Annotated in this window: 48 protein-coding genes, 2 tRNA genes, 5 rRNA genes and 1 other RNA gene (2 of these 56 only partly in view); 35 read left to right on the plus strand and 21 right to left on the minus strand. The window is 34.9% G+C overall.

Annotated features, from left to right (window positions below):
* Positions 1-562, plus strand: a 23S ribosomal RNA gene (locus tag CELAL_RS12930); it begins 2,272 nt to the left of the window's first position.
* A gap of 170 nt (positions 563-732) precedes the next feature.
* Positions 733-844 (plus strand): 5S ribosomal RNA (gene rrf / locus CELAL_RS12935).
* A 299-nt stretch (positions 845-1,143) separates the two neighbouring features.
* On the opposite strand, the gene CELAL_RS12940 is transcribed toward rrf (CELAL_RS12935), so the two are convergent.
* Positions 1,144-2,079: an ISAon1 family transposase gene (locus CELAL_RS12940; RefSeq protein WP_041557501.1), complete on the minus strand. Its 936-nt coding sequence runs from the start codon at positions 2,077-2,079 to the stop codon at positions 1,144-1,146.
* A 43-nt stretch (positions 2,080-2,122) separates the two neighbouring features.
* Positions 2,123-2,464, minus strand: a complete 342-nt coding sequence (locus CELAL_RS12945; RefSeq protein WP_013548878.1) for an ISAon1 family transposase N-terminal region protein — start codon at positions 2,462-2,464, stop codon at positions 2,123-2,125.
* Between the two features lie 1,331 nt (positions 2,465-3,795).
* On the opposite strand from CELAL_RS12945, the gene CELAL_RS12950 reads away from it, so the two are divergent.
* The 6 genes from CELAL_RS12950 to trhA all read left to right on the plus strand — a co-directional run bounded on the left by CELAL_RS12950 (position 3,796) and on the right by trhA (position 9,847).
* Positions 3,796-5,314: ribosomal RNA gene (locus tag CELAL_RS12950) — 16S ribosomal RNA — on the plus strand.
* 138 nt (positions 5,315-5,452) lie between these two features.
* Positions 5,453-5,526, plus strand: a tRNA-Ile gene (locus tag CELAL_RS12955).
* Positions 5,527-5,678: 152 nt separating this feature from the next.
* Positions 5,679-5,752 (plus strand) — tRNA-Ala (locus CELAL_RS12960).
* A 235-nt stretch (positions 5,753-5,987) separates the two neighbouring features.
* Positions 5,988-8,821: ribosomal RNA gene (locus tag CELAL_RS12965) — 23S ribosomal RNA — on the plus strand.
* Positions 8,822-8,991: 170 nt separating this feature from the next.
* Positions 8,992-9,103: ribosomal RNA gene (gene rrf / locus CELAL_RS12970) — 5S ribosomal RNA — on the plus strand.
* The 16S, 23S and 5S rRNA genes sit together here with 2 tRNA genes alongside, the layout of an rRNA operon.
* 111 nt (positions 9,104-9,214) lie before the next feature.
* On the plus strand, positions 9,215-9,847 hold the full coding sequence (gene trhA / locus CELAL_RS12975) for a PAQR family membrane homeostasis protein TrhA (protein WP_013551353.1): 633 nt from the start codon (positions 9,215-9,217) through the stop codon (positions 9,845-9,847).
* A gap of 2 nt (positions 9,848-9,849) precedes the next feature.
* On the opposite strand, the gene CELAL_RS12980 is transcribed toward trhA, so the two are convergent.
* Positions 9,850-10,278 carry a DUF4268 domain-containing protein gene (locus CELAL_RS12980; RefSeq protein WP_013551354.1) on the minus strand — a complete coding sequence of 143 codons (429 nt, stop codon included), beginning with the start codon at positions 10,276-10,278 and terminating at the stop codon, positions 9,850-9,852.
* The gene (locus CELAL_RS12985; protein ID WP_013551355.1) at positions 10,279-10,950 is read right to left on the minus strand and encodes a ZIP family metal transporter; all 672 of its coding nucleotides are present in this window, start codon (positions 10,948-10,950) and stop codon (positions 10,279-10,281) included.
* 77 nt (positions 10,951-11,027) lie between these two features.
* Between CELAL_RS12985 and CELAL_RS12990 the strand changes: the two genes are divergently transcribed.
* Together CELAL_RS12990 and CELAL_RS12995 are read left to right on the plus strand one after the other, a co-directional pair.
* Positions 11,028-12,191, plus strand: coding sequence for a THUMP domain-containing class I SAM-dependent RNA methyltransferase (locus CELAL_RS12990; protein WP_013551356.1), 1,164 nt, complete (start codon positions 11,028-11,030; stop codon positions 12,189-12,191).
* Between the two features lie 2 nt (positions 12,192-12,193).
* Positions 12,194-12,424 carry a hypothetical protein gene (locus CELAL_RS12995; RefSeq protein ID WP_013551357.1) on the plus strand — a complete coding sequence of 77 codons (231 nt, stop codon included), beginning with the start codon at positions 12,194-12,196 and terminating at the stop codon, positions 12,422-12,424.
* Position 12,425: 1 nt separating this feature from the next.
* Here CELAL_RS12995 and CELAL_RS13000 read toward each other — a convergent pair whose 3' ends face one another.
* Genes CELAL_RS13000 through rlmD form a run of 3 tightly spaced genes read right to left on the minus strand, consistent with a single transcriptional unit; the run spans position 12,426 to position 15,145 of the window.
* Positions 12,426-13,226 carry a DUF6048 family protein gene (locus CELAL_RS13000; protein WP_013551358.1) on the minus strand — a complete coding sequence of 267 codons (801 nt, stop codon included), beginning with the start codon at positions 13,224-13,226 and terminating at the stop codon, positions 12,426-12,428.
* Positions 13,207-13,704 (minus strand): DUF6452 family protein, encoded by a 498-nt coding sequence (locus CELAL_RS13005; protein WP_013551359.1) that lies wholly within the window; start codon positions 13,702-13,704, stop codon positions 13,207-13,209. The genes CELAL_RS13000 and CELAL_RS13005 overlap by 20 nt, the downstream gene beginning before the upstream one ends.
* Positions 13,705-13,726: 22 nt before the next feature.
* Positions 13,727-15,145 (minus strand): 23S rRNA (uracil(1939)-C(5))-methyltransferase RlmD, encoded by a 1,419-nt coding sequence (gene rlmD / locus CELAL_RS13010; protein ID WP_013551360.1) that lies wholly within the window; start codon positions 15,143-15,145, stop codon positions 13,727-13,729.
* Positions 15,146-15,383: 238 nt separating this feature from the next.
* On the opposite strand from rlmD, the gene rocD reads away from it, so the two are divergent.
* Entirely contained in the window at positions 15,384-16,664 is a 1,281-nt protein-coding gene (gene rocD / locus CELAL_RS13015) for an ornithine--oxo-acid transaminase (protein WP_013551361.1), read from the plus strand.
* Positions 16,665-16,739: 75 nt separating this feature from the next.
* Here the strand turns inward: rocD and CELAL_RS13020 are convergent, their stop codons facing one another.
* The 4 genes from CELAL_RS13020 to CELAL_RS13035 are packed head-to-tail and all read right to left on the minus strand — an operon-like array spanning position 16,740 to position 18,068.
* Positions 16,740-17,051, minus strand: a complete 312-nt coding sequence (locus CELAL_RS13020) for a CCC motif membrane protein (protein WP_013551362.1) — start codon at positions 17,049-17,051, stop codon at positions 16,740-16,742.
* A gap of 1 nt (position 17,052) precedes the next feature.
* Positions 17,053-17,379 carry a CCC motif membrane protein gene (locus tag CELAL_RS13025; protein WP_013551363.1) on the minus strand — a complete coding sequence of 109 codons (327 nt, stop codon included), beginning with the start codon at positions 17,377-17,379 and terminating at the stop codon, positions 17,053-17,055.
* A gap of 38 nt (positions 17,380-17,417) precedes the next feature.
* Positions 17,418-17,753: a CCC motif membrane protein gene (locus CELAL_RS13030; protein ID WP_013551364.1), complete on the minus strand. Its 336-nt coding sequence runs from the start codon at positions 17,751-17,753 to the stop codon at positions 17,418-17,420.
* A 15-nt stretch (positions 17,754-17,768) separates the two neighbouring features.
* Complete coding sequence (locus CELAL_RS13035) at positions 17,769-18,068, minus strand: DUF2752 domain-containing protein (protein WP_013551365.1); 300 nt, start codon at positions 18,066-18,068, stop codon at positions 17,769-17,771.
* A 51-nt stretch (positions 18,069-18,119) separates the two neighbouring features.
* On the opposite strand from CELAL_RS13035, the gene CELAL_RS13040 reads away from it, so the two are divergent.
* Positions 18,120-18,302, plus strand: coding sequence for a hypothetical protein (locus CELAL_RS13040; RefSeq protein WP_013551366.1), 183 nt, complete (start codon positions 18,120-18,122; stop codon positions 18,300-18,302).
* Between the two features lies 1 nt (position 18,303).
* A complete protein-coding gene (locus CELAL_RS13045) occupies positions 18,304-18,849 on the plus strand; it encodes a Smr/MutS family protein (RefSeq protein WP_013551367.1) in 546 nt (181 codons plus the stop codon).
* On the opposite strand, the gene CELAL_RS13050 is transcribed toward CELAL_RS13045, so the two are convergent.
* The gene (locus tag CELAL_RS13050) at positions 18,846-19,352 is read right to left on the minus strand and encodes a hypothetical protein (protein ID WP_013551368.1); all 507 of its coding nucleotides are present in this window, start codon (positions 19,350-19,352) and stop codon (positions 18,846-18,848) included. The two genes, CELAL_RS13045 and CELAL_RS13050, sit on opposite strands and share 4 nt — an antisense overlap.
* Before the next feature lie 215 nt (positions 19,353-19,567).
* On the opposite strand from CELAL_RS13050, the gene CELAL_RS13055 reads away from it, so the two are divergent.
* Positions 19,568-20,716 carry a cysteine desulfurase family protein gene (locus CELAL_RS13055; RefSeq protein ID WP_013551369.1) on the plus strand — a complete coding sequence of 383 codons (1,149 nt, stop codon included), beginning with the start codon at positions 19,568-19,570 and terminating at the stop codon, positions 20,714-20,716.
* Here the strand turns inward: CELAL_RS13055 and CELAL_RS13060 are convergent.
* The 3 genes from CELAL_RS13060 to CELAL_RS13070 are packed head-to-tail and all read right to left on the minus strand — an operon-like array spanning position 20,713 to position 25,517.
* The gene (locus CELAL_RS13060; protein ID WP_013551370.1) at positions 20,713-21,366 is read right to left on the minus strand and encodes a DUF4136 domain-containing protein; all 654 of its coding nucleotides are present in this window, start codon (positions 21,364-21,366) and stop codon (positions 20,713-20,715) included. The two genes, CELAL_RS13055 and CELAL_RS13060, sit on opposite strands and share 4 nt — an antisense overlap.
* 11 nt (positions 21,367-21,377) lie before the next feature.
* Positions 21,378-23,822, minus strand: coding sequence for a TonB-dependent receptor (locus tag CELAL_RS13065; protein ID WP_013551371.1), 2,445 nt, complete (start codon positions 23,820-23,822; stop codon positions 21,378-21,380).
* Between the two features lie 3 nt (positions 23,823-23,825).
* Positions 23,826-25,517, minus strand: coding sequence for a M23 family metallopeptidase (locus CELAL_RS13070; RefSeq protein ID WP_013551372.1), 1,692 nt, complete (start codon positions 25,515-25,517; stop codon positions 23,826-23,828).
* A gap of 183 nt (positions 25,518-25,700) precedes the next feature.
* Here CELAL_RS13070 and CELAL_RS13075 point away from each other — a divergent pair, with 183 nt between their 5' ends.
* The 5 genes from CELAL_RS13075 to CELAL_RS13090 all read left to right on the plus strand — a co-directional run bounded on the left by CELAL_RS13075 (position 25,701) and on the right by CELAL_RS13090 (position 31,125).
* Entirely contained in the window at positions 25,701-25,991 is a 291-nt protein-coding gene (locus tag CELAL_RS13075) for a hypothetical protein (RefSeq protein ID WP_041557729.1), read from the plus strand.
* Positions 25,992-26,005: 14 nt separating this feature from the next.
* Positions 26,006-26,302: a cell division protein ZapA gene (locus CELAL_RS13080; RefSeq protein WP_013551374.1), complete on the plus strand. Its 297-nt coding sequence runs from the start codon at positions 26,006-26,008 to the stop codon at positions 26,300-26,302.
* A 63-nt stretch (positions 26,303-26,365) separates the two neighbouring features.
* A non-coding RNA gene (gene ssrS / locus CELAL_RS21905) (6S RNA) lies at positions 26,366-26,474 on the plus strand.
* Positions 26,475-26,525: 51 nt separating this feature from the next.
* A complete protein-coding gene (gene rny, locus CELAL_RS13085; protein WP_013551375.1) occupies positions 26,526-28,097 on the plus strand; it encodes a ribonuclease Y in 1,572 nt (523 codons plus the stop codon).
* Between the two features lie 157 nt (positions 28,098-28,254).
* Positions 28,255-31,125 (plus strand): M16 family metallopeptidase, encoded by a 2,871-nt coding sequence (locus CELAL_RS13090; RefSeq protein WP_013551376.1) that lies wholly within the window; start codon positions 28,255-28,257, stop codon positions 31,123-31,125.
* Between the two features lie 67 nt (positions 31,126-31,192).
* On the opposite strand, the gene CELAL_RS13095 is transcribed toward CELAL_RS13090, so the two are convergent.
* Positions 31,193-33,649, minus strand: a complete 2,457-nt coding sequence (locus CELAL_RS13095) for a M14 family metallopeptidase (protein WP_013551377.1) — start codon at positions 33,647-33,649, stop codon at positions 31,193-31,195.
* A 160-nt stretch (positions 33,650-33,809) separates the two neighbouring features.
* On the opposite strand from CELAL_RS13095, the gene bshC reads away from it, so the two are divergent.
* Entirely contained in the window at positions 33,810-35,411 is a 1,602-nt protein-coding gene (bshC, locus tag CELAL_RS13100; protein WP_013551378.1) for a bacillithiol biosynthesis cysteine-adding enzyme BshC, read from the plus strand.
* Here bshC and CELAL_RS13105 read toward each other — a convergent pair.
* On the minus strand, positions 35,400-36,863 hold the full coding sequence (locus CELAL_RS13105) for an ArnT family glycosyltransferase (protein ID WP_013551379.1): 1,464 nt from the start codon (positions 36,861-36,863) through the stop codon (positions 35,400-35,402). The genes bshC and CELAL_RS13105 overlap by 12 nt on opposite strands.
* Positions 36,864-38,468, minus strand: a complete 1,605-nt coding sequence (locus CELAL_RS13110; protein WP_013551380.1) for an ArnT family glycosyltransferase — start codon at positions 38,466-38,468, stop codon at positions 36,864-36,866.
* 452 nt (positions 38,469-38,920) lie between these two features.
* Between CELAL_RS13110 and CELAL_RS13115 the strand changes: the two genes are divergently transcribed.
* Complete coding sequence (locus tag CELAL_RS13115) at positions 38,921-40,291, plus strand: pyridoxal phosphate-dependent decarboxylase family protein (protein ID WP_013551381.1); 1,371 nt, start codon at positions 38,921-38,923, stop codon at positions 40,289-40,291.
* Here the strand turns inward: CELAL_RS13115 and CELAL_RS13120 are convergent.
* Complete coding sequence (locus CELAL_RS13120; RefSeq protein WP_013551382.1) at positions 40,288-40,833, minus strand: pyridoxamine 5'-phosphate oxidase family protein; 546 nt, start codon at positions 40,831-40,833, stop codon at positions 40,288-40,290. The genes CELAL_RS13115 and CELAL_RS13120 overlap by 4 nt on opposite strands.
* A gap of 141 nt (positions 40,834-40,974) precedes the next feature.
* On the opposite strand from CELAL_RS13120, the gene guaA reads away from it, so the two are divergent.
* From guaA to CELAL_RS13140, 4 genes are all read left to right on the plus strand, one after another.
* A complete protein-coding gene (gene guaA / locus CELAL_RS13125) occupies positions 40,975-42,507 on the plus strand; it encodes a glutamine-hydrolyzing GMP synthase (protein ID WP_013551383.1) in 1,533 nt (510 codons plus the stop codon).
* Positions 42,508-42,637: 130 nt separating this feature from the next.
* On the plus strand, positions 42,638-44,800 hold the full coding sequence (locus CELAL_RS13130) for a LysM peptidoglycan-binding domain-containing protein (RefSeq protein ID WP_013551384.1): 2,163 nt from the start codon (positions 42,638-42,640) through the stop codon (positions 44,798-44,800).
* Positions 44,801-44,802: 2 nt separating this feature from the next.
* Positions 44,803-45,207, plus strand: a complete 405-nt coding sequence (locus CELAL_RS13135) for an OsmC family protein (RefSeq protein WP_013551385.1) — start codon at positions 44,803-44,805, stop codon at positions 45,205-45,207.
* Positions 45,195-45,722, plus strand: a complete 528-nt coding sequence (locus CELAL_RS13140) for a DUF922 domain-containing protein (protein WP_013551386.1) — start codon at positions 45,195-45,197, stop codon at positions 45,720-45,722. The genes CELAL_RS13135 and CELAL_RS13140 overlap by 13 nt, the downstream gene beginning before the upstream one ends.
* A gap of 18 nt (positions 45,723-45,740) precedes the next feature.
* On the opposite strand, the gene CELAL_RS13145 is transcribed toward CELAL_RS13140, so the two are convergent.
* Entirely contained in the window at positions 45,741-46,610 is an 870-nt protein-coding gene (locus CELAL_RS13145) for a hydroxypyruvate isomerase family protein (RefSeq protein WP_013551387.1), read from the minus strand.
* Positions 46,611-46,832: 222 nt separating this feature from the next.
* Between CELAL_RS13145 and CELAL_RS13150 the strand changes: the two genes are divergently transcribed.
* The 3 genes from CELAL_RS13150 (at position 46,833) to yidC (ending at position 50,705) form a co-directional block, all read left to right on the plus strand.
* Complete coding sequence (locus tag CELAL_RS13150) at positions 46,833-47,069, plus strand: DUF3820 family protein (RefSeq protein WP_013551388.1); 237 nt, start codon at positions 46,833-46,835, stop codon at positions 47,067-47,069.
* 61 nt (positions 47,070-47,130) lie between these two features.
* Complete coding sequence (locus tag CELAL_RS13155) at positions 47,131-48,744, plus strand: CTP synthase (RefSeq protein WP_013551389.1); 1,614 nt, start codon at positions 47,131-47,133, stop codon at positions 48,742-48,744.
* Positions 48,745-48,848: 104 nt separating this feature from the next.
* A complete protein-coding gene (gene yidC / locus CELAL_RS13160; RefSeq protein ID WP_013551390.1) occupies positions 48,849-50,705 on the plus strand; it encodes a membrane protein insertase YidC in 1,857 nt (618 codons plus the stop codon).
* Between the two features lie 280 nt (positions 50,706-50,985).
* Here yidC and CELAL_RS13165 read toward each other — a convergent pair whose 3' ends face one another.
* Positions 50,986-51,978 carry a fasciclin domain-containing protein gene (locus CELAL_RS13165; protein ID WP_013551391.1) on the minus strand — a complete coding sequence of 331 codons (993 nt, stop codon included), beginning with the start codon at positions 51,976-51,978 and terminating at the stop codon, positions 50,986-50,988.
* Positions 51,979-52,227: 249 nt separating this feature from the next.
* Between CELAL_RS13165 and mnmA the strand changes: the two genes are divergently transcribed.
* The 7 genes from mnmA to CELAL_RS13200 all read left to right on the plus strand — a co-directional run.
* Entirely contained in the window at positions 52,228-53,418 is a 1,191-nt protein-coding gene (gene mnmA, locus CELAL_RS13170; RefSeq protein ID WP_013551392.1) for a tRNA 2-thiouridine(34) synthase MnmA, read from the plus strand.
* A gap of 3 nt (positions 53,419-53,421) precedes the next feature.
* Complete coding sequence (locus tag CELAL_RS13175; protein ID WP_013551393.1) at positions 53,422-54,363, plus strand: NAD(P)H-dependent flavin oxidoreductase; 942 nt, start codon at positions 53,422-53,424, stop codon at positions 54,361-54,363.
* A 13-nt stretch (positions 54,364-54,376) separates the two neighbouring features.
* Entirely contained in the window at positions 54,377-55,150 is a 774-nt protein-coding gene (gene mazG, locus CELAL_RS13180) for a nucleoside triphosphate pyrophosphohydrolase (protein ID WP_013551394.1), read from the plus strand.
* A 79-nt stretch (positions 55,151-55,229) separates the two neighbouring features.
* On the plus strand, positions 55,230-56,600 hold the full coding sequence (locus tag CELAL_RS13185) for an MATE family efflux transporter (protein WP_013551395.1): 1,371 nt from the start codon (positions 55,230-55,232) through the stop codon (positions 56,598-56,600).
* A gap of 74 nt (positions 56,601-56,674) precedes the next feature.
* Entirely contained in the window at positions 56,675-56,902 is a 228-nt protein-coding gene (locus CELAL_RS13190) for a hypothetical protein (protein ID WP_013551396.1), read from the plus strand.
* 5 nt (positions 56,903-56,907) lie between these two features.
* Positions 56,908-57,477, plus strand: a complete 570-nt coding sequence (locus CELAL_RS13195) for a phosphatase PAP2 family protein (RefSeq protein ID WP_013551397.1) — start codon at positions 56,908-56,910, stop codon at positions 57,475-57,477.
* Positions 57,474-57,671, plus strand: the 5' end (the start) of a protein-coding gene (locus CELAL_RS13200) for an ArnT family glycosyltransferase (protein WP_013551398.1). The gene runs 1,464 nt beyond the window's last position; 198 of the gene's 1,662 nt are visible here — the first part of the coding sequence; the start codon lies at positions 57,474-57,476; its stop codon lies off the right edge, out of view. The genes CELAL_RS13195 and CELAL_RS13200 overlap by 4 nt, the downstream gene beginning before the upstream one ends.

A 57,671-nucleotide genomic window follows, 5' to 3' on the forward strand; every position in this document is an offset into this window, starting at 1 on the left:
GCAATGGCACAAGGGTGCTTGACTGAGAGGCATACAGGCCGAACAGGTTGGAAACAAGAGCATAGTGATCCGGTGGTTCCGCATGGAAGGGCCATCGCTCAAAGGATAAAAGGTACGCCGGGGATAACAGGCTGATCTCCCCCAAGAGCTCATATCGACGGGGGGGTTTGGCACCTCGATGTCGGCTCGTCACATCCTGGGGCTGGAGAAGGTCCCAAGGGTTGGGCTGTTCGCCCATTAAAGTGGCACGCGAGCTGGGTTCAGAACGTCGTGAGACAGTTCGGTCTCTATCTACTGCGGGCGTTAGAAATTTGCGTGGATCTGACTCTAGTACGAGAGGACCGAGTTGGACTGACCTCTGGTGCACCAGTTGTTCCGCCAGGAGCATTGCTGGGTAGCTATGTCGGGATTGGATAAGCGCTGAAAGCATATAAGCGCGAAACCAGCCACAAGATGAGATTTCTTTAAAGGGCCGTGGGAGATGACCACGTTGATAGGCTATAGGTAGAAGGGCAGTAATGTCTGTAGCCAAGTAGTACTAATAGCCCATAGGCTTGCACAACTTGCCCCCTTTCATTAGGGGGCGGACTTCCTTTTTACATTAGATAAACCGTAAATCGTAGCTTACTTTAATTATATACATGTGTTTTATGTGAGTGGTTATACCGCCCATTTTGTCCCTTTAATATGTTAACAATATTAGGTACTAAACCTTAGTTTAGTACAAAGATTTAAGGTGACCATGGCGATAGGGTCCACCCCTTACCATTCCGAACAGGGAAGTTAAGCCTATCAGCGCCGATGGTACTGCTATACCAAGTGGGAGAGTAGGTCGTCGCCTTTTTTTAATCAAGTCCTCAATAGAAATATTGAGGACTTTTTTTGTTTATAATAATTCCGAAAAAGACTTTTAAAACCGTAGTAGTGCTTACTCTCACTCGCGTGCGAATCCCGAAAATAAATTCTTAGACTTCTAAGTGCTAAATAGTATTCATATACTTCTGGTATTTTAATAGCAACTACTTTTATCTTTGGTTTAGAATCGTTCTTTATTCAAATTATTAGTTTAGAAGATTTTTTTAGTTGTAACATTTGATTATGGGTTGTGTCGGATCAAGGAATATTCTTGGGGAGTGAGATAAATTAGGCATATAATTTTGTTAGTCTAAACAAGAAAAACTTAACATCTCTTACGCCTCTAAACATCGTCCTGAACTCTTTAATTTTAGCATTAAAGGATTCCGCGGAAGCATTGGTGCTCCTGTTATTAAAATAGTTCAAAATTGGTTTGTAATGCATTTGTATAGACCTTGCAATGGTGTTGAACGACTTAAAATTTGAGTTTTCTACTTCGTTATACCACTGTGCCAATTTTAGTCTTGCTACATCCTTATTCGTATTATTTTCATAGATATAGCTTAATGCTTGGGCCAACTTATAGGCTTTTTCAATAGTTGGGTAAAGTCGAAACAATATTTCCGCTCTTTCTATTTGTCCTGCAGTCCATTTGGTCTTTGGTTTAAATAATACATATCGACTTCTGGCCAGCAACTGTCTATGGGTATCTCCGTTAGCGAGAATTTCTGGTCTATGTGTTTTTTCTGTTTTTCGAGCTTCTTCAATGGCTTTGTTTTCTATTTCTATAACTTCCCATCTTAATCGGATACGTTCTTCTTGGACTGCTTCTGAGGCTAATTTTTGAACATGGAATCTATCGGTCACGATCTCTGTTCTGGGGAAACATTTTTTAGCGATCAAATTCATATTTCCAGCCATATCGACAGTAACTTCTTTGACTATATTTCGTCTTTCCACAGGGATTTTATTAAGCACACTGATGACGTCATCCGCTTTGGTTCCCTTGACAATGGCCACTATGCTACCTTTCTTTCCGTTAGCGCCTTTATTGGTTAGAATCGTGTAGAGTTCACCGTTGGACAAAGAGGTTTCATCTAAACTTAAATAGTAACCTAAATTTTTTCCAAAGAGCAACCACTTTTGTGAATGTTCCTTTTGGGGCCAATCCTTGAAGTCGCTAAGATGGTTTTTGTAGTGATACTGTAGGGCTTTGCCATTAATTTTATAATAGTCGCCAAACCGTTTAGCGCTTACGGCATGATTGTCAAGCGATACCTTTTAAAAAAGAGGCAAATTCGCTGGTTATCCGAGTGCCTTTTGCTATTAAACCCCAATCTCTTTTTATAATTTTTCCCGTATCCATAAGAGTCCAGCGCCTACGCTTTATATGGAGCAGTACCGATTTACCTCTTAGAGGGAAGTCCTCAACTGTTATCTCCGGTAAGAAGCCTTTGGAATGGGCTAATTCTGTTTGGTGCTCTTTGGGTAGCACGTTCTTTTCTTCTAAGTAAAAATGAACCTTACCTTCTGATGATTGATGGCTTACAATTTCAAAGTAATCCAATACGCCTTCCGGCAACAAATACCGCACTAATTCTATATCCAAAATCTAAACACTTTTTTGTCAAAGATAAAGTTTCTCCCCAAGTTTTACGTTTGACCCATAGTTAGGCTTACTATTTATTAATAGGTAATAAAAGAAACTTCTTCAGATTATAAAAAAAAACGGTATAATTATTTTAATATAAAATAGGTTTTGATAGTGTTACTTGCGCTTGATTAGTTAAGCTGATAATAGTTAAGAAAAGACCTTTGTTATTTTGTATATTTTATGACCTTCGAAATTTAGGGAAATAAATAATTTATACTGTAATGAGTTTATAGTTTTAAATTAGTTTATAGATAGGAGTATTTATTATCTACTGAAATAATAGTTTAATCTATCTGAGATGGGAGAGGTTTTAGAGTATAACGCGTTTAATTGGTTATAAGTTTGTAACATTGATTTAATTAATCTTAAAAATTATATCTATTAAAGAAATTTAATAGATAGTAATAAAAAAATCAAGTTTATCAGTAATGTTGTCCCTGCGGCAAGCGTCATATTGATAAAATAGTTATTCATAGTCAAATTATACACTGGCACCTGGGTAAATAAGCTTCTATTTAATTTGAGATACTGAGGAGCTAATCAAATGATTATTGAATACTTATTTTTTTTATACGCTTTCAAGTTCCTTTTTTATTTTCAAATGAAAATTTAAAAATAGGAGTAGCCTGGTTAATTATTGTTTTGTAAAATAGTTTGCTGATTTTTTTTCTTCTATAGCTACTTGTTCAAGCGAAATATTAGATGATACTATTTTGTATAATATTTATTTTAAGGGTTACTATGTTTTGTAGCGTGAATAATAAATTTCTTTATAGTTTTTTATTTGAAATTTAGGAGTAGATTTTTAGTAGTATATGCACTCACTACTGAATAATTGACTTGGTTTAATGTTTACTTTGTAGAATTGATAGCTATAGATAGGAAGTTCATTAGGCAATAGTTCTTTAGATAAGTACTGATTTGATAGGGAGTACTATTGATTGTTGTTATTTTCAAATAAGGCCATAATTTTTTTGTTCGTGTTAAGTCTTTGTTTCTAGTGTGTTATGGTATTATCAAAAAAAGATTAATTTTTTTTTTACAAAAACGCTTGTGGGTTTCAAAAGAGGGTGTATATTTGCAGCCGCTTAGGGAAACAACGATACGTAGCTAAGCGTTAAGAAATACGGAAATAAAAGTTCATTGACATATTGTAAGACAGCGTTTAATTACTGGAAACGGTAGTTAAATAAATTGAATTAAAGAATTAGCTTAAAGAATATTAAGGGCTAGGATTCGGATGAATTAGATGTTGGATTAAGATGTTATATAATATTTACAAAACAACGATGAAGAGTTTGATCCTGGCTCAGGATGAACGCTAGCGGCAGGCCTAACACATGCAAGTCGAGGGGTAACAGGGAGCTTGCTCCGCTGACGACCGGCGCACGGGTGCGCAACGCGTATGCAATCTACCTCTTACTAAGGGATAGCCCAGAGAAATTTGGATTAATATCTTATGTGGTATATGACTGGCATCAGTTATATATTAAAGGTTACGGTAAGAGATGAGCATGCGTCCCATTAGTTAGTTGGTGTGGTAACGGCACACCAAGACTTCGATGGGTAGGGGTCCTGAGAGGGAGATCCCCCACACTGGTACTGAGACACGGACCAGACTCCTACGGGAGGCAGCAGTGAGGAATATTGGACAATGGACGGAAGTCTGATCCAGCCATGCCGCGTGTAGGAAGACTGCCCTATGGGTTGTAAACTACTTTTATACAGGAAGAATAAGATCTACGTGTAGATTGATGACGGTACTGTAAGAATAAGGACCGGCTAACTCCGTGCCAGCAGCCGCGGTAATACGGAGGGTCCGAGCGTTATCCGGAATTATTGGGTTTAAAGGGTCCGTAGGCGGGCTGTTAAGTCAGAGGTGAAATGCTGCGGCTCAACCGTATGCACTGCCTTTGATACTGGCGGTCTTGAGTTATAGTGAAGTGGCTAGAATAAGTAGTGTAGCGGTGAAATGCATAGATATTACTTAGAATACCGATTGCGAAGGCAGGTCACTAACTATACACTGACGCTGATGGACGAAAGCGTGGGTAGCGAACAGGATTAGATACCCTGGTAGTCCACGCCGTAAACGATGGATACTAGCTGTTCGGTTTTCGGACTGAGCGGCCAAGCGAAAGTGATAAGTATCCCACCTGGGGAGTACGTTCGCAAGAATGAAACTCAAAGGAATTGACGGGGGCCCGCACAAGCGGTGGAGCATGTGGTTTAATTCGATGATACGCGAGGAACCTTACCAGGGCTTAAATGTAGATTGACAGGTTTAGAGATAGACTTTTCTTCGGACAATTTACAAGGTGCTGCATGGTTGTCGTCAGCTCGTGCCGTGAGGTGTCAGGTTAAGTCCTATAACGAGCGCAACCCCTGTCGTTAGTTGCCAGCATGTTATGATGGGGACTCTAGCGAGACTGCCGGTGCAAACCGTGAGGAAGGTGGGGATGACGTCAAATCATCACGGCCCTTACGTCCTGGGCCACACACGTGCTACAATGGCCGGTACAGAGAGCAGCCATCTGGCAACAGAGAGCGAATCTATAAAACCGGTCACAGTTCGGATCGGGGTCTGCAACTCGACCCCGTGAAGCTGGAATCGCTAGTAATCGGATATCAGCCATGATCCGGTGAATACGTTCCCGGGCCTTGTACACACCGCCCGTCAAGCCATGGAAGCCGGGAGTGCCTGAAGTCCGTCACCGTAAGGAGCGGCCTAGGGCAAGATCGGTAACTAGGGCTAAGTCGTAACAAGGTAGCCGTACCGGAAGGTGCGGCTGGAACACCTCCTTTCTAGAGAAAAACATCTCAACACTGAATACGAACGAGTTCTAGTCCTTGTATTTTTAAGTTATTAATTGTTCAAATTTCTGTCTTATAATTATGTTATTATAATATTGATAGAGTCTGTTAAAGGATTCGCTAAGTGAGAGTCTCATAGCTCAGCTGGTTAGAGCGCTACACTGATAATGTAGAGGTCGGCAGTTCGAGTCTGCCTGAGACTACAAGCTTAAATTTTGATTATTTATTTAATCAAGATACGTTCATTAAAATTGAAGGTACTATTAGTAGTATTCTTTGAAAGGAAATTTTAGAGGTTGAGTATAGCCGTTATAAGTACTGTTAACTAATAACTGTTAACTGATCACTAAAAGACGGGGGATTAGCTCAGCTGGCTAGAGCGCCTGCCTTGCACGCAGGAGGTCATCGGTTCGACTCCGATATTCTCCACAATCCCATCCTAGCCTTCCCTAAGGGAAGGAATAAGCACGAGTAAGTGCGCTCCCCCTTTGGGGGAGTAGGAGGGGGAAAAAGTTCATTGACATATTGGGACAAAGTGAATTACAATTATCTTCAGGGATATTGTAGTCACAAGAAAACACAAATTTAAAAATAGAGTAAAGTACGATAGAGGTACTACTGTATTTATACAGTAGTAATTTATATAATAGCATAAAAAGGACTAGTGACAAGCTAGAAAAGGGCGTATGGGGGATGCCTAGGCTCTCAGAGGCGATGAAGGACGTGATAAGCTGCGAAAAGCTGCGGGGAGGTGCACACAACTTGTGATCCGCGGATATCCGAATGGGGCAACCTGTCTGGTTGAAGGCCAGTCGTGATCGTAAGATCAAGCAAACCCGGTGAACTGAAACATCTAAGTAGCCGGAGGAGGAGAAAACAAAAGTGATTCCGTTAGTAGTGGCGAGCGAACGCGGATTAGCCCAAACCAGTATTGTTTCGGCAATGCTGGGGTTGTAGGACCACGCTATTTGATGCGTAATGAATTAGAATTGTTTGGAAAGACAGACCGAAGAGGGTGATAGTCCCGTATAAGTAAAGATCGTTATTGATAGTGGTATCCTGAGTAGTGCGGGGCACGTGAAACCTTGTATGAATTTGCCGGGACCATCCGGTAAGGCTAAATACTCCTGAGAGACCGATAGTGAACCAGTACCGTGAGGGAAAGGTGAAAAGAACCGTGAATAACGGAGTGAAAAAGATCCTGAAACCATACGCTTACAAGCGGTCGGAGCCTTTAGGGGTGACGGCGTGCCTTTTGCATAATGAGCCTACGAGTTACTTTTACTAGCAAGGTTAAGATTTTAAGGATCGGAGCCGTAGCGAAAGCGAGTCTGAATAGGGCGCCATAGTTAGTAGTAGTAGACGCGAAACCGTGTGATCTACCCATGGGCAGGTTGAAGCTTTGTTAACCCAAAGTGGAGGACCGAACCCGTTGACGTTGAAAAGTCTTGGGATGACCTGTGGGTAGGGGTGAAAGGCCAATCAAACTCGGAAATAGCTCGTACTCCCCGAAATGCATTTAGGTGCAGCGTTGTGATAGTTTTATAGAGGTAGAGCTACTGATTGGATGCGGGGGCTTCACCGCCTACCAATTCCTGACAAACTCCGAATGCTATAAAATGTTTCACAGCAGTGAGGGCATGGGTGCTAAGGTCCATGTCCGAGAGGGAAAGAACCCGGACCATCAGCTAAGGTCCCCAAGTGTATACTAAGTTGATATAACGCGGTGGAATTGCATTGACAGCCAGGATGTTGGCTTGGAAGCAGCCATTCATTTAAAGAGTGCGTAACAGCTCACTGGTCGAGCGATTCCGCATGGATAATAATCGGGCATAAGTATACCACCGAAGCTATGGCTTTTGTACTCGGTACAAAGGGGTAGGGGAGCATTCTATATGTGTTGAAGGTGATCTGTAAGGGTTGCTGGAACGTATAGAAACGAAAATGTAGGCATAAGTAACGATAATGCGGGCGAGAAACCCGCACGCCGAAAGACCAAGGTTTCCCCAGCTATGCTAATCAGCTGGGGGTCAGTCGGGACCTAACGCGAACCCGAAAGGGGTAGTGGATGGACAAGCAGTTAATATTCTGCTACCTGCTCACGCTAAAAGTGACGGGGATGTGGTGTTGGTGCGCGCTGACGGAATAGCGCGTTGAAGGGAGTGGTGACACCCCGATAGTACGACGAGGCTTCGGCCAAGTTGATAATCCAGCGTAACATCCTCCGAGAAAAACAAGTGAAGCAGCCCGTACCGTAAACCGACACAGGTGGTTGGGATGAGTATTCTAAGGCGCTCGAGAGATTCATGGCTAAGGAACTAGGCAAAATAGACCCGTAACTTCGGGAGAAGGGTCGCCCACCTTCGGGTGGGCCGCAGTGAAGAGGTCCAGGCGACTGTTTATCAAAAACACAGGGCTCTGCAAAATCGAAAGATGAAGTATAGGGCCTGACACCTGCCCGGTGCTGGAAGGTTAAGAGGAGATGTTAGTTTCGGCGAAGCATTGAATTGAAGCCCCAGTAAACGGCGGCCGTAACTATAACGGTCCTAAGGTAGCGAAATTCCTTGTCGGGTAAGTTCCGACCTGCACGAATGGTGCAACGATCTGGACACTGTCTCGGCCATGAGCTCGGTGAAATTGTAGTATCGGTGAAGATGCCGGTTACCCGCAGTGGGACGAAAAGACCCCGTGCACCTTTACTATAGCTTCGTATTGGTTCTGGGTAAGTAATGTGTAGGATAGCTGGGAGACTTTGAAGCGGCGTCGCCAGGCGTTGTGGAGTCATTGTTGAAATACCAGCCTTTGCTTATCTAGGGCCTAACCCTAACACTAGGGAACAGTGCGTGGTGGGTAGTTTGACTGGGGTGGTCGCCTCCAAAAGAGTAACGGAGGCTTCTAAAGGTACCCTCAGCACGGTTGGTAATCGTGCGTAGAGTGCAATGGCACAAGGGTGCTTGACTGAGAGGCATACAGGCCGAACAGGTTGGAAACAAGAGCATAGTGATCCGGTGGTTCCGCATGGAAGGGCCATCGCTCAAAGGATAAAAGGTACGCCGGGGATAACAGGCTGATCTCCCCCAAGAGCTCATATCGACGGGGGGGTTTGGCACCTCGATGTCGGCTCGTCACATCCTGGGGCTGGAGAAGGTCCCAAGGGTTGGGCTGTTCGCCCATTAAAGTGGCACGCGAGCTGGGTTCAGAACGTCGTGAGACAGTTCGGTCTCTATCTACTGCGGGCGTTAGAAATTTGCGTGGATCTGACTCTAGTACGAGAGGACCGAGTTGGACTGACCTCTGGTGCACCAGTTGTTCCGCCAGGAGCATTGCTGGGTAGCTATGTCGGGATTGGATAAGCGCTGAAAGCATATAAGCGCGAAACCAGCCACAAGATGAGATTTCTTTAAAGGGCCGTGGGAGATGACCACGTTGATAGGCTATAGGTAGAAGGGCAGTAATGTCTGTAGCCAAGTAGTACTAATAGCCCATAGGCTTGCACAACTTGCCCCCTTTCATTAGGGGGCGGACTTCCTTTTTACATTAGATAAACCGTAAATCGTAGCTTACTTTAATTATATACATGTGTTTTATGTGAGTGGTTATACCGCCCATTTTGTCCCTTTAATATGTTAACAATATTAGGTACTAAACCTTAGTTTAGTACAAAGATTTAAGGTGACCATGGCGATAGGGTCCACCCCTTACCATTCCGAACAGGGAAGTTAAGCCTATCAGCGCCGATGGTACTGCTATACCAAGTGGGAGAGTAGGTCGTCGCCTTTTTTTAATCAAGTCCTCAATAGAAATATTGAGGACTTTTTTTGTTTATAATAATCCCGAAAAAGACTTAATCGGTACCTTTGTCTCCATATATTATTAAAATTAGATATACTAATGGACGAAATTTCAAATTATAAGAAAGAAGAACTACTCAATACAATTTCTCATGGAATAGGAGTAGTGCTAGGCCTAGTTGGTTTTTTCTTACTTCTTGATAAAAACAGCAATAAAAGTGATTATGCTATATTAGCAATTAGCATCTATTCCTTTTCTATATTGCTTTTATATACTGCTTCAACATTATACCATGCTGTGGCGTTACCTAATTTAAAAAAGAAATTGAGAGTAATAGATCATATAAGTATCTATTTTCTTATTGCGGGTACGTATTCTCCAGTAGCGCTTATTACTTTAGTGAATGGTAATGGTTGGACCTTATTCGCGGTGGTATGGAGTATAGCTTTGTTAGGAACAATACTGAAGTTGTTTTTTACAGGTAGGTTTGAGCTTATATCATTGCTACTGTATTTAGTGATGGGGTGGTTAATTGTATTCGATTTTCAGAACCTAGTAGATGCTACTAGTCCTTTAGGAATAAATTTATTAATGATTGGTGGAGGGTTTTATACCATAGGGATATTATTTTACGCGATACGAAAAATCCCTTATAATCATGCTATATGGCACTTATTTGTTTTAGGAGGTAGTATCAGTCATTGGTTATTTATCTATCTGGATGTAATTTAACTTTAATCAGAAAAAACAGTTTCAAAATCTCTAAAAAACTCTTCAAACTTATGCATATTTTCATTGAAGAATAGCATAGTTTGTTGCCAAGTGTTTTTATTATGGATAGATACATGTTCCAAATTAATATATATTCTAGATATTTCTGTATGATTTTCTAAAAAAGTATATTCTTCAAACTGTAGTTCCGAAATATAATTTTCTAAGAGTACGGATTTTAGGGAAATAATCTTTTCCCATAAAGCTATTCTCTTCTCTAAATTTTTATTTTCAATATCTAAAGAAACCATCGCATGAGTGGTATCAAAGTGAAATTTAAAAGAAAAGTCTTTAATTTTTGTATGATACAATATCCATTTAGTGGGGTAAGATTTTCCGAAGGAAATCCAGAAATCTTCCCTTAATTTTTTTGATTCACTCTTACTAAACATTTATAAAAAATATGCGATTATAATACCGATGCTAATGACTAACAGCTTACTTAAGTTAAACTTATGTCCTTCAGAACTCTCAAATAAAATTACCGTAGAAATATGCAGAAATACACCTATAGCAACTGCATTTAATTCGTGCTTAACGGAGGATAGAATGGCTATATTTTTTGCTAAATAGGTTCCTAAAGGAGTCATTATAGAAAATAGAGTAATAAAAAATAGCGCAGAAGTCAGTTTTATTTTAGATCCAATTAAAAAGATACTTAAGATAATAGCAATTGGAATCTTATGTACCAATATAGCATATAACATAGAATGATGATCTCCTATGGGTACACCTTCTAAAAGAGAGTGTACAGATAAACTAATGAATAATAACCAAGGGAATTCAGTTTTAGAACTATCCATATGCATATGGCCATGTTCTGCACCTTTAGAAAAGAATTCTAAAAAAATTTGGAGTAAGATGCCGAGCATTATAAATACACCTACTTTTTTTTGATCTGTACCTTCATATATTTCAGGTAAAAGTTCAAAAACAGTTAATGCTAATAGAAAAGCACCACTAAATGCTAACAATAATTTTATGCCTTCTTTTTTCTTAGGTTTAATTAAGTAAACAAATAAAAAGCTTAGCAATACTGCTAAAATTGGTAATATATAGGTCATGCTAGAATTAGGTTTTTTTAAAATGTAACCTGAGGCCGTAAAATTAATGTATTTTTGTCGTAATGTTTTAGATAGGTATGGAGAATTACAAAATGGTTGCCAAAACTATGTTTGGTTTTGAAGGGATATTGGCTAAAGAGCTACGAAAGCTTGGGGCTTTAAATATAGAAGAAGGTGTTCGAAGCGTTAGCTTTGAAGGCGATATGGGGTTTATGTATAAAGCTAATTTATGCTTGCGTACTGCAATAAAAATCATAAAACCAATTCATTCTTTTTCTGTTAAAAATGAAGAAGAGTTATATAAGAAAATTTATGCTTTTGATTGGACCGAATATTTAACGCCGCATACAACTTTTGCTATTGATACCACGGTTAATTCTGAAAATTTTACGCATTCACTTTATGTTTCGCAAAAAGTTAAAGATGCTATTGTAGATAAATTTAGAGATTTAGATGGCATCCGTCCAGATGTAGATATTAAGTTTCCAGATATTCGAATAAACATACATATTCAAAAAGAACATTGTAACGTTTCCTTAGATACCTCTGGAAGATCTTTACACCAACGTGGATATAAGACGGCGACTAATATTGCTCCAATAAATGAGGTCTTGGCAGCAGGGCTTTTGTTATTGAGTGGATGGGATGGCCAAAGTGATTTTTTAGATCCTATGTGTGGTAGTGGAACTATCTTAGTAGAAGCTGCGATGATTGCTTGCAATATCCCAGTTAATATAAATAGAAAAGAGTTCGCTTTTGAAAAATGGCCAGATTATGATCAAGAGTTATTTGATAAAATAGTAGAAAGTTGCTTGAGTAAAACTAGAGAATTTCACTTTAAAATTGCAGGATATGATAAAGCCCCTTCTGCAATACGAAAAGCAGAAGACAATATTGAAAATGCAAATCTATCAGAATATATAAAAGTAGGTCAGTTCAATTTTTTTGAGACGGAGAAATCTGTAGATAGTCATTTACATATATTATTTAACCCTCCTTATGGAGAGCGTTTAGATATAGATATGGAAGATTTTTATAAAAATATTGGAGATACCTTAAAGACACATTACGCAGGTACAGATGCATGGTTAATTACCTCTAATTTAGAAGCTTTAAAATTTGTGGGCCTAAGACCTTCTCGTAAGATTAAAGTCTTTAATAGTCATTTAGAATCAAGATTAGTGAAGTATGTAATGTACGAAGGAAGCAAGAAAACAAAGTTTCAAAATCAAGATTCTTAAGTATGACATTAAAAAATAAGGCGTTACTCTATAATTTTTTATGCTTTGCCATACTATTTTTTGTATTTCGGTTTTTTGTATTGGATTATTTATATGAAAACAGAATTGTAAAATCTATTGTTTCTGCATTAATTACAATGATTATTGCGCCTAAATTTGCGGTACTGAAAAATAATGAAGGTAGTCGTATCGTAATGAAATGGCTATTTTCTAAAAGCATCAAAAAATTATAACCTAATTTCTTGGCGGTGGAGGTGGGGGTTGTTGGCCGCCACTTTCATCTACATATTTTTTACGTACCTCTTTTTTCTTTTTATAAAGGGGAATAAAGTAGGTAATAGAATAGTTGAAGCTACTACCGAAGCGACTGTTGTCTGTTACTTTGTTAAATCCAGGAATCCATAAATTTTGGAAACCATCTGAAGCATCTTTATCAGGTTCTTTATCGGTTATTAATAGACCTAAGCGTACACTAGCTCCTAAATAGATATTGGAAAATAGCTCAACCTTCAATCCTAGTACAGCTTCTATCCAAGAGGCGTTGAGGGATGAGTATTCGCCAATATTTTGTGATCCTAAAGCAAAGCTGTCTTCATTAAAATAACGGCTTGTACTAAAAAATTGATAGTCATTTATGGTTTGGCTAAAACTGCTAAAAGCATAACGACCACCAAGGTGAATTAAATTATTCATCCCGAACCAATTCTCGTAAGTATTATAATCTACTCCTAGTTTTACATAGCTCCCAGAGGTAGTGAAATTATACAAATCTTCTTGTTTTGTTTTCTTTTCATTCCCTAATTCTGCTGCTAAGTACAAATTAGGTTTAATTCTAAAATCTCCTACTAATTCTATACCCGTATAGTCATCATCAAGTGTAGACATTAAAATCTTACTCAAATCTATACCAACACGTAAACCATATCTATCGGTTTTCTGTACCGTATCTTTTGGTTGTAGATCTATAGGCTTAGATTGTGACCATCCCAAAAGGGAAACAAAAATAAAACTAAGACTAATGATATATTTTAACATGCGCAGTGGTTTGATCTTCAACAGTAGTATTAATTATTTCTATATTTTTAATCCAATTATCTGTATCTGTAGTTAATTCATTTGTTAATTCTTCGTAATTAACTACATAGCCACAGGCTCTAGATATAAAAACTTCTTTAGTCGTGTAATCAAAAATTAAAACATCTTCATTTGCATTTTCAGCATCTGTGGTAGCGTTTATAGATAAATTATAAGTCGTAGATAAACCATCTATACGCAATGGAATTTGAATAGAATCAGTAGACGTATTTGTAATGATATCCCCATACTCACCAGTATCTAAAAGGCCTTTAACTTGCAAGTTGCTTGGTGCTTTTAAATCTGTAGTTATTGTGGCATCGTAAAACCTAATCACTAAAAGTGGTGTATCACCATCTACACAGATATCATCTTTTTCGCAAGAATTAAAGGCAAATACCACTACAGATAAGGCTAGTATATATATTAGTTTACTCATAAATTAATGGATCATCACTAGATTAGTATCGCTTTTCCAAAAGTACAACATTTTCGACATGATGTGTTTGTGGAAACATATCTACAGCTTGTGTTTTTGTAATTTTGTAGTCGTCCTTCATTAGTTCTAAATCTCGTGCTTGTGTGGCACTATTACAACTTACATAAACTACTTTTTGAGGAGCAATTGCTAGAATTTGAGCAACCACATCTTTATGCATTCCGTCTCTTGGAGGATCTGTAATGATAATATCTGGAGTGCCATTCTCACGTATAAATTCTTCATTAAATATATTCTTCATATCTCCAGCGAAGAAAGAGGTATTTTCAATTTTATTAAAAATAGCATTTGCCTTAGCGTCTTCTATAGCTTCTGGCACCGCTTCTATACCTACAACTTTCTTAGCTTTTTTAGCTACAAATTGTGCAATGGTACCTGTTCCAGTATATAAATCATATACCAATTCATTACCTGTTAAACCAGCAAAATCTCTTGTTATTTTATACAGTTCGTAGGCTTGATCTGAGTTTGTTTGATAGAAAGATTTTGCGTTAATTTTAAATTTTAAGCCTTCCATTTCTTCAAAAATATGATCGCGTCCGGCAAAACATACTATTTCTTGATCGTAGATAGTATCGTTCTGTTTTTCGTTTACCACATATAATAGTGCCGTGATTTCAGGAAATTTAAGTTGTAAATGATTTAAAAGAAGTTCTCTTTTATTTTTATCATTTTCAAAAAATTGTACCATCACCATTATTTCTCCAGTTGATGTTGTACGAATCATCATAGTTCTTAATAACCCATGCTGATTTCTTGGATTAAAAAAGGACATATCATTTTTAAGAGCAAAATCTTTAGTTTCTAAACGTATGGCATTAGAAGGGTCTTCCTGTAAATGACACTTTTCTATATCTAATATTTTATCCCACATTCCTGGTATGTGAAAACCTAAAGCATTTCTGTCTTTAATTTCTTCATCAGATTTTATTTCATCTAAAGATAACCATCGACTATCAGAAAAAGAGAATTCCATTTTATTGCGATAGAAATACTGTTTTTTAGATCCTAAAATAGGCGTAATTTCAGGAAGTTCTAAATGGCCAATACGCCTTAAGTTATTTTCAACCTCTTTTTGTTTGTAAAAAAGTTGATGGTCATAACCCATATCTTGCCATTTACAACCTCCACAGGTACCAAAGTGTTGGCATACAGGTGTTACTCTCTTATCAGAAAGCGTATGGAAGTTTATAGCAGTACCTTCAAAATAGGCTTTTCTTTTCTTTGTAGTTTGAACATCAACAACATCACCAGGTACTGTGTTATTTAAAAAGATAACACGACCGTCTGGAGCTTTGCCTATAGTTTTGCCTTTTGCTCCGGCATCAACTACGGTTACATTTTCAAAAATAGTTTTTGTTTTATTACTTTTTCTACGCATGCCGCAAAAATAGAATGTTTTTATGTAAGTACATATAAGTTTATAATTTTATAAGCCTTTAAAAGAGATATTTCTTCGATGTAATTGCGAATTAAATAAAAAACTTTAGTATTATTTTATTATTCATTAATTTGCGGTCTCTAGGGGTGATTTCTCTCCCACGCTGAATTTTCGAAACTTCGAAAAGATAAAGGTAGAGGAGGAATGGTTATTTTATTCATATTTAAATTTTATTAGAATGGCTATTTTAGAAACAATGACTTCTAAGGACGTAATCGCATTAGAAGACAAGCACGGAGCACACAATTATCATCCATTACCTGTAGTATTAAACAGAGGCGAAGGCGTTTTTGTTTGGGATGTAGAGGGTAAAAAGTATTATGATTTTTTATCAGCTTATTCCGCAGTAAATCAAGGACATTGTCATCCTGAAATTGTTGGAGCAATGACTAAGCAAGCGCAGACACTTACATTAACCTCTAGAGCATTTTATAATGATGTCTTAGGGAAGTATGAAAAGTATGCAACAGAAACCTTTGGTTTTGATAAGTTGTTGCCTATGAACACAGGTGCAGAAGCAGTAGAAACCGCTTTGAAGATTTGTAGAAAATGGGCTTACGAGAAAAAAGGGATTCCAGAAAATCAGGCAGAGATTGTAGTTTGTGAAAATAATTTTCATGGAAGAACAACTACCATTATTTCCTTTTCTAATGATCCAGTTGCACGTAAGAATTTTGGACCTTACACAGACGGGTTTTTAAAAATTGAGTACGACAATATAAAAGCACTACAAGAAGTTTTAGAACAAAATAAAAATATTGCAGGTTTTTTAGTAGAGCCAATACAAGGAGAAGCAGGTGTTTATGTGCCTTCTGAAAATTATTTGAAGGACGCTAAAGCACTTTGTGTAAAGCACAATGTATTGTTTATAGCAGATGAAGTGCAGACAGGTATCGCTAGAACAGGGAGGCTTTTAGCTACCTGTGGTAATTGTAGCTGCGCTGATAAACATTGTAGTGGTACTCCGGAGGTAAAAGCTGATATCCTAATATTAGGAAAGGCGTTATCTGGTGGGGCATATCCAGTATCTGCCGTTTTAGCTAATGATGCTATTATGGGGGTTATTCAACCAGGAAACCATGGTAGTACATTTGGTGGTAATCCTATTGCAGCAGCTGTAGGTATTGCAGCATTGGAAGTGATTAAAAATGAAAACCTTGCGCAGAATGCTTTCGATTTAGGGGAACTGTTTAGAGCAGAATTAAATAAATTCATACCAACAAGTTCTATCGTCAATGCGGTACGTGGTAAAGGCTTGTTAAATGCTATTTTGATTAATGATACCGAAGATAGTTCTACGGCTTGGGATATTTGTATGGCTTTAAAAGAAAACGGACTCTTAGCGAAGCCTACGCATGGAAACATCATCCGTTTTGCACCGCCTTTAGTTATGACTAAAGAGCAGTTGTTAGATTGTGTTGCTATTATCACAAAAACACTTAAGAAGTTTGAGAAATAAATTTCTTAATTTTAGTATATAAAAATCCCGAAGTGAAGACTTCGGGATTTTTTGTTTTAAGAAATATACAGACTATTAATAATTTCCTTCGGCAGCTACAGCAACGATAAAAGCAATAATGACCCCAAAGTATAAAAGGAAAAATAATAAATATATTGCAGCAATAGCTAGACCTACATAAGATAGAATTTTCCCTGTTTTAGAGTTTTCATATCCTGCATATTCTCCAGTATTTTGTAGGTAAAGCTTGTGTGCTTTATTTGCATTGGAAATTCCTAAAAAGCTAAATACAGCTCCGAAAGGTCCACAGCAAAATAAAGTTAAAACAATAGATAGAATCCCATAAGTTAGGGCTTCGCTAGCCCCTGGTAATGATTGTTGATTCATATTATTGTGCAGCTTCAATTTGTCTTATCATCTCATCATATTGCTCTTGAAACGTGTCAAATCCACCAGTTGCAAAAATATAAATCCATCTTATAAGCATAAGAATGTTTAATACAACAGCAATTATTGCAACAATTTTTCCAGTTTTAATGGTACTGTAATTGTCATAAATTTCTGGATTTTCGTTATTTAGTTTTTCAGCTTTAGTTGCCATGAAAAATGCAATTCCTGACGGTATCATGCCAAGTCCAGCAAAACAGCAGCATAAGTATCCGAAAATACTAAGAACGATTATCATGGTTGCATTAGGTAGTTTTTGTTGTTCCATTTGTTTAGTTGTTTTAAAAGTTTAGTTTTAAATTAGTATTAATAATTACCTCCAGACTCTAGACTTTCAGTCCATTGTCTTGAAAATTCTGTAGACCAAGCTTCCCAGCCTGCACTAGATAAGATGTAAATAACGTTAATTATCATCAATATATTTAATATCACTGCAATCAATGCAACAATTTTACCAGTTTTAATACTACTATAATTATCATATACTTCTGGTTTTTGTTCATATAATTTCTGTGACTTAGTAGCCATGAAAAATGCAACTCCAGCGGGTATTATTCCAAGCCCAGCAAAACAACAGCATAGATACCCCAATATTCCTAAAACAATTATTAGTGTTGCATTGGGTAGTTTTTGTTGTTCCATAGTTTGTAGGTTTACCTATAAAAATTTTAAAATATAATTAGTCAGTATCAATAGGACACTAATACTGGTAAGGGTGATAATTATTTTATTAGCAGCTTTAATATTGAAAAAATTATTGACCAGCAAAAAGCCAAAGAGTAAAAGTAAGGTGTAAATTGCAGGATACATTTTAAAAGCAGCACCAAATTCACCTTGTAGAATCAATGAAACAGACCGTTGAATCCCACAACCAGGACAATCCATTCCAAATATTTTTTTGCTAAAACAGGGTAGCATATACTCTTCTAATTTTAAAAAAAAGATGGTAAGCTGCATTTTTAATGTAAATTAAATTCTTTTGCCGAAAATTACTATTATTTTTAACCAATGAAAATAAAACAAATCATTTATTTTGTATTAATTCTTTCAGGAGCTCTTTTGATGGGGTATGGCGGTTTGTATGTAGCTAAAGAATATGCTTTAGCTGGGGGTATTGTTGTTTTAATGTTTGGCGTGTATAAAGCAAGTACTTCTTGGAAGAAATCTGAGCCAGAATCTAAAAATGTATAGTATGACTTTTAAGGTTGATGATCGAGTTGAAGCTATGGATGATACAATTACAGGTGTCGTTAAAGAGTTAAAAGGGGAGAAGGTTACTGTTTTAAGTGATGATGGTTTTTTATTAATATACCATCCGTCAGAACTAATAAAAATTATAAAAGACCGTAACCTTACGGTATCTAATTTTGAGGTTGCAAAAATTAAATCTGAAAAAGCGATTCCGAAAAAACGAAATTCACAAATTGTTAGACCTAAGGAACGTTCTGCTCCTAAAATGGAAGTAGATTTACACATACATAATTTAGTTCCTACTCAAAGAGGTATGTCTAACTATGATATGCTAAACATACAATTGGATACCGCTAAAAGACAACTGGAATTTGCAGTTCGGAAAAAAATACAGAAAGTAGTTTTTATTCATGGGGTAGGACAAGGAGTTCTTAAAGAAGAACTACACTATCTTTTTGGTCGGTATGATAACGTGAAATATTATGATGCAGATTACCAAAAATATGGATTAGGAGCCACTGAAATTTATATTTTTCAGAACGCTTAGTTGGTCGTAATAGTCCCAAACTCGTCAACACTTAAATCTGTAATCCTTTCATCATTACTAGTCTTTAAGGTGATGCTATTCAGCTCAATATAATGTTCGTATTCCGGAACATCAACAGTTCCTGTAGCCGTTGTTGTAATTATTATAGTTGCTTCTAATGCAATAATTTCATCAAGTACAGTAGGTGAGCTTGGAGGTATGTTGTCACAAAAATAATCACTTGTTACGGTATCAGAGAATATACGATACGTAATAGTTGATGATGTTGAGCTTGTCATGTTAACAGTAATAGTACCTTCTTCTTGTGTAAGAACATTTGCCTCTAAAATTAAAATTAGAGCTTCATCATCATTTATTTTAAAAAGCGTATTTGCTTGAGCAATATCAATAGCAGTACACGTCTGCACATCAACATCATTAAAATCAAGAGATTCAATTTGTAAATCACCATCATCACAAGAAGAGATGAATATCAATAGAAAAACAATATATAGCTTCTTCATTACCAAGTTTTAATTTTTTATCCTGCTCCAAATTTACAAGTTTTAATTGCTAATCACCTAGTGGTTTATGTTCATTTTATGAAAAGCAATAAAAATGTTGTAGATATTTATTAATAAGGAAAGGTAAAGAATTTTTTATAGCGCTAATTATTTGCTAATTGGGGTGTAATACGTTTTAATTCTTTTAATTTAGCGTTCTTATTAGATTTTAGAGAATGCGAAAAGTATATTTAGATAATGCAGCAACAACGCAGGTAAGAGCATCTGTAATTAAAAAAATGCAAGATGCTTTAGCAGAATGCTATGGAAACCCTTCTTCTACACATAGTTTTGGGCGTACTGCTAAAACTGCGATAGAAAGAACAAGAAAAACAATTGCTAAATATATTAACGCTCATCCTTCTGAAATTATATTTACTTCTGGTGGTACAGAAGCAGATAATATGATTCTACGTTGCGCTGTTCGCGATGCGAAAGTAACTACAATCATTACCACAAAAATTGAGCATCACGCAGTACTTCATACCGTAGAAGAATTAGAAAAAGAATATGGTATTGCTGTGGCTTATGTAGATTTAGACGAATTTGGAAATCCTAAGTTTTCACATCTAGAGTCTTTATTGCAAGCAGATGATTCTAAAAAGTTAGTGAGTTTGATGCATGTAAATAATGAAATTGGAAATATTACTCCAATAGGAGAAATAGCAAGTTTATGTAAAAAATATAATGCGCTGTTTCATTCTGATACAGTACAGTCTTTAGGTCATTTGCCTTTTGATGTTCAGGCTATTTCTGCTGATTTCTTAACAGCAGCAGCACACAAATTTCATGGCCCAAAAGGAATAGGTTTTGCTTTTGTGCGAAGAAATTCAGGGCTTAAACCAATGATTTTTGGAGGCTCACAAGAACGAGGGTTTAGGGCAGGAACAGAAGCATTTCATAATATTGTAGGTTTAGAAGAGGCCTTTGTTTGTGCTTATGATCATCTTGAAGAAGAAAAGGCCTATGTTACGGGCTTAAAAACCTATTTCATAGACAGCCTAAAGAAGGCTATCCCTGGTGTTATTTTTAATGGGCATTCGGGAGATTTAGAAAAAAGCACCTATACTTTAGTAAACGTAAGGTTACCTTTTGACGCGCAAAAATCCTTAATGTTACTTTTTCAGTTAGATATAAAAGGTATTGCATGTTCTAAAGGAAGTGCTTGTCAATCTGGAAGCGATTTAGGCTCGCATGTGCTTACGGAAATCTTAAACTCAGAAGAAATGAAAAAACCATCAATCCGATTTTCATTTTCAAAATTCACTACAGAAGAAGATCTAGACTACGTGATTCAAGAATTAAAAACTTTTTCAGAAAATTAATTCTGTTTTTTATTTTTTACCCTTTCAGTATCATAAGGAAATTTCTTTATAGCTTGTTTCATCATTAAATCAATTAAATCTCGTGTATTCTTACCAGATTTTTTATTGATTTTCTTTTCATAGCGCCAAAGTAATTTTCCTGTTTCGCCATCACTAATTTTTATGCCTATTCTTCCGTAATTTGCTTCTCCTAAAATATAGTCCATAAAGCTAAATTCTGTAGGGATTCCATCAGATAATAAAATGTTTAGATGTGTGTTTCCGCTAATAATACCGTCTACATTTAAAATTTTACATAAATCTTTTATGCTATAGATATCAATGTTATCATAATTGATATTGTTTTGAGCAAGAATAGCATTGGTGTTTTTTGTATTTTGAAATTCTACTGTAAATTTCTTTTTCTTTTTAGGCTGCGAAAAATAGATTTCTAAAGCGTCCTGTACGGCATAGCCTTCTTTTTGCTCTAATGCTTTCTTCTCTTCTTTAGATAAAGTTTCTTTTAAATCTAAATCTGTAAAAAAAGGCAAAATAGCTAACTCTTTATGATCTTTAGAAAGTTCATTAAATTTTGGACTTTCATAAATATCTTTTTGTGAAAAAGAGAATTGTGTAATAAATATTAAAAATATAAAGCTGAATTTTTTCATTGTACTTTGTTCTAAAATCGCATGCGAATCCTTAAATTTAAAATCCGACTTGTTAAATAATTTGGCACTGCAAATTGTTGTTTGGTGTCTATATCACGAACCCAAGTGTTTGTTATAGAATTTTGATTGTTGAATAAATTAAACAATTCAAATCCACCTGATAATTCTCTAAATCCGCGAAACCAACTATTTTTAGCGGCTCTTTTGTTTTCGTCTACAAAAGTATACGAAATTCCTAAATCTGCCCGTTTATAATCTCTTAATCTATTATTAAATAAATAGGGGTCTGAATAATTAGGAGAACCTCCTGGAAGCCCAGTACTATAAACCAAATTTAAATACATTTTAACATCAGGTATGGTCGGGATATAATCTTGAAATAGAATACCTACTTTAATACGTTGGTCTGTAGGGCGAGCAATAAACCCGCGGTTATCACTATTCTCTTCAGTTTTCATATATCCTAAACTAACCCAAGATTCTGTTCCAGGAACAAAAGCGCCATTTAATCTAAATTCGGCTCCGTAAGCATATGCATTGGCATTGTTATTAGCAGCATAACGAATACGCACATCTTCAACCGTATAGGTGTTTACGTTGCTTAAATCTTTATAATAGGCCTCGCTAATTAGTTTAAAAGGACTGTCCCAAAGAATAAAGCTATATTCATTTGTTAATACAGTATGAATAGACTTCTGCGCTTTTACATCAGGATTTACACTGCCATTAGCAGCTCTAAATTCGCGATAAAATGGCGGTTGATGATAAACACCTGCTGCAATTTTAAAAAACATATCTTTTTTCCAATTTGGTTTTAGGGCTATTTGTGCTCTAGGACTAAAAACTGTTTGAGAATTGGTTGAAATATTTTTTCCTGAGACAGACCAATGTTGACTTCGCGCACCTAAATTAAAATACACTGCATTAGACTTCCAATCTAATTGCTTGCTATATTGTACAAAAGTAGCTACTCTATCTGTTTGTACATAATTTGTGGCATTTACACTTTCAAGAGCAAGTATAGGAGCATCAAAAGGATCTGCCGGTTGGTTATTTATAAAATCGATATTACTTGGCCTTATTAGAAATCCTAATGAATCTAAGAATTCGGACTCCCTTAATTGATCTCTAATGTCTTCATGACTATACTTTATGCCCCATTCTAATTTACCCTCATTCTTATTAAAAATACCTTTGTGTTCTAAGTTAAATATTAACGCATCTAATGTATTTCTAGCGCTATTAAATTGTGTACCCAACCTTCTACGATTAGAAACCTCTCCAAAATCAGAACTTATAGCTCCTAATTGGTATTGTGCAATAATATCTGATGATTCTTCTTCAACCGTATGATATATAGATGGAATAAGTTTGAGCGTAGTATTTTTATTGACATGAAAAGTTGCTTTTAGCGCTCCTGATACTGTTTTATATTGATTTTGTTCTTGGCCAGCGTAATAGACGGTAAGCGATTTTGGCTCGTTTAGTGTTCCAAAATTTGTGGTTCTAGAGGTTGGGTTGTTGCGGTACTCATTTGAGGATAATGTGCCTAAAAAGCCAATTTCTAATTTTTTTGATACCGTATAATTTTCATACGTTTGAAAATCAAAAGCAATAGGATTAATATTTGTTATAGTTTCTTGTGAGTTAATTAGTAAGCTGTTGTCTCTGTACCTAATTCCAGTAATAGAATTGAGTTTTTTATTTTTACTGCTGGTTTCTAAAGTTGCACTAGCTCCTAATAAATTAGCATCTATTTGTAACCCAAATGAGACCGGTTTTTTGTAAGTGATATCTAAAACCGACGAAAGTTTATCTCCGTATTTTGCTTGAAAACCACCAGATGAAAATTTTACATTTTGGATCATAGAACTATTTATGAAACTCAAACTTTCTTGTTGCCCAGATCGTATTAGAAAAGGTCTGTAAACCTCAATTTCATTAACATAGACTAGGTTTTCATCATAATTACCTCCGCGAACATTATACTGGGTACTTAATTCATTATTAGAAGATACTCCTGGCAATAATTTCATGACGTTTTCTACGCCTGCATTTGCTCCTGGTATTAATCTGATTATTTCAGGAGCTATAGTAGTAATAGCCCCTGCAGTTTTTTTGCCAGAAGCGGTAATGGTTACTTCGTCTATTTGAGTAATGTCTGTTCGTAAAATAGGGTTAAACTCAAATGTCTCGTTAGTGGTTAGGAGTAATTTATTTAAAATAACATCCTTATATCCTAGGTGTGAAAATATGATATTGATTTGTTGGTCAGCATCAATCTCTAAAAAGTAAAATCCGGTACTATCTGATACTGATCCATTTAAAATGGTGCGCACATTAGTATTAGAAAGGGGTAAATTATTAGCGTCTAGAATAACCCCAGTTATAGTAGCTTTTTGGGCTATTAGAACAGCAGGGAATAAGAGAAGACAAAGTAATTTAATACATTTCAAAACCTATTTTCTATAGAATGAACTCTTAAAGGTAGTGCTATTTCCTACGTTATCTGTGACAACAACTTCTAAGTTGCATTCTTTTTGGTCTAAGATATTTGCATCAAAATTATAGGTAATAGTATTTTTTTTAGGCTCGTATTCCATTAAAATCCACTTTCCATTTAAGGTGGCAGAATACGTATCTATGCCACTTAAATCATCAGAAATTTGTAAACTCAAGTATTTATAATTGCTTAGCCATTGCTTTTCTTTAAAATTAGTAGCGCGTACTTTAGGAGCAATACTATCTTTTGCAATAGTGTAAGTACCTAAGTTTCTAGTACGCGTAGAAAAAGTATTCCCTCTTTTATAGGTGGTCATATGGCTAGGGCGCAATTTACTATCTAATCGTGCAATAAATAATTGCTTTTTATCTTCTTGAGAATATTTTGAGCTATCAAAAGTAATTGTAAAATTTTGGTGTGCAGGAACTGTACTGTTGTGAATGGTTACCGTGTCTTTTCCTTTTTTAAGATCGATATAAAAATCTTCATAAAATGTATTTGAAGGAAAATATACTTGAGCGCCACCTAAATCATACGTGTTTGGTTTTTTTGCTACTAAAAATTGCTCTGTTTTATCTTCATTTTTAGAAATTTTTAAAACTTCTTTTTTCCCTTCTACAGGTATAATTACTTTGGTGGTATTATTCTCAAAGTCTTTCATTAGAATTTCAACATTGTAGCTAAGACCTTCAGAAATAGTTATTTCACCATTATTATAAACCTCATTATAAATACTCATGTTATTACGAGGCATTTTAAATAGTTTTTGAATTCGCTGACGGTATCTTCCAAAATGCTGGTAATCTATTAAGGTGTTAATGTATCTACTCTCTCCAAAAGAAAAAGACTCTAAGTCATAATCCGTATATATTTTTCCGTTGACAAGCTGTTGCACTTGGTACAGTCCGTTTTGGTTGGCGGCTAAATCTTGTCTGTCAAAAGAATTTATTCCAAAACCTATTGTTCCAGTAGCATATACTTTTTCGGCAAGAAAAGTCCCATCGCTTTGTTTTGAGAATTTCAATTCTAATTTATTGGCACTTTGGTTTACTTGGCTCCCCTTACTCAGCGGGTACACATATAAGCTAGATAAAATAGGGACGGTATTGTCTTTAATGTCATACCCATATAATAAAGGATTGGTAGGTTTTTCAGAAACACTGCTTCTAATTTCAAAATGAAGATGAGGCCCGGAAGAACCACCTGTATTACCTGTATATGCTATAAGTTCACCTTTTTCAACTTTTAATTCTCCAAAATCAGGAAATACTTCTACTTCAAAAGCCTGTTTTTTGTATTGTAGTTTATTAATGTACTCTTCTATTTTAGGAGAAAATTTCTGAAGGTGCCCATATACAGACGTATACCCGTTAGGGTGAGCTATATAGATTACCTTTCCATATCCCCATAAAGATACTTTTATTCTTGTTACTGTTCCGTCTGCAATTGCATAAGCTTTTAGACCTTCACGTTGCTGTGTTTTTATATCAATACCACTGTGAAAATGGTTACTTCTAAGTTCACCAAAAGTTCCTGCTAAAACTAAAGGAATATCTAGCGGTGATCTAAAGGCGTCTTTAGGATAATTTTCTTGGGCAAATGCTGTACTAAAAAAAAGGAATACTAAACCAAATATGGTTGCTTTCATAATTAAGATAACTTATAGCACGAAAGTAATTAATACATTTTAAAACGTGAAAACAATGTTGTGTTAAAAAATTGAGATCGTTGTTTTTTACAAAAAAGATGCAAAAAGAATAATTTTTAAAAAAAGAATTGGGAAGTCCTAAGATGTGTGTTAACTTTGTGTAAAATGCATTGCTATTTGCACATGAGTGAATTAGTAGATATAGTAGACTCTTTAGAAAACAAAATTAGTAAATTACTGCACAAGTTAGAACTTATGCAGCAAGAGAACATTAAATTACAAAAAGAGGCTGCCGTTGTAGAAAATGAAAAAATTGACGCTAAAAATACACTTGTTGTTTGGGAGGAAAAATATAATTCTCTTAAGCTAGCAAATTCGATGCTGGGTAGTAATACGAATAAAACGGAAGCTAAGCTTAAAATAAATACATTAATCAGAGAGTTGGATCATTGTATCGCACAATTATCTGAATAATACGAAACAATACCATGGCGGAAAAGCTCAAAATAAAACTTTCTATTGCCGATAGAGTCTATCCATTAACGATAGATCCTAGTCAAGAAGAAGGTTTGCGTAAAGCAGCTAAAAATATAGAGCAGCTTGCTAAAAATTTTGAGAGTAATTATGCAGTAAGAGATAAGCAAGATGTATTGGCAATGTGTGCCTTGCAGTTTGCTTCGAAGATAGAACAACGCAGTATTGAACAAATGGAAGATACCACAGAAGTCACGGCAAAATTAAAAGCCTTGGATGATTTGGTCTCTGAAAAGCTAGGTGTAAAATAGATTAAAATACGTTCTTTAAAATAAATTAAAGTTACTACCCACATTGGTGATTATTTTTGACAAACTCAACGTTAAATTGTTTAAAAAGGGTGAGTTTAAGTTGTAAAAGCATGCCTGCTAGTTCAGGATCCTTGAGCAATTTGTTAGCCCTAAACTTGTTTTTTTGGAGTTTGTACAAAACTTCGACCCAATGTGGGTTTTTTTATATAAATAGTTAAAAATTATGGATAGTATAACAATAGGGATAATAGCAGTGTTAATTGGTGTAGCAATTGGCTTTGCTGTTGCAAAATTTATGGAAAAAGGGAAAGCCTCTAAAACCATACAAAATGCAAAGAAAGAGGCAAATCGCTTTTTAAAAGATGCCAATGTAGAAGGGGAGAATATTAAAAAAGAAAAGATTTTTCAGGCTAAAGAAAAGTTTTTAGAACTTAAAGCAGAGCATGAAAAAGTAATCAATAGCAAGGATAAAAAAATTGGTGAAGCTGAAAAAAGAACTAGAGATAAAGAGTCTCAAATAAGCAGTGAGCTTGCAAAGAATAAAAAACTTAGTGATCAATTAGAGAGTCAAATTAAAGATGTTGAATACAAACATGAGTTTTTTGATAAAAAACAATCGGAATTAGATAAACTCCACAAAAATCAAGTACAACAATTAGAAGTAATTTCTGGTTTATCTGCAGAAGAAGCAAAAGGACAGCTTTTAGAATCACTTCGTGAAACTGCTAAATCTGATGCTATGTCGTATATGCAAGCGACAATGGAAGAAGCGAAGTTAACCGCCCAACAAGAAGCTAAGAAAATTATAATAAATACCATTCAACGTATCGGTACTGAAGAAGCTGTTGAAAACTGTGTTTCTGTTTTTAACCTTGAATCAGATGACGTTAAAGGTAGAATTATTGGTCGTGAAGGGCGTAACATTAGAGCCTTAGAAGCTGCTACCGGAGTAGAAATAGTTGTTGATGATACTCCAGAAGCAATTATCCTTTCTTGTTTTGATTCTGTTCGAAGAGAAGTTGCTAGATTGTCGTTACATAAATTAGTTACAGATGGTCGTATTCACCCAGCACGTATTGAGGAGATCGTTAAAAAGACAGAAAAACAGATTGAACAAGAAATTGTAGAAATAGGGAAACGTACGGTAATTGATTTAGGTATTCATGGTTTACATCCTGAATTAATAAAAGCTGTTGGTAGAATGAAATACCGTTCTTCTTACGGACAAAATTTACTACAACACTCTAGAGAAGTTGCAAAACTTTGTGGTGTAATGGCTGCAGAGCTTGGTTTAAATACCAAAATGGCTAAAAGAGCAGGTTTATTACATGATATAGGTAAAGTGCCTAATACAGAAGCAGAGATGGAGACTCCTCATGCTATTTTAGGGATGCAGTGGGCAGAGAAGTTTGGGGAAAAACCAGATGTGTGTAACGCAATTGGTGCTCACCATGATGAAATAGAAATGAAAACCTTAATCGCTCCTATCGTTCAAGTTTGTGATGCGATTAGTGGTGCAAGACCAGGAGCAAGAAGACAAGTTTTAGATTCATACATACAACGTCTTAAAGATTTAGAAGAAATAGCCTTTGGTTTTGGCGGTGTGCAAAAAGCATACGCAATACAAGCGGGTAGAGAATTACGTGTTATTGTAGAGTCTGAAAAAGTAACCGATGATAAAGCAGCTGAGTTGTCTTTTGAGATTTCTCAAAAAATACAAACAGATATGACCTACCCAGGTCAAGTTAAAGTAACTGTTATCCGCGAAACTAGAGCCGTGAATGTAGCGAAATAGAATTTAATATACAGTGTAGTATTAAAGCGAACCTCTAAAGGGTTCGCTTTTTTTTGGTCATAACTAGCGTGTTGTCAAATACTTCTTGCTTTTTTTAACACAAAAATTAGAGTTTAACTACCTTGTGATTGTATCTTTAGAGAGACTAAAAACTACAATGATGACAACGAAAAAACGCTTTAATCAATCCATGCTCGCAGTATTTACTGTGGCATTAACATTTACATCGTGTAAAGAAAAACAGGTAGTTGTAGAAGATACAGCTGCTTTATCTGTAGAATTTGAAAAGTATGAATTAGAAAACGGACTAGATGTAATCTTACATCAGGATAAGAGTGATCCTATAGTATCCGTAGCTATACAATATAATGTAGGTTCTAATCGTGAAAAAACAGGTAGAACAGGTTTTGCACATTTATTTGAGCATATGCTTTTTCAAGAATCAGAAAATGTACCTCAAGATCAATTTTTTAAAAAGATTCAAGACGCTGGTGGAACATTAAATGGGGGAACCTGGAAAGATGGTACCGTGTATTATGAAGTTGTGCCTAAGAATGCTATGGAAACAGTTCTTTGGTTAGAAAGTGACCGTATGGGGTATTTAATAAATACCATTACTGAGGCTGCTTTTAATAACCAACAAGAAGTGGTGCAGAATGAAAAAAGACAACGTGTAGATAACAATCCTTACGGACATGAAGGTTGGGTTCTAGATAAAAATATTTACCCTGAAGGGCATCCTTATAACTGGCAAGTAATTGGCGAATTAGAAGATTTACAAAATGCGACTGTTGTAGATGTAAAAGAATTTTATGATAAATTTTATGGTCCTAATAACGCTACGTTAGTTTTAGCAGGAGATTTTGAAAAAGAAGATGCAAAAGCATTAATAGAGAAGTATTTTGGAGAAATTAAAAGAAGACAGGATGTTGAACCTTTAAAGCCACAGCCAGTAACTATTGCAGAAACTGTCCGCTTGTATCACGAAGATAATTTTGCAAATACTGCACAGTTAAATATGGTCTGGCCTACTACCTACCAATATACAGATGATGCCTATGCATTAGATTTTCTATCAGAATTAATTTCTAGTGGAAAAAAGGCACCAATGTTTAAAGTTTTAGAAAAAGAAAAAGAACTTTCATCCAGGTACTATGCCTATAATAAATCACAGGTGTTGGCAGGGGAATTTCACGTTACTGTTACAGCAAACAGTGGCAAGAGTTTAAATGATATTGAAAAAGCAATGTTTGAAGCCTTTGCTCTTTTTGAAAAAGAAGGCGTTACAGATCGAGATGTAGAACGTATTAAAGCCGGATTAGAAACAGATTTTTATAACGGAATTAGTAGTGTTTTAGGGAAGTCGTTTCAATTAGCGCAGTACAATACTTTTACGGGTGATCCTGGGTTTATAGAAAAGGATATTGAGAATATCAAGAAAGTAACGAAAGAAGACGTTATGCGCGTTTACAACACCTACATAAAGGGAAAACCTTTTGTTATTACCAGTTTTGTACCTAAAGGACAGATGGAATTAATAGCAGAGAACTCTACCAAAGCGGCAGTTGTAGAAGAGGAGATTAAAGATAATGTTGTTGAAGTTATAGAAGAAGTACAAGAAGAAATTGTGAAGACACCTTCTAAAATAGATCGTTCTATAGCGCCTGCACAAGGAGAATCTCCTGGATTGAATGTACCACCAAGCTGGACATCTACATTAGGAAACGGATTGAAAGTTTACGGAATTGAGCAGAATGAAATTCCGACAGTTAATTTTAGTTTACGTATAGATGGGGGTCATCTTTTAGATGATATGCATAAGAATGGTGTCGCAAATTTAATGACCGATATTCTAATGGAAGGTACCAAAAATAAGACTCCAGAGCAATTAGAAGAAGAGATAGAAATGCTTGGGGCTAGTATTAATATGTATACGACCAATGAGGCAATCGTACTAACAGGAAATACATTAGTTCGTAATTTTGATAAAACAATTGCTTTGGTTAAAGAGATTCTCTTAGAGCCAAGATGGGATGAAGAAGAATTTGCACGTATTAAAACGAGCACCATAAATGGTATAAAGCGTTCAGATGCAGATCCAAATACGGTAGCAGATAGGGTTTATAAAAAACTTCTATATGGAAAAGATCATATTTTTAGCTACCTAACAAGTGGTACAGCGGCTTCTGTAGAAGAAATTACTATAGAAGATTTAAAAGCATTTTATGATAAGAATTTTTCACCTTCAATTAGTAGCATGCACGTGGTTGGTAAAATTAACGAAGCTACTGTTTTAGAAACTTTGAAAGGATTAGAAGCTAGTTGGGCGGCAAAAGAAGTAACTATTCCAGAGTATCCTGTTGTGAATACTAGAGATAAAGCTTCCTTGTATTTTGTAGATATACCAGGGGCTAAACAGTCTGTTATTAGTATTGGAAACATTGGTTTGTCTAGAACGGATAAAGATTTCTTTCCAGCAGAAGTTATGAATTACAAATTAGGAGGTTCATTCTCTGGAAATGTAAACTTAATTCTTAGAGAAGAAAAGGGATATACCTACGGGGCGCGTTCTGGTTTTAGTGGAAGTAAAATTCCAGGAACATTTACAGCTTCTTCAAGTGTACGAACAAATACTACTGGAGAATCTGTTAAGATTTTCAAAGATGAAATTGCAAAGTACAAAGAGGGCATTTCTATAGAGGATCTAGATTTTACGAAGAATGCTCTGATTAAATCCAATGCACGTCGTTTTGAAACACAAGGCTCCTTATTGAGAATGTTACAAGAAATGAGTGAATATGGATTGGCATCAAACTATATTGAAAAAGAAGAAGATATTATAAGAAATATGACTTTGGAAGCGCATAAAGCTTTAGCAAATAAATTACTTAACCAAGATAAAATGGCTTATATCGTAGTGGGGGATGCTGACACGCAATTTGAGCAGTTTAAATTAATGGGTTTTGATGAAGTGAAATTAATCACTAAAGATGGTGAAGAATCTAACTTAGATTCCACTAAATATTAGCGCGTAATTTTATGTAAAAAAAAGAGCGTTGCATTGCAACGCTCTTTTTTTATTTAGAATCGTTTCTTTAATCGACCATAAACAAAGCATTGACAAAAAATAACTTTCCATTTTCCCAGAAACCTCTGAATAAAGGGTTGTCTACCATGTAAACAACTTGGCCTTTACCATAGTTTTCAGTTCCAAATACTAATGTGTTTGCAATTTTTTTTCTTGCGTCACTACCGGCAAAACCAGCAGTGGGCGTAGTTTCTTCTTCTAGATATACGGCATTGCCTTCTTTTAAATAATCAAAAGCATCATCGCCCAGTTTTAAAGTAAAATAAGTATCCTCATACCCAAATGCTAATGGATTAGTTTTATCAACTTTAGTTTTAAAAATGGCACCTGTAATTAAATTTTTAATTCCTTCACGTTCAGAATCTTCATAACTGATTAGAGGTTCTGTTTTAGTAGTGTCTTTTTCGGTTTTTTTACTTTTTATTTTGAAGCCATTTTTACCTTCGAGGCCCTCAATAGCTCCGCCCATGGCAATAAGTTTGCCGCCATTTTCAACCCATTCTTTTAATTCTTTCTGGATATTATTACGCATAAAGCTTCCATACCAACCATCAGGTAGAATTAAAACATCATATGCTTCTAAATCATCAGCATTCAAAAAATCACTTTCCAATACCGTAAGTGGGTATTTTAATTGTTGCTCAAAAAAGTGCCACACTTCGCCAAATTGCAAAGTGCTAGTTGGTTTTCCAGTAAGGACTGCTATATTATTTTTCTTTATTAGGTGTACAGAACTAGAACCAAAATCATCACCACGATCTACAAACCCTGTAGAAGTAGACATCAAGTGTTTGGCGTGTTTCTCAGAAATTTCAGAAAGTTTGATAGCAAAATCTTTTTTATTTCGGTTATCAGACTTCGTAATAATTAAACTTCCGCGCTCATATTTTTTACCTTCTAAAGTAAAAGGCTTTTGAGTAAATTTTACTTTGATATTTTCTTTTAAAAGATCGGCTAAAAAACGCGCGTCATTCATGCTATTCCAATCGCCAATATAGGCATAGGTGTTTTCAGAAATAATATTTTTGATAGGATCTTTTGTGGTAATATTGGTCGTAGCATTTACTTTTGTTTCAGTTGCAAGGGCGTCTAAACCATAAGCATAAGGTAATGACCATGCTGTAATATCATAAGTTAGAGAATCACTCAATTTTGCATTGGGTTCAAATAGAACTTTTACCAAAGTCCCCTTTGGTTGATCTGTAGAAACTATTAGTGAATTCTGAGCTATTTTTCTACTTTTTATTTTCCCGCTAGTATAATCAAAACCTTTTAGTGTAGTAGCGTCAGACCATCCGTATTCTATCTGGTGCTGGGCTAATAATTGTGTTAAGGCATTTACTTTGTCATCAGAACCACTTAAAGCATAGCTCTTATATTTAAAATTTTTATTGGTGTAAAATTTCTTAAATTCTTCATTTAATTTACTAGCATTTTTAGAGGCTACTTCAACGGTAGATATTCCTGTGGTAAAATGGTGCGCAATTCTGTCTTTTAAGGTAAGTGTGTCTCCAGTACGTGTTATTATGCCTAATCCGGCACGCCCACTTCCACCTTGTTCGTAAGTCATCCCTATGGCTCCATTATATAAAGGGTAGGTGTCACCGTAACTTGGGTAGAATAAATCAAATACTTCTTTGGTGAAATAAAACCAACCATTTTTATCAAAATATTTAGCATGGTTCTTACCGATTGTTACCTGGAAATCTCTTTGGAAATTAGTGATTACTTCATGATAAGGTTCTGCAGCTGGTGCAAAATAATACGGTTCATTTATACCTTGTTCATGGAAATCTACATGAACATGTGGTAGCCATAGATTATAGGCTTTTAAGCGCTGCTGACTTTCAACTTGCGTTAACCAAGCCCAATCCCTATTTAAATCGAACATATAGTGGTTTGCTCTACCATTTAACCAACCTTCGTGATGTTCTATGCTTTTTGGGTCTACATTGTTGGGTGTGTTTTTATTTTCATTATACCAGTTTACATAGCGATCCCGGCCATCAGGATTAATACAAGGATCTATTATAACTACCGTATTTTCAAGGTAAGAAACCTTATTAGTCAATAGCTCATAGATGGTTTGCATAGAAGCTTCAGTACTTACGCTTTCATTACCATGTACATTATAGCTTAACCATACAATGGCAATTTTAGCATCGCCCTCACCTCTTGTGCTTTTTAAATGATTAGCGCGTATGTTTTCAATATTCTTAATATTTTCTGGAGAAGATACATAGGCAAGTACTAGTGGTCTTCTTTCATTTGTTTTTCCGTAAGGTTTTAATAAAACTCTATCAGAAACCGTATGTGCTAAATATGTGTAATAATCTACAACTTCATGATGTCTAGAAAATTCAGTACCTAATTCATAGCCTAAAAATTCTGATGGAGATTGAATTTTTTGTGCATTGGTAACCATGTAAGTAGTAAATAAAAGTGCGACTAAAATTCTTTTCATGTGGTGCTTGTTTGATTTTACTCAAATCTAATAATAATATCAAGAAGAAATATTAGGGTTTATAAAAACTTTTATGCTAAAATATTTAACTTCTTAACGTATTTTTAGATATTGATACGTTTTAAGAATTTTATCTTTACAACCATTTTTAATTAGAATTATGAAGATTGATGGTATTCCATTTAAGCAAACTGGGTATTTTTCAAAAATAATGTGTGATTATTTAGAAGAATCAGAGGCATTAAAACCTTTCTATAATAGGTTTCCTGCATTTGAGAACTTTGAAGCACAAATTATTGAGAAACAAAAAAATTTCCCAAAGAGTAGCCGAGTAATTTTATCAGAGGCATTAGACCAACAATATACTGGTATTGATGCTAGCGAAGCAACGAAATCTAATATTCACAGTTTAAAAGAAGAAAATACATTCACCGTCGTAACAGGTCATCAACTGAACTTGTTTACAGGGCCTTTGTATTTTTTATATAAAATTATAGCGACCATAAACCTTACAACAGCGTTGAAGGCAAAACATACAGGATTAAATTTTGTTCCAGTATATTGGATGGCTACGGAAGATCATGATTTTGAGGAGATTAATTATTTTAATCTTAATGGAAAGAAAATTCAATGGAATAAGGAAGCCTCAGGAGGGGTTGGCCGTTTAGATACTCATGGATTAGAATTGTTGAGCGAAACCTTAGCAGCAGAACTAGGAGGGAGTAAAAATGCGGAATACCTTAAGACTCTTTTTACTAATGCCTATCTAAATCATGCGAATTTAACAGAGGCCACACGTTTTTTAGCCAACGAATTGTTTAAAGACTACGGATTGGTTATTATAGATGGTGATGATGTAGCCTTAAAACGCTTGTTAATTCCTTATGTTAAATCAGATTTACTAGAAGAAAAATCTTTTAAAGCCGTTACAAAAAGTATAGAAGCTTTAACTGCTTTGCCTGAGAATTATGGCGTTCAAGTAAACCCCAGAGAGATTAATTATTTTTATTTAGTAGATGGTGTGCGGGAACGAATCATAGAGCAGCATGGTGCGTATTTCGTTAATGATACTAAAATATCGTTTACAAAAGATGAGGTATTACGTGAGTTAGAAAATCATCCAGAGCGTTTTTCACCCAATGTGGTATGTCGCCCTTTATATCAAGAAGTTATCTTACCTAACCTCTGTTATATCGGAGGAGGGGGAGAACTTGCGTATTGGTTAGAACTTAAAGCTTATTTTGATGCCGTTGGGGTTACTTTTCCTATGCTGCTACTGCGAAACTCAGCCTTATTGATTACAGGAAAGCAAGGTGAAAAGATAGCCAAGTTAGATTTGAAAATCTCAGATTTGTTTTTGAAACAGAATAGCTTTATTAATAAAAGGATTAGAGCTATTTCTAATATTGATATTGATTTTTCGCCTCAAAAAGAGTTATTGAAAGTCCAGTTTGAAGCACTGTATGATTTAGCTACACAAACAGATGAAACTTTTTTAGGTGCAGTCAAAGCACAAGAAGTTAAGCAAATAAAAGGATTAGAACATCTAGAGAAACGTTTGTTGAAAGCACAGAAGCGAAAATTAAAAGATCATGTAATTAGAATAACGGAAATACAGAATGACTTATTCCCGAATAAATCACTACAAGAACGGCAACAGAATTTTTCGCAATTTTATTTAGAGTATGGCGATAAATTAATTCCTGCCTTGGTAGAAAATTTAAAGCCACTTTCTAAAGATTTTGAAATTTTAATGTTTTAAATACACATGGTATTTAGTGTCATTGAACTCAGGTAGTAAATCGTAATTTTCTAAAGAAATTGTGTCAACTTCTTTTTCTATGATGAAATAATTATTAGAAAATGTAACAGAAGTATCTAAGGCTATAAACTGATTTCGTTGGAAAAAAGCATGCAGAGAATGCTCTAAATTGATAGATTTAAAATCTAGGATACTTTTAGCAGGAATTCGATTTTTAGTTGCGTTTACGAAATTTATTTTATCACGATCTCTTTTGTCGATGGTTCCAATATTTCTACCGGCTATTGCAATACATATAAATAGAAAGGCTATACTACACCATGAAAATTTTAGATAATTTTTTAGATTTTTTTTAAATTTTTCTTTTAAAAACACAAAAGAAGGTACAACGAGTAGTGCTAGTGCAATAGAGAATAGGGGTAAAGAGGGTACCAAATAATATCCTGCTTGTTTTAGGCTAATCATTATTGGTGCAGAAGCAGAAAGTGCAATTAGGCAATAGAAAGCACTTTTTTTATTATGACTCTTGTCAAAGATCCATTTTTTTTTATTCCCAAAAAAGGCGAATACAACTAGTAGAATAGATAATCCCAAGGTAACAGGAATCCCTTTTAAAAGGGCATTTAAGATATAAAACCTGCTTTCTCGCATATTTTCTGTTCTAAATCCTAAAATAGATTTGATTATTTGATTGTCTATGTATTGAACAAAAAACATTCTCGCATTTTCAAATTGAAGAACAATAAAAAAGCAAATTAAAAAACTAGCAATTACAAGTAAAGTCTTGGTTACCAGTTCTTTAATATTTCCTTTGTAGATAAGTAAGTATAACGGAAAAAATGCAAAAGGGAATAAGGCAACAGCTCCTTTACACATTACCCCTAGAAATACGAATATTCCTGAAAGGAATATGAATAGGTATGATGTTCTTTCAGAAGAGATTAAGCTCTTTATTAAGAGGTAGATTGCAGATAGCGTAAATATGGTAAGTGTGCATTCTAATACATTGTTTGGATATGCAAAAAAGGTTTGGAAATTGAGCATCCAAAGGGCAAGCGGTAGATACGTTACTTTTTTATAAGAGCTATTATTACTATTTATAATTCTCCAAATCTTTACAATAAGGAAACTTGTAATTATAAAAATAAAGAGACAGTAAATTCTTTCGGTCCAAAACGTACTACCAAATATTCTAAAAAATAAACTCTGAATCCAAAAAACTAAAGGAGGGTGTTCATAAAACTCAGGAAATATAGTATTGGTAAACATTGGTTTCCATAAAGACCCAAAACCATTAGCTAAATTATGAGATATGGTAGCATACCAAATTCCATCTACAAACATACCTTCTCTCAGTAAATTTGGAGCATACAGTAGGAAAAAGAAACCCAGTATTAATATCCAGTAAATTTTATCAGAAAGTATCACCTTTCTAAATGCAGTAGAAACCATTTATTGCTGTTTTATTAAAGCAAGTTTAGTATTATTAATTTCAAAGAGGTATACAGGTGTATATCCTTTATTCTTTTCTAGATTAATAATGTAGTATCCTTTTTTAGTAATAGAATGCGCTTTGTAAACTAGTTGTTTCCTAGACATTTCTAAGTAAGCAGCAGTTTCATAAAAAAGAAATGGAATATCAATAAACGTATTCATTTCATCATTTGTTAGCACGTAAATTTTATCATCGTCACTGACCAGTTTGTTAATGTTTTCTGCAAAATTCTTATGTAAATTATTTTTTGGAAGGTTTGCTTTTATAGGCATTGCAATATGGTCAAATGTAAGACGACAAACAATGAAAAATAAAATAACCGATAGACTTTTAATATAAGTGGTTGATTTAATATTTAAATATAATGTAGAAAGTATGGCAATACCAAATAATGGCAAGCTTAAGTTCAAATACACAGGATTGGCACTTATACTAATAAAAGGAGCTATGAAAAGTGCAGCAGCAATGAGTAGCATTAGTGTTTTTATGATGCTATAAAAAACTTTTTTACGCCATTCTTTATCTTCAATTTGAAGGTAAAATGAATAAGTTAAAAGGCTAATTGCAATTGGGAAAAACATGTAGGTATATCTTATTTTGGCCCCTGGAGAAATAAGATATACACTAAAATTTATAAATAGCGTTAGCGCTAAAAAGACCAAGTATGGTTTTTCTTTTATCCTTTTAATTTGTCCTTTTTTAAAACTAAAAAGTAGAAATAGTGTAGAAGGGAATAATACTGCAATAAAGTTTAAAGGGAAAGTTAGTATATGTAGTGCTAGTTTTCCTATACCTCTTCCTAAAACCGTTCTACTGCTTGTAAGTCCCCACATTTTGGAAATGTAGGCAGGTAAGTCTTCATATAAAGAGTAAGTATATAGGTAAAGGCCTAGAAAAACTAAAGCGCAAAAGCCAAAAAGTATATGAGGAAAACTAAAAAGTTTTTTAAATTCTCTTTGATAGCCTAAATAAGCACTTAATGTCAATACGATAAAAGCATAGGAGGCAAACCCTTTAGTTAAAAAAGCTAAAGAAATGAATAAATACGCAAATCCAAAGAGATGGTAGTATTGTTTTTTTTGGTGAAAGTGGAATATGCTAAAAAAAGATAATAACACCAATAAAGAGTAAAAAATATCTATCTCTGCTATGGTAGAAAAATAAAAATATATGTCTGCAGCGATGAGATAAAATAGGGTACTTAGAATGCCAAATTTTTTAGAAATATACTTCTTGCCCATTACATAAATTAATACTCCAGTCAGGAGTAAAGAAAAGGCACAAGGAAAACGAAGTGCAAATGTATTTAAGCCAAAAATCTTTAAGCTTAATGCAAGAATTATATTGTATAGAGGGGGGTGGTCATACCAGGTGTCATTTAATAGCGTGGTAACAATAAAATTATTGTTGAATAACATTTCAAGGGCAACCAAGGCTCTTCTTGGTTCTTCTAGTCTTAGTGGTTCTAAATGTAAATTATAGAAAAGAGAAACAATGTATATTAGAATGGTGAAAAGGGTCAGTTTTTCGAAGGATATTTTTTGAATTCTTTTTAAAAGCATTTTGATAAGTATTGTTCCTTTATTAAAATCAAATATATAGAAACAGTTTAATAAAATTACTCATATAATATAATGCGTTAATTATTTATTTAGATTACGGAATTTAATACTGTGAATAGTCTGTTTTTATCCTAAAAGACGTTAGTCTGTTTTGTGACATAGGTTGTTTTGTAAGTCACTGTTTTTTAATAGTTTAAATTTCTATAATTTTTTTTATAGAGGATTCAATTTTAATTGTAAAATTAATTATTTGAATGCTACTATTTTCTTGAAAGTTTAGATTGTGGTAAAATTTTAGAGGAACTTATTTAAGTAGTTAATTTCCCTAACTTTGATAACAATTATTAATGTTTAAGTATCATTAAAAACTAGAAAAGAATAGCTACAATATTTTTTATAGTTTAGACCGTTTTGTGGGTTTTTAGAATTGATATTTTTTTGAAGAATCAATTATGCACAACATAGATATAGAATTAGTTGAAATGACCTTAGATGTCATGAAATATGTGATCAATAGGATTACAAAGACCTCACCAGAACTAGGGCAACCCAAAAAGGAAGAAGAATTAAAAGCTTTAGTCGGGGAAACTATTACTTCTGAAGGTATTGGTGGTGAAAAGGCATTTCAATTATTTCGTGATGTTTTAGTGAAAGCAACAGTGCCTATTGATCATCCCCGGCATTTGGCATTTGTGCCAGCATCACCAACAAGAGCAGCTATTATGTTTGATCTGGTGACTTCTGCGTCAAGTATTCATGGTGCTTATTGGATGGAAGGTGCTGGAGGAATTTTCTGTGAAAATGAAGCAATGCATTGGTTGGTTTCTTTAACAGGAATGCCTAAAGGTTCTTTCGGCGTATTTACAAGCGGAGGAACCGCAGCGAATCTTTCTGCAATGGTTGCCGCCCGTGAGAATTGGAGGCAAAACCCAATAAATATTGATAAAAAAGGAGTTATTATAGCTTCTGTAGGAGCGCATTCTTCTGTGAAGGCTATGGCTAAAGTTATGGATGCCGAAATTTTATTAGTGCCCTCAGAAGAACGAATGGATGCTGAGGATTTGAAAGCCTTATTTCAAAATTTACCTGTAGAGAAGCAAAGTAGGGTTTTCGCTGTAGTAGCTACTGCAGGAACTACCAATGCGGGTATCATTGATGATTTAGACGGAATTGCAGATTTTTGCATACATCACGATTTCTGGTTTCATGTAGATGGAGCATATGGTGGTGGTGCTTTATTAGCAGATTCTGTACGGCATTTGTTTAAAGGAATTGAAAAAGCAGATAGCATTACAATAGATCCACATAAGTGGTTATTTTCTCCTTATGACTGTGGTGCTATTTTATATAAAAATCCAGAAATAGCAAAAGCGGCACATTCTCAAGAAGGTTCTTATTTAGAAATTTTCAAGGATGAAGGGGCTCATGGTTTTAATCCTTCAGACTATCAAATTCAACTTACCCGAAGGTTAAGAGGCCTGCCTTTATGGTTTTCATTAGCAATGCATGGCGTGGATAAATACAAATGGGCAGTAGAATGTGGTATTACTTTAGCTAATACTGCGGGGAAATTAATAGAAAAAGATGAACATGTAGAATTGGTGCGCGAACCAAGCTTATCATGTGTCCTGTTTAGACGTAAGGGCTGGACTCCTGATGATTATAGAAATTGGACGTATGAAAACCATAGAAAAGGTTTTGCATTAGTAACACCAACAAAATGGAAGCAAGGAAATGAATTTGAAACAGTAGCTCGTTTTTGTTTTATAAATCCGGATACAACAGAAAAGGATATTTCTGATATATTAGCGACCATGCATTAAGGGACTAGAAATTCCCCTTTCCAATGGTTGTCATCTTTTGAATATCTAATTTTGATATGATTTGGCTTATCAAGTCGCAAGTATTCAATTTTATGCGCTTCAATAGTTATCAAACAAAAATGATTTCCTTCGTTTAGGTATTCTATTTCCGTCAGGCTGTTAATATTACTTCCTGGTGCTAGGGTTGTTGTGTAGTCATTTTTAGCGTCGTCTTTTATCCGATTCCAGTATTTGGCTATCTTTTTATCGTTTTTAACAACAAAAGCATTGCCTTCAATCTTTAATTGTATTCTTTTTTCTGGATGATAAAGTAAGATGCAAACTTTAGGGTTTTCTATAATATGAGTTACCTTTTTAGAGCGTTTATCGGTAAAGAAGCTAAGGTTCCATTCCTCTGAAAAATCACGCAATACCACCGTGCGCAATCTGGCCATTTTGTCTAACCCTACAGTGCCTAAGGTGAAAAATCGGAAAGGATGTCCATACTCGGTAATCCCTTTTTTTAACTCTTCTTTTATCTCGGTAAATACGGTTGAAGTCATACTCTATTTATTTAATTCAAAAATAGTTTTAATTGCAAAAAAAAACGACTCTAATAGGCAAGAAAAAAAGGGGTTAAAAATTTTTATATAAATATAACGAAAAGAACCTTTTCTAAAATTTACATTTTACTATTTTTGCGGATGCAAAATAACGTCCTGATTTTAGATTTTGGTTCTCAGTACACACAACTCATAGCTAGAAGAGTTAGAGAGCTTAATATTTTTTGTGAGATTAAACCTTACAATAAACTCCCAGAAGATTTATCAACCTATAAAGCAGTGATACTTTCTGGCTCTCCTTTTTCAGTGAGAGCAGAAGACGCTCCGCATCCAGATTTATCTGGGATACAAGGTAAGAAGCCAATGTTGGCAGTTTGCTACGGAGCGCAATATTTAGCACATTTTCAAGGGGGTAATGTAGCGCCATCAAATACTAGAGAGTATGGTAGAGCTAATTTATCGTTCGTAAAATCTGACGAAGCTTTCTTTGATAAGATTAATGTAGGGAGTCAAGTTTGGATGAGTCATTCAGATACTATAAAAGAATTACCAGCAAATGCAACCCGTTTAGCAAGTACTGATGATGTTGAAAATGCTGCATACCGGTTGGAAGGTGAAGATACTTATGCAATTCAATTTCATCCAGAAGTATATCATTCTAAAGACGGGAAACAATTATTAGAAAACTTTTTAGTACATATAGCTAAAGTAGCGCAAACCTGGACACCAGATTCATTTGTAGAGACTACAGTAGCAGATTTAAAAGCAAAAATCGGTACCGATAAAGTTATATTAGGTCTTTCTGGAGGTGTAGATTCTTCAGTAGCAGCGATGTTATTACATAAAGCAATTGGAAAAAATTTGCACTGCATCTTCGTGAATAATGGATTGCTTCGTAAAGATGAGTTTCCAAGTGTGTTGGAGCAATACGAAGGAATGGGACTTAACGTTAAAGGAGTAGATGCTTCGGCACGCTTTTTGGATGAATTAGCAGGAGAGAGTGATCCAGAGAAAAAACGTAAAATAATTGGGCGTGTATTTATTGAGGTTTTTGATGATGAATCACATTTAGTAGAAAATGCAAAGTGGTTGGCTCAAGGAACTATTTATCCTGATGTAATAGAATCTGTTTCTGCTACAGGAGGACCATCTGCAACCATAAAAAGTCATCATAATGTAGGGGGATTACCAGACTTTATGAAATTAAGTGTAGTAGAGCCACTTCGTATGTTATTTAAAGATGAGGTGCGTAGAGTAGGAGCAAGTATGGGATTAGATCCTTTGTTATTAGGAAGACACCCTTTTCCTGGTCCTGGATTAGCCATCAGAATTCTTGGAGATATTACCCGAGAAAAAGTAGCAATTTTGCAAGAAGTAGATGCTATTTTTATAAATGGATTAAAGAGCGCAGGGCTTTATGATAAAGTTTGGCAAGCTGGTGCAATGCTTTTACCCGTAAATAGTGTAGGGGTAATGGGAGATGAGAGAACTTATGAAAAATGTGTAGCTTTACGCGCTGTAGAAAGTACCGATGGCATGACTGCTGATTGGGTAAATTTACCATATGAGTTTTTGCAAAAGACTTCTAATGATATTATCAATAAGGTTAGAGGGGTAAATAGAGTGGTATATGACATCAGTTCAAAGCCACCAGCAACTATTGAGTGGGAATAAAATTTAAAGTACTAATAATAACATAATCTGATTTAAAATGTTTATTTAAATAGGTATGATTACTTAAACTTGATAAGTAGTAATTTCTATTTGAAAGAAATAAAATCAACACTAAAGAAAATATAGTAAGATGCAGAGACCATTCGCGAAATATTTTTTGTCAACACTAGTAGTTTTGTTGGTAAGCTTTTCGGCAGTTGCTCAAAAATTCACAACACATGCTGTGAAAAAAGGAGAAACTATTCATAGTATTTCTACACAGTATAAAACAACTCCTGAACGTATTTTAAATCTGAATAAGGAAATAAAGAATGTAGCGGAATTAAAACCGAATACCATCTTGATTATTCCTTTAGACGCTAAAGCGGCAGATTCAAAAGGGGTTACGGTAAAAACTACGGCTGGTAATGGTACAGATGAAAGTAAAAGTATCATTATTGTACAAGAGGAGCCAACGAGTTTTATATCTTATAAAGTAAAGAGAAAAGATAATCTTTTTCGTTTATCAGAAAAATTTGATGTAAGTCAAGATGCGATAAAAAAATACAATAAAGAGTTGTATTCTGTGCAACTTAAAAAAGGAATGACTTTGAAAATTCCTAAGTTTAAAAAGATGAAACCAGAAGATAATCCTTTTGATAATGGTCTTTTTGAAATGTATACGGTAAAACCAAAGGAAACTAGATGGTCTATCGTTAATAAATACGGTATTACAATTGATAGTCTTTTGGTGCTTAATCCGGACTTATCTAAACTAGATACCTATTTGGCCTCTGGTCAGGAGTTGCGTTTGCCTAAAAAAGCGGGGAGTACTATTGCAGATCAAACTTCACAACTATTTATTTCTTATACCGTTCCTCCTAAAAAAGGATTTTATGCTATTGAAAAAGAATTTGGAGCTACAGAAGCAGAGATTAAGGCATTAAACCCTGAAGTAAAAGATAGAGGATTGCAAGAAGGGATGGTCATTAGAATACCACAGAAAAAAACAGATAAAAAGTCTGTTAATACAGAGAACTTTAATTTTTATGAAGTTAAACAAGGCGAAGGAGAATATTCTTTAAATAGAAAACTAGGCCTATCTTACAAAGAATTGCTGGCGTTAAACCCTGAGCTTCAAAATGGACTAAAAGCTGGAATGGTTTTAAAAATCCCAAAAGATAGCAATGGCGATTTTGAAGTGAAAAATTCCTTGATAATAGAAAACGTAGACCTTGTTAGTAAAATGAATCTTTCTACAAAGCCTAACTTGGTGTTTTTATTACCGTTTAGATTGGATATGATAAATGTTGATAATAAATCTTCAGCAAGCGATGCCATTGTTAAAAGAAAGGATGCTAATTATAGTTTGGGTTTATATAGTGGTGCATTAGTTGCCTTAGATTCTATAAAAAAATTAGGGCTTACAGTGAATGTTTCTGTTTTTGATACTGAGAAAAGTGTCGAAAAAACTAGAGCATTATTGGCTAAGCCAGAACTTAAAAATGCGGATGCTGTAATAGGTCCTTTAGATTCTCAGTCATTACAAGAGGTTGCGGTACGTGTCGGTCAAAACCAAATTCCGGTAATAGCTCCGTTACCAGCTAAAAGCGATATTAGTCTTTCTAATGTATTTTATACCGTACCTTCTGATACCGATTTGATGAAGCATATGTTTTCTTATGTAAAAGAAAATGTAGGAACCGAAAATATAGTGGTTATCGCTGATGATGAGCATAAAGCAACAAAGGAATTGATTGTTAAAGAATTTCCAAATGCAAAGTCTTTACAATTGGTAGAGAAATATGCAATGAAAAATAAGATTGTAGCTTTACTCTCTTCTAGTCAAGAGAATTGGGTTTTCTTAGAAACAGATCAGTTAAACACTATTAATAGTGTAATTTCTGTATTGAATGCTTCTATTACAGATAAAAGAAAAATTCGTGTATTTACCACGAATAAAGGAAAAGCTTTTGATAGTGATAAAATAAACCATACGCATCTTTCTTATTTATCATTCACTTACCCTTCTGTTGATGGAGAAGATAAAAATGATTCTTTTGAGTCAGCTTATAAGAGAATGAATAAAGGGAAATCTCCAGATAAATTTGCACGTAGAGGTTTTGATATTACGTTTGATGTTTTATTGAAATTAGCGTACAAACAGAATCTTTTTGAGGCTTCAAAGTTTGTTGGAGAAACAAAATACAGTGCTAATAAGTTTAATTATACAAGAGAGGGTGCTGCAGGTTACCGTAATCACTCTAGTTATATTATGGCTTATGATGAGATGTGGATAAAACAATTAGATTAAAAATGACAGCAAAAGTTACTTATTTAGGAGGTTTAAGAAATAGTTGTGAGCATTTAGCTTCAGGAGATATTTTTGCTACAGATGCTCCAGTAGATAATAATGGATTAGGTCAGGCTTTCTCTCCTACAGATACAGTTGCAACAGGTTTAGCAAGTTGCATGATGACAATGATGGGAATTAAGGCTAACGGTTTAGCGGTAGATCTAAAAGGAGCTACAGCAGGCGTAACCAAGCATATGGCCACTGAACCAAGAAGGATTTCTAAAATTGAAGTTGTGCTAAATTTACCTAGTGCTATTTCTGATAAGAACAGAAAGATTCTAGAGCATACCGCAAATACATGTCCAGTGCACTTTAGTCTGCATCCAGCTATTGAAAAAGTAATTACGTTTCATTGGGATTTATAAGAATTATACCATTCTTTTTTGTGTTATTTATCTTGCCACTTTCGGCTCAAGAAGAGGAAATTATCCTTTGGGATGCTAATACAAAATTGAGTTGGGCAGATTTTAAAGGAGAACCTACCAATACTAGAGCAGCTGCTGTAACCGCAAGTGGATTAACGTATAGTTTTTCTACGCTTCGGAAAAATGATGCTGTTGTTGAGGTTAATTTTGAAGTAAAATCTCATTTTTATCCAAATGAATCATGGTACCGTCCAGAAGTATGTGATACTGTAATTTTAAAACATGAGCAGTTGCATTTCGACATTACTGAGTTGTATGCCAGAAAATTCTTAGAACGTTTGAATAAAGCCACCTTTACAAATAAAGCGAAAGCGGAAGTAAAGGCTATTTACAATCAAATTAATACAGACCTTAATGAGTACCAGAATCTATATGATGCTGAAACTAATTTTTCTCGCAACCGAGAGCAACAGGTAATTTGGGAAATTAGACTTAATAAACTATTGAAGGACTAATCTAATATGTGATGTCTATTAGACATCGCATATTAGAAAGCCTTGCTTAAGGGAATCTATTTTATCATCTTTTTTTGGAAGAAACTCTTGTGCAACGTGCCCGGTAAATCCTGTTGCTAAAATTGCACGCATAATTGCTGGGTAGTATAATTCTTGTGATTCATCAACTTCATTCCTTCCAGGAACTCCAGCGGTATGGTAGTGCCCAAAATACTGGTGGTTATCTTGTATAGTGCGAATAATATCACCCTCCATAATTTGCATGTGATAAATATCAAAAAGCAATTTAAAGCTTTCAGAATTTATTGCTTTGCATAATTCTATGCCCCATGCAGAAGTATCACACATATAATCTTCATGATTAATTTTAGAATTAAGGAGTTCCATTTGAAGTACCACACCATGTTTTTCTGCCAATGGCATAATTTTTTTAAGACCTTCTGCACAGTTTTTAAGACCAACCTTATCATCCATGCCATTTCTATTTCCACTAAAACAAATTAGATTGGTATAGCCAGCTTCTGCTACTTTAGGAATTATTTGCTCGTAATCGGCAATTAATTCTTCGTGTAATTTTGGATCGTTCCAGCCTTCAGTAATTCCTTTTCCAGCACCCCAACACATAGAAGCGTGAATATTATATTTTTTCAGTATTGGCCATTCTTCTGGTCCTGTTAAATCTATAGATTTTACACCTAGTTCATTTAATGTTTTTAAGAAGTCTTCTAATGGAATTTTACCAAAACACCAATGGCAAACGCTGTGATTGATATTGTTTTTCAATACAAAATCTTTTTTTAGAGTATCTATAGGGGCATTTGCAGCTTTGCAAGAGACAATGCCTAATGATCCTACAGCAGCAGTTCCAATGAATTTACGTCTTTCCATTTTTATTTTTTTAACAGGTGAATATCAAATATAAATTATTTTGATGAATAAATGTAATTTAGACATTTAATAATAGTGATGTGATTTTAATTTTAAAATAACTTTTTTAATCGACTAGTTGTAAAAAATCATCAAATTAGCGCTGTAATCTAAGCATTTCTACTTTTAAATGAATAATTTTAACCCAAGAAACTTAAACGGTTTTTTATACTAATTATTTTCATGGAAATAAAACCAGATACACGTAAATTAATAGAGTTAGCGCATTATCGGATGCCTTTTGGAAAGTATAAAGGACGTTATTTGGTTTCACTTCCAGAGCCTTATTTGATATGGTTTCAGCAAAAAGGATTTCCTGAAGGTAAGCTGGGAGACTTGCTAAAAGCTATGACGGAGATTAAAATAAATGGTCTAGAAGGGCTTATCTATAAAATTCAGAAAGATTTTCCTAAACAATAAGCCATATATGTGGTAGCAATTTGTATTTTTGCTTGCGTTAAGAAAACAACCTAAACGCTTCATGTCACAGACAAAATATATTTTCGTAACCGGTGGGGTTACTTCCTCACTCGGTAAAGGTATTATCGCCGCTTCTCTAGCCAAGTTATTGCAGGCCAGAGGGTATAGAACTACCATTCAAAAATTAGATCCATATATAAATGTTGATCCAGGTACATTAAACCCTTATGAACATGGGGAGTGTTATGTAACTGATGATGGTGCGGAGACCGATTTAGATCTTGGCCATTATGAACGTTTTTTAAATACAACTACTTCTCAAGCTAATAATGTGACTACGGGTAGAATTTACCAAAGTGTTATTGAAAAAGAGCGTAGAGGTGAGTTTTTAGGTAAAACAGTTCAAGTGGTTCCTCACATTACCAATGAAATTAAAGAAAGAATTCAAATTTTAGGTAAAAGCGGTGATTATGATATCGTTATTACTGAAATAGGGGGTACGGTTGGTGATATTGAGTCTTTGCCATATATTGAAGCAGTGCGTCAATTACTTTGGGAACTTGGTGATAATAACGGGATTGTAATTCACTTAACCTTGGTGCCTTATTTGTCTGCCGCAGGTGAATTAAAAACAAAACCGACGCAACACTCCGTAAAAACCTTAATGGAAAGTGGTATTAAAGCAGATATATTAGTGTGTAGAACAGAGCACGAAATTTCTGATGAGATAAAGCATAAACTTGCATTATTCTGTAATGTAAAACGAGAAGCGGTAATACAATCTATAGATGCATCTACTATTTATGATGTGCCTATTCTAATGCAAGAGGAAGGTTTAGATACTGTAACCTTACAGCGTTTAGGTTTGCCAGATACTACACGACCAAACCTTGATCAATGGAATCAATTTTTAAATAAACATAAGAACCCTAAGCATGAAGTTACTATTGGTTTAGTAGGTAAATATGTAGAGTTACAAGATTCTTATAAATCTATCTTAGAGTCGTTTATTCATGCAGGAGCCGTTAACGAAGTAAAAGTTAATGTGCGTTCTATACATTCCGAACATATCAATGATAAAAACTTTGAGTCTAAATTAAAAGGCTTAAATGGTATTTTGGTTGCTCCTGGTTTTGGAGAAAGAGGTATAGAAGGCAAGATTAAAGCAGTACAATATGCAAGAGAAAACAATATTCCGTTTTTAGGAATTTGTTTAGGAATGCAAATGGCGGTTATAGAGTTTTCTAGAAATGTGTTGGGATATAAAGATGCTACCTCTACAGAAATGCTTGAAAGTACCGAACATCCTGTTATTAATTTAATGGAAACTCAGAAAAATATAACGAATAAAGGAGGGACCATGCGTTTAGGTAGTTGGGATTGTACTTTGAAAAAAGGAAGCCTTGCTAGTAAAATTTACCATGGTGCTACCGAAATAGCAGAACGTCACCGTCATCGTTATGAGTTTAATAATGATTATAAAGAGGAAATTGAAAAAGCTGGCATGTTAGCTTCAGGAGTAAATAAAGAAACAGGTCTTGTAGAGATTGTAGAAATTCCTAGTCATCCTTGGTTTATAGGTGTTCAATACCATCCAGAATATAAGAGTACGGTGCTAAACCCACATCCTTTATTTGTAGGTTTTGTAAAAGCAGCATTAGATCATAAAATTTAAGATTACTGCCACTATGGCACAAATAATAGAATTGGGGCTATATTTGCACCTACTCGAAACTAGAAATGCACAATAAAAGCATAAGGTTTATTTAATAGTGATAAATGGAAGAAAAGAAATTAGACGTAAAGTCGATAATTGGTTTTGTATTGATTTTTGGAATTTTGCTTTTTATGTTTTGGCAAAACCAACCAACAGATGAAGAGGTAGCAGCAAAAAAAGTAGAGCAAGAGCAAATTGATGCTAAAGCTAAAGAAGAAAAGGTAGAAGTGAATACGGAACAAAAAGCTCCTGTATTAAATTTACAAGATTCTACAGCAGTTACAAATTATAAGAATACAATAGGTGCTTTCGGATTTACAAAACCTTCAGAAGAAACAACGGTTTTAGAAAACAATCTAGTTTACTTGAGAATTAGTAATAAGGGAGGGCAAATTATAGAGGCTAAAATGAAAAATTTTACCACCTATGATTCAATTCCTGTTTATTTAGTAAAAGATGGTAATGCTTCCTTTGCATTAAATTTTTCAACCAATGATAATCGCACATTAAATACAGCAGATTTATTTTTTGAACCTTCATTAACTACTAGCGGAGATAATCAAGTGCTTTCTATGAAAGCTAAGATTTCTGAAAATCAATTTTTAGAATACCGTTATGAAATGAAACCAGATGACTATCTGGTAGACTTTGCTATAAAAACTCAAGGATTAAGTAGCGTTATTAATAATACTAAGCCTATTAACTTAGATTGGAAATTAAAAGCGATTCGCCATTCTAAAAGTATTAAATATTCTAATAGGTATACTAGGCTAACGTATAATCATGAAGATGGTAAAATTAGTAAACTATCTGATAGTAGTGATGATGATGAAGAAACTGAAAAAGATGTGAAATGGTTATCATACCGTCAGCATTTTTTTAGCTCAATTTTGGCGACAAACAAACCTTTTGAATCGGCTAAATTATTTTCTAAAAACTTAGTAGAAGACGAATCACATACTCAAAAGTATATGAAAGATTATGCTTCTGAGATGCCTTTGAAATTAGAAGGTGGAGAATTAAGTTATGCTATGAATTGGTATTATGGACCAACAGATGCTAAAGTTTTAGCACAATATAAAGATTTAGGCTTAGAAGACTCTGTTCCTTTTGGTTGGGGTATTTTTGGATTGATTAATAGGTATGTATTTACTCCTTTATTTACTTTTCTAAGTGGAATGGTGCCAGCAGGTATAGCCATTATCATTATGACTATATTGGTGCGTTTGGCGATGTCTCCAGTGACCTACAAATCATACTTATCTCAAGCTAAAATGAAGGTTCTAAAGCCTGAAATAGCAGAGATCAATGAAAAATATAAGGATAATGCAGCTAAAAAACAGCAAGAAACAATGAAGCTGAATACAAAAGCAGGGGTGAGTCCATTAAGTGGCTGTATACCGGCTTTAATTCAAATGCCAATTTTCTATGCATTGTTTATGTTCTTCCCAACGTCTTTTGCACTACGTCAAAAGCCATTTTTATGGGCAGATGATTTATCGTCTTATGATGTAATAGCACAATTGCCATTCACGATACCTTTTTACGGAGATCACGTGAGTTTGTTTCCGATCTTGGCATCTATAGCTATCTTCTTTTATATGATGATGACAACGGGGCAGAATATGACGCAACAGCCAGGTATGCCAAACATGAAGTTTATTATGTATTTATCACCATTAATGATGTTGGTATTTTTTAATAGTTATGCAAGTGGATTGAGTTTGTATTACTTCATCTCTAACCTAATTACCATATTTATTATGTTAGCGATAAAGAATTTTATTCTAGATGATGCTAAAATTCATGCGCAAATACAAGAAAATAAGAAGAAGCCTAAGAAAGAAAATAAGTTTCAACGTAAAATGCGTGAAATGATGGAACAGGCAGAAATTCAAAAGAACGCAGGTAAGAAGTAAACTAGATTTATAGTGTAATAAAAAAAGCTCCTTTGCTAAGATTTAATTCTTGCTTAGGAGCTTTTTTGTTGAGGTTGGTTTGGTAAGATTTGGGACTTCAAAGATGCGACAAAGACTAAGTTTTTTAAAATAATAGTTGCCAAATGCCGATTTCTGTATATTAAATAAACCTGTGGTGTTGTAACGCAAAAATATAGGGTATAAAAAAAGAGGCTTACGAATTATAGTTGTAAGCCTCTTTGTTATTTTTTAAAATAATACCGATGAAGTATCTAAAGTATTATCTAATTACTCTGCTAATAGCGTGAATAATTCCGTTAGATGCTTGTACATCTGCTATAATGATAGGATTTAGTGTTGTATCATTTCCTGGTCCTACAATTCCAGCTGGTGCTGCGTTAATGGTGATATCACTACCTCCTAATGTAGCTACAGTTTGACCGTCTAAGGCGGCTAATTCTGTAGAAACTACGTTGGCACCGGTAACTACATGTAATTCTAGAACTGTTTGTAGCGTAGCAACAGGAACATCGCTCAATTGTGATAATTCCAAATCTGTTAAAAGCGCAGTAAACGCATCATTGGTTGGCGCGAATACAGTGAATGGTGCTGGTGCAGTACCATTTGCGGTGCTTAAAGCGGCAACATATTCAAATGATGAATCAGCTGTTAAGGCAGCTACTAGAGAAGAAAAACGAGCATCTGCCAAGGCAAAATCAACGACTGAAGGTAAGGTAATCACAGCATCTACTTTATGTATTACACCATTACTTGCTTGAATGTCTGCATCGATAACTTCTGAAATTCCATTAAAGGTAACGCCGCCTTCGGTTTTAAAATAAATACTCATGTGCGTGTCTGCTTTGGCTCCATTCGCTAGAGTAGAAGCGTAGTAGTTTCCTTGGGTGGTAAGCGCAGCTAAATCTGCAGCTTCAATCTTACCACTAATTACATGATTTAATAATACTTGTGTCAATACATCTGTTGGGATGTCCTGTAAAGTATTGTCACCCAAAAAAGCATCAAAAGCTTCATTAGTTGGTGCTAATACGGTAAATGGCCCATCGCCCTGTAATACAGCTGGTAATCCGCCATCTGCTGCAGTAAGCGCCGCTATTAAACTAGATAAGTTTGGATCTGCACTAGCTAGTGCTGTTATAGTAGTAGACTCTTGTACGACCGGATCATCAGAATCATCATCATTACATGCTGCAGCAAAAGTTAATAAAAAGAGACCTAAAAAAACGGATTTAAAGTTGAAATTGTTTTTCATAATTTTTAATTTTAAATAAATGTTTAGTGTTTTGAGTTAATTGCTAAACAATATAAAGATATAATAATTATAAAAGGTTGCGTTTGTTTAATTTATTTTAATAAAACTTTAACAAAATAAAAAAGTAATAGGAGTTAATAATTCAGTCACTAAAATAAAAAAGCCCTCAATGAAATTATTATCCATGGGCACGACTAAGTGTTTTTGAGCATCTAATTTTGTATTTTTGTGCTCCTATTTATTTAAAAAATGAAAAAAGTTGTTGTTGGCCTTTCTGGTGGTGTTGATTCTAGTGTTGCTGCTTACTTATTAAAAGAGCAAGGGTATGAAGTGATTGGTCTTTTTATGAAAAACTGGCACGATGATACCGTAACCATATCCGATGAATGTCCTTGGCTAGAAGATAGTAATGATGCGATGATTGTTGCAGAAAAATTAGGAATTCCTTTTCAAACCGTAGATCTAAGTGCGGAATATAAAGAGCGTATTGTTGATTATATGTTTGATGAGTATGCTAAAGGGCGTACGCCAAATCCAGATGTGCTTTGCAATCGAGAAATAAAATTTGATGTTTTTATGAAGATCGCGCTGCAATTGGGAGCAGATTATGTTGCTACTGGGCATTACTGTAAAAAAGGAATTATTAAAAATAGTGATGGTTCAGAAACGTATCAGCTTTTAGCGGGAGAAGATCCTAATAAAGATCAATCATACTTTTTGTGTCAGTTGTCACAAGAACAGTTGGCGAAAACGCTATTTCCTGTAGGGGAGTTATTAAAACCTGAGGTTCGTAGAATTGCTGCGGCAAATGAATTGATTACGGCTGATAAAAAAGACTCGCAAGGACTTTGTTTTATTGGAAAAGTACGTTTGCCCGATTTTTTACAACAAAAATTAAAACCGAAAAAAGGAGTAATTATAGAGGTTCCTTCAACGATAGCGCACTTTCAAGAAGCGCCTACTGAGTTTTTAAATAAAAATGAAGAATTAGCCTATTTTGCGAAGAAACCAATTTATCATCTAACAGATGGTAAAGTAGTAGGGAACCATCAAGGAGCTCATTATTTTACCAAAGGACAACGTAAAGGCTTAGATGTTGGTGGTACTAAAGAACCTTTGTTTGTTATAGAAACAGATGTTGATGAAAATATTATTTATACAGGTCAAGGTAAAGCCCATCCAGGTTTGTATAGAAGAACCTTATTTGTTTCAGATGCAGAATTGCACTGGGTACGAACAGATCTAGCACTTAAAATGGATGATTCTTTACAAGTACTGGCGCGTATACGTTACCGCCAAGAATTGCAGAAAGCAACATTATATAAAGTTGAAGGGGGTATGTATGTAGATTTTGAAGAAAAACAATCTGCTATAACCGAAGGGCAATTTGTAGCTTGGTATCTAAAAGATGATCTGATAGGTTCTGGTGTAATTTCATAAACTATGCAAAATAGAATTACAGAATTATTTGATATTCAATATCCTATTATCCAAGGAGGTATGATTTGGGCCAGTGGATGGCGTTTAGCCTCTGCTGTTTCTAACGCCGGAGGCTTGGGTATTATTGGTGCCGGGTCTATGTATCCGGAGGTCCTGCGAGAACATATTCTTAAATGTCAAAATGCTACTGATAAACCCTTTGCAGTTAATATTCCCATGTTATATCCAGATTTGGAGCAACTCATGAATATTATTGTTGAGTTGGGAGTGAAAATAGTATTTACCTCTGCTGGGAATCCTAAAACGTGGACTTCTTTTTTCAAGGAAAAAGGCATTACCGTAGTGCATGTAGTGAGTAGTGTAAAATTTGCATTGAAAGCGCAAGAAGCAGGAGTAGATGCTATTGTAGCCGAAGGTTTTGAAGCTGGAGGTCATAATGGAAGAGATGAAACAACGACCTTAACCCTTATTCCTTCCGTAAAAGAAAAAATTTCTATTCCAGTAATAGCTGCAGGGGGTATTGCTACAGGTAGTGCTATGCTTGCAGTTATGGTTTTAGGAGCAGATGGAGTGCAAGTGGGGAGTCGGTTTGTAGCAAGTACGGAAGCGTCATCACATCAAGCTTTTAAAGAGAAAGTAGTTGAAATAGGAGAAGGCGATACACATTTGACTTTAAAGGAACTAGCGCCAGTACGTTTGATAAAAAATACATTTTACGAGGAGGTGCAACGTACATATGCAGATGGCGCTACCAAAGATGATTTAGTCGCTCTTTTAGGAAGAGCACGTGCCAAACGCGGTATGTTTGAAGGAGATATGGAAGCGGGTGAATTAGAAATTGGCCAAGTATCGTCGCTGATTCATGATATAAAACCAGCGAAAATTATTGTAGAAGATATGGTTCGAGAATTTGAAGCAGCAAAAGAAAGAGTAAGGACCATTTAAAGAATACACGGACATGAATTCTCGAAAAAAACAATTAGAGGCTTTTGATAGACTACTAACAATAATGGATGAATTAAGGACGCAATGTCCATGGGATAAAAAACAAACCATGGAAACCTTAAGGCATTTAACGATAGAAGAAACCTATGAATTAGGTGACGCTATCCTTGAAAACAATTTGCAAGAAGTAAAAAAGGAATTAGGAGATGTTTTGCTACACATCGTATTTTACGCCAAAATAGGAAGTGAAACCAATGACTTTGATATTGCCGATGTTGCCAATGAAATTTGTGATAAACTCATTCATAGGCATCCACATATCTATGGCGATGTTAAGGTTGAAAATGAAGAAGAGGTAAAACAAAACTGGGAAAAGTTAAAGCTTAAGGAAGGTAGAAAAAGTGTTTTAGAAGGTGTTCCAAAAGGTTTGCCTGCTTTGGTAAAAGCAAGTAGAATACAAGATAAGGTTGCTGCGGTTGGTTTTGATTGGGAACGACCAGAACAAGTATGGGAGAAAGTACAAGAAGAATTACAGGAGTTGCATGAAGAAGTTGAAAAGAAAGATGCAGATGCAATGGAGGCGGAGTTTGGTGATGTTTTTTTCTCGCTAGTAAACTATGCTCGTTTTTTAAAAATAAATCCTGAAAATGCTTTAGAACGCACAAATAAGAAGTTTATAGGCAGGTTTCAATACCTTGAAAGTAAAGCTAAAACATTAGGGAAAGAATTAAAAGATATGACTTTAGCAGAAATGGATGTATTCTGGGAAGAGGCTAAAAAACATTAAAATTTAAATAAAGAATTTTAATTGAAAGATTTAGAAAAACTAAGCGTGTATCTTTACCGCCCAATAAATAAATAACCTTTTGTTACAACAATATACCAAAGAATTTAAATACAATTTGACCCTAGCGGTTCCTGTTATTTTGGGGATGCTGGGGCATACATTTGTTCAGCTTGCAGATAATATCATGGTAGGGCAATTGGGTACTGCGGAACTAGCTGCAGTATCATTAGGGAATAGTTTTGTTTTCGTAGCGATGTCTTTGGGAATTGGCTTTTCTACCGCAATAACTCCTTTAGTAGCAGAAGCAGATGCTGCGGGGAAAAAACAAGAGGGAAAAAGCGCCTTAAAACACGGTTTGTTACTCTGCACTGTTTTAGGTTTGTTTTTATTTGGAGTCATTATGTTGGCCAAACCGGTCATGCATTTAATGAAACAACCACCAGAAGTGGTAGCGTTAGCAATGCCCTATTTAGATTTAGTAGCTTTATCATTAGTTCCATTGATTATTTTTCAAGCCTTCAAACAATTTTCCGATGGTCTGTCCCAGACTAAATATCCTATGTATGCTACGATCATAGCAAACGTAGTGAACATAACACTGAACTACCTTTTAATTTTTGGTAATTTTGGATTTCCTAAAATGGGAATCGTAGGGGCAGCAATAGGTACTTTAGCTTCTCGGGTAATTATGGTATTATTTATTTGGCTCCTATTAAGGAGTAAAAAGAAATTCCATGATTATGTTACAGGATTTAATTTTGCAAAACTTGAAAGTAGAGTCATTGAAAAGATTTTTAGTCTCGGTTTTCCATCAGCACTGCAAATGTTTTTTGAAGTAGGTATATTTACCTCTGCTGTATGGTTAAGCGGAGTGCTAGGGAAAAATCACCAGGCAGCAAATCAAATAGCGTTAAACCTGTCTAGTATGACATTCATGGTAGGTATGGGATTAGGGGTTGCTGCTATGATACGCGTAGGAAACCAGAAAGGATTGTCCGATTTTAAATCATTAAGGCGCATAGCAATTTCAATATTTTTCTTGACCTTTTTATTAATGATTGTATTTGCAGCGATCTTCTTTATTTTTAATCAGTGGCTACCAACTATTTATTTAAATGTAGATGATGTTGCCAATCAAGCGGATAATATGGAGGTGATTTCTATAGCAGCCCAATTATTAATTGTTGCCGCTATCTTTCAGATTTCCGATGGTTTACAAGTGGTAATATTGGGTGCATTAAGAGGGTTGCAAGATGTAGTAGTACCAACTTTTATTACATTTATTGCGTATTGGTTGATTGGTTTTCCGACAAGTTATTATTTAAGTTTGCACACAGAATTAAAAAGTACAGGTATTTGGATAGGATTGTTAGTAGGTTTAACAGCCTCGGCCATACTATTGTATATTAGGTTCAATGTGCAGACAAAAAAGAAAATAGCAGCAGCATAATTTTCTTTTAGAAGCTATATATTGATCAATTTCAGTCAAATAATCGTATTTTTGACCCTCTTAAAAAATTAACTATGGAGTTTCCTAAATTCTTATTAGGCGATAATACAGATTACCCAACCGCAATATTCGTAATACATACGGAGTACCCAAGATTTATAATCAACCTGGAGAATGATGAGGTAGAATGGTTAGAAGATTTTACGGCGGATGATGAAAATGAATTAGAATCAGAAGCAGAAAATCTTATAGAGCAAGCAACTGCTTTTTACGATAGAGAGGTAGCTCGCTACGAAGAATAACTTTCATGCTAGAAGAGCTTTTACAATCCGATAAAAATATTTTTCTTTTTTTAAACCATTTAGGAACTCCTACTTGGGATGTTTTTTGGTTGTTTGTAACTAATAAGTTAAGCGCTATTCCGCTTTACATCGTATTAGCTTTTTTATTTTATAAAAGTTTTGGTTTAAAAAGAACACTACTATTACTTGTCGTAATTGCACTAATGATTACCGCTACAGATCAAGTAGCTAATTTGTTTAAGTATGGTTTTAAGCGCTTAAGACCTTGTCACGATGAAGAAATAGGAGCATTGGTTCGTTTGGTTAAAAGCTCTTGCGGAGGTCAATATGGCTATTTTTCTGCTCATGCTTCCAATTCCTTTGCAATTGCCCTATTTTTAGGACAATTATTAAAAGAAAAGCATAAAAACATAGGTTATTTACTACTTCTTTGGGCGCTTATAGTCGCTTATAGTCGTATTTATATTGGAGTACATTATCCATTAGATGTGATAACGGGTAGTCTAATTGGTCTCATTTTTAGTTGGTTATTTATAAAGTTGTATATATTTGCAACTCAGAAGTTTAGTTTATGATATCTAATACAAGGTATTGGCTTTTATTATTTTTTATAAGTGTCGTATATATAGCTGGACTATTTTCTACGTTGTTTGAAAATGATTCGGCCCAATTTGCAGTGATGGCCATGAGAATGGCCCAAGAAAACGATTTTATAAATTTAATAAAGGGAACTAATGAATACCTAGACAAGCCTCATATGCATTATTGG

Origin of the sequence: Cellulophaga algicola DSM 14237, from assembly GCF_000186265.1 — a bacterium.
GTDB lineage: Bacteria > Bacteroidota > Bacteroidia > Flavobacteriales > Flavobacteriaceae > Cellulophaga > Cellulophaga algicola.

Coding starts and splice junctions, on each gene's coding strand:
- trhA (WP_013551353.1), top strand. CDS start 9,215: ATGGACGAAATTTCAAATTATAAGAAAGAAGAACTACTCAATACAATT.
- CELAL_RS13030 (WP_013551364.1), bottom strand. CDS start 17,753: ATGGAACAACAAAAACTACCCAATGCAACACTAATAATTGTTTTAGGA.
- rocD (WP_013551361.1), top strand. CDS start 15,384: ATGGCTATTTTAGAAACAATGACTTCTAAGGACGTAATCGCATTAGAA.
- CELAL_RS13070 (WP_013551372.1), bottom strand. CDS start 25,517: ATGAAAGCAACCATATTTGGTTTAGTATTCCTTTTTTTTAGTACAGCA.
- rny (WP_013551375.1), top strand. CDS start 26,526: ATGGATAGTATAACAATAGGGATAATAGCAGTGTTAATTGGTGTAGCA.
- CELAL_RS13175 (WP_013551393.1), top strand. CDS start 53,422: ATGCAAAATAGAATTACAGAATTATTTGATATTCAATATCCTATTATC.
- CELAL_RS12980 (WP_013551354.1), bottom strand. CDS start 10,278: ATGTTTAGTAAGAGTGAATCAAAAAAATTAAGGGAAGATTTCTGGATT.
- CELAL_RS13005 (WP_013551359.1), bottom strand. CDS start 13,704: ATGAGTAAACTAATATATATACTAGCCTTATCTGTAGTGGTATTTGCC.
- CELAL_RS13135 (WP_013551385.1), top strand. CDS start 44,803: ATGACAGCAAAAGTTACTTATTTAGGAGGTTTAAGAAATAGTTGTGAG.
- CELAL_RS13115 (WP_013551381.1), top strand. CDS start 38,921: ATGCACAACATAGATATAGAATTAGTTGAAATGACCTTAGATGTCATG.
- mazG (WP_013551394.1), top strand. CDS start 54,377: ATGAATTCTCGAAAAAAACAATTAGAGGCTTTTGATAGACTACTAACA.
- CELAL_RS13195 (WP_013551397.1), top strand. CDS start 56,908: ATGCTAGAAGAGCTTTTACAATCCGATAAAAATATTTTTCTTTTTTTA.
- CELAL_RS13000 (WP_013551358.1), bottom strand. CDS start 13,226: ATGTTAAAATATATCATTAGTCTTAGTTTTATTTTTGTTTCCCTTTTG.
- CELAL_RS13145 (WP_013551387.1), bottom strand. CDS start 46,610: ATGGAAAGACGTAAATTCATTGGAACTGCTGCTGTAGGATCATTAGGC.
- CELAL_RS12995 (WP_013551357.1), top strand. CDS start 12,194: ATGACATTAAAAAATAAGGCGTTACTCTATAATTTTTTATGCTTTGCC.
- CELAL_RS13035 (WP_013551365.1), bottom strand. CDS start 18,068: ATGCAGCTTACCATCTTTTTTTTAAAATTAGAAGAGTATATGCTACCC.
- CELAL_RS13040 (WP_013551366.1), top strand. CDS start 18,120: ATGAAAATAAAACAAATCATTTATTTTGTATTAATTCTTTCAGGAGCT.
- CELAL_RS13105 (WP_013551379.1), bottom strand. CDS start 36,863: ATGGTTTCTACTGCATTTAGAAAGGTGATACTTTCTGATAAAATTTAC.
- CELAL_RS13165 (WP_013551391.1), bottom strand. CDS start 51,978: ATGAAAAACAATTTCAACTTTAAATCCGTTTTTTTAGGTCTCTTTTTA.
- CELAL_RS13095 (WP_013551377.1), bottom strand. CDS start 33,649: ATGAAAAGAATTTTAGTCGCACTTTTATTTACTACTTACATGGTTACC.
- CELAL_RS13020 (WP_013551362.1), bottom strand. CDS start 17,051: ATGAATCAACAATCATTACCAGGGGCTAGCGAAGCCCTAACTTATGGG.
- rlmD (WP_013551360.1), bottom strand. CDS start 15,145: ATGCGTAGAAAAAGTAATAAAACAAAAACTATTTTTGAAAATGTAACC.
- CELAL_RS13045 (WP_013551367.1), top strand. CDS start 18,304: ATGACTTTTAAGGTTGATGATCGAGTTGAAGCTATGGATGATACAATT.
- CELAL_RS13120 (WP_013551382.1), bottom strand. CDS start 40,833: ATGACTTCAACCGTATTTACCGAGATAAAAGAAGAGTTAAAAAAAGGG.
- CELAL_RS13110 (WP_013551380.1), bottom strand. CDS start 38,468: ATGCTTTTAAAAAGAATTCAAAAAATATCCTTCGAAAAACTGACCCTT.
- CELAL_RS13190 (WP_013551396.1), top strand. CDS start 56,675: ATGGAGTTTCCTAAATTCTTATTAGGCGATAATACAGATTACCCAACC.
- guaA (WP_013551383.1), top strand. CDS start 40,975: ATGCAAAATAACGTCCTGATTTTAGATTTTGGTTCTCAGTACACACAA.
- yidC (WP_013551390.1), top strand. CDS start 48,849: ATGGAAGAAAAGAAATTAGACGTAAAGTCGATAATTGGTTTTGTATTG.
- CELAL_RS13155 (WP_013551389.1), top strand. CDS start 47,131: ATGTCACAGACAAAATATATTTTCGTAACCGGTGGGGTTACTTCCTCA.
- CELAL_RS12985 (WP_013551355.1), bottom strand. CDS start 10,950: ATGACCTATATATTACCAATTTTAGCAGTATTGCTAAGCTTTTTATTT.
- bshC (WP_013551378.1), top strand. CDS start 33,810: ATGAAGATTGATGGTATTCCATTTAAGCAAACTGGGTATTTTTCAAAA.
- CELAL_RS12990 (WP_013551356.1), top strand. CDS start 11,028: ATGGAGAATTACAAAATGGTTGCCAAAACTATGTTTGGTTTTGAAGGG.
- CELAL_RS13055 (WP_013551369.1), top strand. CDS start 19,568: ATGCGAAAAGTATATTTAGATAATGCAGCAACAACGCAGGTAAGAGCA.
- CELAL_RS13130 (WP_013551384.1), top strand. CDS start 42,638: ATGCAGAGACCATTCGCGAAATATTTTTTGTCAACACTAGTAGTTTTG.
- CELAL_RS13150 (WP_013551388.1), top strand. CDS start 46,833: ATGGAAATAAAACCAGATACACGTAAATTAATAGAGTTAGCGCATTAT.
- CELAL_RS13080 (WP_013551374.1), top strand. CDS start 26,006: ATGGCGGAAAAGCTCAAAATAAAACTTTCTATTGCCGATAGAGTCTAT.
- CELAL_RS13050 (WP_013551368.1), bottom strand. CDS start 19,352: ATGAAGAAGCTATATATTGTTTTTCTATTGATATTCATCTCTTCTTGT.
- CELAL_RS13075 (WP_041557729.1), top strand. CDS start 25,701: ATGAGTGAATTAGTAGATATAGTAGACTCTTTAGAAAACAAAATTAGT.
- CELAL_RS13060 (WP_013551370.1), bottom strand. CDS start 21,366: ATGAAAAAATTCAGCTTTATATTTTTAATATTTATTACACAATTCTCT.
- CELAL_RS13090 (WP_013551376.1), top strand. CDS start 28,255: ATGATGACAACGAAAAAACGCTTTAATCAATCCATGCTCGCAGTATTT.
- CELAL_RS13025 (WP_013551363.1), bottom strand. CDS start 17,379: ATGGAACAACAAAAACTACCTAATGCAACCATGATAATCGTTCTTAGT.
- mnmA (WP_013551392.1), top strand. CDS start 52,228: ATGAAAAAAGTTGTTGTTGGCCTTTCTGGTGGTGTTGATTCTAGTGTT.